Annotated in this window: 46 protein-coding genes, 1 tRNA gene and 3 pseudogenes (1 of these 50 cut by a window edge); 23 read left to right on the forward strand and 27 right to left on the reverse strand. The window is 68.0% G+C overall.

The window, feature by feature from the left end; all coding sequences use genetic code 11:
• A protein-coding gene (locus tag BM031_RS14810; protein WP_091875335.1) for a TIGR00341 family protein crosses the window boundary here: on the forward strand, positions 1-720 show its 3' portion. The gene continues 702 nt to the left of window position 1, outside the view; the window shows 720 of its 1422 coding nt (coding positions 703-1422); its start codon lies beyond the left edge, outside the window; it ends in the stop codon at positions 718-720.
• 100 nt (positions 721-820) lie between these two features.
• Here BM031_RS14810 and BM031_RS25980 read toward each other — a convergent pair whose 3' ends face one another.
• Positions 821-1132, reverse strand: coding sequence for a MarR family winged helix-turn-helix transcriptional regulator (locus BM031_RS25980; protein WP_229408912.1), 312 nt, complete (start codon positions 1130-1132; stop codon positions 821-823).
• Between BM031_RS25980 and BM031_RS25985 the strand changes: the two genes are divergently transcribed.
• Positions 1100-1939, forward strand: a complete 840-nt coding sequence (locus BM031_RS25985) for a chloride channel protein (protein WP_091875336.1) — start codon at positions 1100-1102, stop codon at positions 1937-1939. The genes BM031_RS25980 and BM031_RS25985 overlap by 33 nt on opposite strands.
• Before the next feature lie 19 nt (positions 1940-1958).
• Here BM031_RS25985 and BM031_RS14825 read toward each other — a convergent pair whose 3' ends face one another.
• Positions 1959-2339, reverse strand: a complete 381-nt coding sequence (locus BM031_RS14825; protein WP_091875337.1) for a hypothetical protein — start codon at positions 2337-2339, stop codon at positions 1959-1961.
• A 272-nt stretch (positions 2340-2611) separates the two neighbouring features.
• Between BM031_RS14825 and BM031_RS14830 the strand changes: the two genes are divergently transcribed.
• Positions 2612-3865 (forward strand): DUF2254 domain-containing protein, encoded by a 1254-nt coding sequence (locus BM031_RS14830; protein ID WP_091875338.1) that lies wholly within the window; start codon positions 2612-2614, stop codon positions 3863-3865.
• A gap of 108 nt (positions 3866-3973) precedes the next feature.
• Positions 3974-5209 carry an exonuclease/endonuclease/phosphatase family protein gene (locus BM031_RS14835; protein WP_091875339.1) on the forward strand — a complete coding sequence of 412 codons (1236 nt, stop codon included), beginning with the start codon at positions 3974-3976 and terminating at the stop codon, positions 5207-5209.
• A 7-nt stretch (positions 5210-5216) separates the two neighbouring features.
• On the opposite strand, the gene BM031_RS14840 is transcribed toward BM031_RS14835, so the two are convergent.
• Positions 5217-6272, reverse strand: a complete 1056-nt coding sequence (locus BM031_RS14840) for a UDP-glucose--hexose-1-phosphate uridylyltransferase (RefSeq protein WP_091875340.1) — start codon at positions 6270-6272, stop codon at positions 5217-5219.
• Positions 6273-6593: 321 nt separating this feature from the next.
• On the opposite strand from BM031_RS14840, the gene BM031_RS14845 reads away from it, so the two are divergent.
• Together BM031_RS14845 and BM031_RS14850 are read left to right on the forward strand one after the other, a co-directional pair.
• On the forward strand, positions 6594-9512 hold the full coding sequence (locus BM031_RS14845) for a TonB-dependent receptor domain-containing protein (protein ID WP_177207766.1): 2919 nt from the start codon (positions 6594-6596) through the stop codon (positions 9510-9512).
• 149 nt (positions 9513-9661) lie between these two features.
• Positions 9662-10549, forward strand: coding sequence for an IS1595 family transposase (locus BM031_RS14850; protein ID WP_091875342.1), 888 nt, complete (start codon positions 9662-9664; stop codon positions 10547-10549).
• A gap of 115 nt (positions 10550-10664) precedes the next feature.
• Here the strand turns inward: BM031_RS14850 and BM031_RS14855 are convergent, their stop codons facing one another.
• Positions 10665-11033, reverse strand: coding sequence for a helix-turn-helix domain-containing protein (locus BM031_RS14855; RefSeq protein WP_143084596.1), 369 nt, complete (start codon positions 11031-11033; stop codon positions 10665-10667).
• A 92-nt stretch (positions 11034-11125) separates the two neighbouring features.
• The gene (locus tag BM031_RS14860) at positions 11126-12754 is read right to left on the reverse strand and encodes a methyl-accepting chemotaxis protein (RefSeq protein WP_091875344.1); all 1629 of its coding nucleotides are present in this window, start codon (positions 12752-12754) and stop codon (positions 11126-11128) included.
• 555 nt (positions 12755-13309) lie between these two features.
• Between BM031_RS14860 and BM031_RS14865 the strand changes: the two genes are divergently transcribed.
• The 5 genes and pseudogenes from BM031_RS14865 (at position 13310) to BM031_RS14890 (ending at position 21260) form a co-directional block, all read left to right on the forward strand.
• Entirely contained in the window at positions 13310-13744 is a 435-nt protein-coding gene (locus BM031_RS14865; RefSeq protein WP_091875345.1) for a response regulator, read from the forward strand.
• A 221-nt stretch (positions 13745-13965) separates the two neighbouring features.
• A pseudogene (locus BM031_RS26370) lies at positions 13966-15095 on the forward strand (CHASE domain-containing protein); the annotation flags it as partial.
• Positions 15069-17213, forward strand: a complete 2145-nt coding sequence (locus BM031_RS26375; RefSeq protein WP_370660056.1) for a PAS domain-containing hybrid sensor histidine kinase/response regulator — start codon at positions 15069-15071, stop codon at positions 17211-17213. The pseudogene BM031_RS26370 and the gene BM031_RS26375, both read left to right, overlap by 27 nt.
• On the forward strand, positions 17213-18148 hold the full coding sequence (locus BM031_RS25115; protein WP_177207767.1) for a response regulator: 936 nt from the start codon (positions 17213-17215) through the stop codon (positions 18146-18148). The genes BM031_RS26375 and BM031_RS25115 overlap by 1 nt, the downstream gene beginning before the upstream one ends.
• A 136-nt stretch (positions 18149-18284) precedes the next feature.
• Positions 18285-21260 carry an EAL domain-containing protein gene (locus BM031_RS14890; RefSeq protein WP_091875348.1) on the forward strand — a complete coding sequence of 992 codons (2976 nt, stop codon included), beginning with the start codon at positions 18285-18287 and terminating at the stop codon, positions 21258-21260.
• Between the two features lie 31 nt (positions 21261-21291).
• Here the strand turns inward: BM031_RS14890 and BM031_RS14895 are convergent, their stop codons facing one another.
• Complete coding sequence (locus tag BM031_RS14895) at positions 21292-22275, reverse strand: response regulator (RefSeq protein WP_177207768.1); 984 nt, start codon at positions 22273-22275, stop codon at positions 21292-21294.
• Positions 22276-22546: 271 nt separating this feature from the next.
• On the opposite strand from BM031_RS14895, the gene BM031_RS25120 reads away from it, so the two are divergent.
• From BM031_RS25120 to BM031_RS14915, 6 genes are all read left to right on the forward strand, one after another.
• A complete protein-coding gene (locus tag BM031_RS25120) occupies positions 22547-22768 on the forward strand; it encodes a hypothetical protein (RefSeq protein ID WP_143084599.1) in 222 nt (73 codons plus the stop codon).
• Between the two features lie 77 nt (positions 22769-22845).
• Complete coding sequence (locus BM031_RS14900; protein WP_091875350.1) at positions 22846-23313, forward strand: chemotaxis protein CheW; 468 nt, start codon at positions 22846-22848, stop codon at positions 23311-23313.
• A 138-nt stretch (positions 23314-23451) separates the two neighbouring features.
• A complete protein-coding gene (locus tag BM031_RS14905; RefSeq protein WP_091875351.1) occupies positions 23452-23889 on the forward strand; it encodes an MCP four helix bundle domain-containing protein in 438 nt (145 codons plus the stop codon).
• Positions 23890-23909: 20 nt separating this feature from the next.
• Positions 23910-24374, forward strand: a complete 465-nt coding sequence (locus BM031_RS26380) for a methyl-accepting chemotaxis protein (RefSeq protein WP_177207769.1) — start codon at positions 23910-23912, stop codon at positions 24372-24374.
• Entirely contained in the window at positions 24362-24658 is a 297-nt protein-coding gene (locus tag BM031_RS26385) for a hypothetical protein (protein WP_177207770.1), read from the forward strand. Before BM031_RS26380 ends, BM031_RS26385 begins: the two co-directional genes overlap by 13 nt.
• 95 nt (positions 24659-24753) lie before the next feature.
• A tRNA-Cys gene (locus BM031_RS14915) sits at positions 24754-24827 on the forward strand.
• Between the two features lie 36 nt (positions 24828-24863).
• On the opposite strand, the gene BM031_RS14920 is transcribed toward BM031_RS14915, so the two are convergent.
• The 12 genes from BM031_RS14920 to BM031_RS25570 all read right to left on the reverse strand — a co-directional run bounded on the left by BM031_RS14920 (position 24864) and on the right by BM031_RS25570 (position 47070).
• Complete coding sequence (locus tag BM031_RS14920; protein ID WP_143084600.1) at positions 24864-25082, reverse strand: alpha/beta hydrolase family protein; 219 nt, start codon at positions 25080-25082, stop codon at positions 24864-24866.
• A 121-nt stretch (positions 25083-25203) separates the two neighbouring features.
• On the reverse strand, positions 25204-26106 hold the full coding sequence (locus tag BM031_RS14925; protein ID WP_218147604.1) for an alpha/beta fold hydrolase: 903 nt from the start codon (positions 26104-26106) through the stop codon (positions 25204-25206).
• Between the two features lie 62 nt (positions 26107-26168).
• Positions 26169-26774: a redoxin domain-containing protein gene (locus BM031_RS14930; protein ID WP_229408914.1), complete on the reverse strand. Its 606-nt coding sequence runs from the start codon at positions 26772-26774 to the stop codon at positions 26169-26171.
• A gap of 38 nt (positions 26775-26812) precedes the next feature.
• Positions 26813-28960, reverse strand: coding sequence for a protein-disulfide reductase DsbD family protein (locus BM031_RS14935; protein ID WP_091875354.1), 2148 nt, complete (start codon positions 28958-28960; stop codon positions 26813-26815).
• Positions 28961-29088: 128 nt separating this feature from the next.
• Positions 29089-31068 carry an LTA synthase family protein gene (locus BM031_RS14940; protein WP_091875355.1) on the reverse strand — a complete coding sequence of 660 codons (1980 nt, stop codon included), beginning with the start codon at positions 31066-31068 and terminating at the stop codon, positions 29089-29091.
• A 203-nt stretch (positions 31069-31271) separates the two neighbouring features.
• On the reverse strand, positions 31272-31616 hold the full coding sequence (locus tag BM031_RS25565; RefSeq protein ID WP_091875356.1) for a four-helix bundle copper-binding protein: 345 nt from the start codon (positions 31614-31616) through the stop codon (positions 31272-31274).
• 97 nt (positions 31617-31713) lie between these two features.
• A complete protein-coding gene (locus BM031_RS14950; RefSeq protein WP_091875357.1) occupies positions 31714-32946 on the reverse strand; it encodes an AGE family epimerase/isomerase in 1233 nt (410 codons plus the stop codon).
• A gap of 10 nt (positions 32947-32956) precedes the next feature.
• Positions 32957-33940, reverse strand: coding sequence for a LacI family DNA-binding transcriptional regulator (locus BM031_RS14955; protein WP_091875358.1), 984 nt, complete (start codon positions 33938-33940; stop codon positions 32957-32959).
• 8 nt (positions 33941-33948) lie between these two features.
• Entirely contained in the window at positions 33949-36243 is a 2295-nt protein-coding gene (locus BM031_RS14960) for a GH92 family glycosyl hydrolase (protein ID WP_091875359.1), read from the reverse strand.
• Positions 36240-38567, reverse strand: a complete 2328-nt coding sequence (locus BM031_RS14965; protein ID WP_091875360.1) for a GH92 family glycosyl hydrolase — start codon at positions 38565-38567, stop codon at positions 36240-36242. The genes BM031_RS14960 and BM031_RS14965 overlap by 4 nt, the downstream gene beginning before the upstream one ends.
• A gap of 166 nt (positions 38568-38733) precedes the next feature.
• Positions 38734-46734 (reverse strand): SdrD B-like domain-containing protein, encoded by an 8001-nt coding sequence (locus tag BM031_RS14970; RefSeq protein WP_177207771.1) that lies wholly within the window; start codon positions 46732-46734, stop codon positions 38734-38736.
• 147 nt (positions 46735-46881) lie between these two features.
• A complete protein-coding gene (locus tag BM031_RS25570; protein ID WP_177207772.1) occupies positions 46882-47070 on the reverse strand; it encodes a PEP-CTERM sorting domain-containing protein in 189 nt (62 codons plus the stop codon).
• A 410-nt stretch (positions 47071-47480) separates the two neighbouring features.
• Here BM031_RS25570 and BM031_RS26000 point away from each other — a divergent pair, with 410 nt between their 5' ends.
• Together BM031_RS26000 and BM031_RS25580 are read left to right on the forward strand one after the other, a co-directional pair.
• Positions 47481-47681: a TetR/AcrR family transcriptional regulator gene (locus BM031_RS26000; RefSeq protein WP_229408915.1), complete on the forward strand. Its 201-nt coding sequence runs from the start codon at positions 47481-47483 to the stop codon at positions 47679-47681.
• Between the two features lie 110 nt (positions 47682-47791).
• A pseudogene (locus BM031_RS25580) lies at positions 47792-48202 on the forward strand (type 1 glutamine amidotransferase domain-containing protein); the annotation flags it as partial.
• 33 nt (positions 48203-48235) lie between these two features.
• On the opposite strand, the gene BM031_RS26300 reads toward BM031_RS25580, so the two are convergent.
• Positions 48236-48454: a hypothetical protein gene (locus tag BM031_RS26300; RefSeq protein WP_307186992.1), complete on the reverse strand. Its 219-nt coding sequence runs from the start codon at positions 48452-48454 to the stop codon at positions 48236-48238.
• A 32-nt stretch (positions 48455-48486) separates the two neighbouring features.
• On the opposite strand from BM031_RS26300, the gene BM031_RS26305 reads away from it, so the two are divergent.
• The gene (locus tag BM031_RS26305) at positions 48487-48654 is read left to right on the forward strand and encodes a cupin domain-containing protein (RefSeq protein ID WP_307186994.1); all 168 of its coding nucleotides are present in this window, start codon (positions 48487-48489) and stop codon (positions 48652-48654) included.
• On the opposite strand, the gene BM031_RS14990 is transcribed toward BM031_RS26305, so the two are convergent.
• Positions 48651-49922, reverse strand: coding sequence for a ferritin-like domain-containing protein (locus tag BM031_RS14990; RefSeq protein WP_091875363.1), 1272 nt, complete (start codon positions 49920-49922; stop codon positions 48651-48653). The two genes, BM031_RS26305 and BM031_RS14990, sit on opposite strands and share 4 nt — an antisense overlap.
• Positions 49923-49963: 41 nt before the next feature.
• Complete coding sequence (locus BM031_RS14995) at positions 49964-50749, reverse strand: AraC family transcriptional regulator (protein WP_091875364.1); 786 nt, start codon at positions 50747-50749, stop codon at positions 49964-49966.
• Positions 50750-50838: 89 nt separating this feature from the next.
• Here BM031_RS14995 and BM031_RS15000 point away from each other — a divergent pair, with 89 nt between their 5' ends.
• A complete protein-coding gene (locus BM031_RS15000; protein WP_091875365.1) occupies positions 50839-52050 on the forward strand; it encodes an MFS transporter in 1212 nt (403 codons plus the stop codon).
• A 3-nt stretch (positions 52051-52053) separates the two neighbouring features.
• Here BM031_RS15000 and BM031_RS15005 read toward each other — a convergent pair whose 3' ends face one another.
• Positions 52054-52809, reverse strand: a complete 756-nt coding sequence (locus BM031_RS15005; RefSeq protein WP_091875366.1) for a FadR/GntR family transcriptional regulator — start codon at positions 52807-52809, stop codon at positions 52054-52056.
• 271 nt (positions 52810-53080) lie between these two features.
• Here BM031_RS15005 and BM031_RS15010 point away from each other — a divergent pair.
• Positions 53081-53437: pseudogene (locus BM031_RS15010) on the forward strand (alpha/beta hydrolase); the annotation flags it as partial.
• Here BM031_RS15010 and BM031_RS15015 read toward each other — a convergent pair.
• The 3 genes from BM031_RS15015 to BM031_RS15025 all read right to left on the reverse strand — a co-directional run bounded on the left by BM031_RS15015 (position 53434) and on the right by BM031_RS15025 (position 55112).
• Positions 53434-54261, reverse strand: a complete 828-nt coding sequence (locus BM031_RS15015; RefSeq protein ID WP_091875368.1) for a hypothetical protein — start codon at positions 54259-54261, stop codon at positions 53434-53436. The pseudogene BM031_RS15010 and the gene BM031_RS15015 sit on opposite strands and share 4 nt — an antisense overlap.
• 61 nt (positions 54262-54322) lie before the next feature.
• Entirely contained in the window at positions 54323-54694 is a 372-nt protein-coding gene (locus BM031_RS15020) for a hypothetical protein (RefSeq protein ID WP_143084601.1), read from the reverse strand.
• 28 nt (positions 54695-54722) lie between these two features.
• Positions 54723-55112, reverse strand: coding sequence for a hypothetical protein (locus BM031_RS15025; RefSeq protein WP_091875370.1), 390 nt, complete (start codon positions 55110-55112; stop codon positions 54723-54725).
• Between the two features lie 454 nt (positions 55113-55566).
• Between BM031_RS15025 and BM031_RS15030 the strand changes: the two genes are divergently transcribed.
• Entirely contained in the window at positions 55567-55776 is a 210-nt protein-coding gene (locus tag BM031_RS15030) for a hypothetical protein (RefSeq protein ID WP_143084602.1), read from the forward strand.
• A 12-nt stretch (positions 55777-55788) separates the two neighbouring features.
• Here the strand turns inward: BM031_RS15030 and BM031_RS15035 are convergent, their stop codons facing one another.
• A complete protein-coding gene (locus tag BM031_RS15035) occupies positions 55789-56628 on the reverse strand; it encodes a TraB/GumN family protein (RefSeq protein ID WP_143084603.1) in 840 nt (279 codons plus the stop codon).
• A 107-nt stretch (positions 56629-56735) separates the two neighbouring features.
• Positions 56736-57188: a response regulator gene (locus BM031_RS15040; RefSeq protein WP_229408916.1), complete on the reverse strand. Its 453-nt coding sequence runs from the start codon at positions 57186-57188 to the stop codon at positions 56736-56738.
• Positions 57189-57378: the final 190 nt, after the last annotated feature.

The following is a 57378-nucleotide window of genomic DNA, read 5'->3' on the forward strand; positions in this document are numbered from 1 at the left end:
AAGCGCGCCTTGCTGGCGGTGGTGCTGATTACCGGCCTGCCCAGCATCTACCTGGCCACGCGCCTGGTCGACAACGAGGTGTTCAAGAGCCGGGCGCGCGATTTCGTGCGGCGCGAATTCAAGGCCGCGCGCGTCCATGTGCTCGAGACGCGGCTGGCGCCAGCCTCCCGGCAGATCGAGGTCACGCTGATCGGGCCGCGCCTGCCGGCGCCCGCGATCGGCGCGATCGAGGCGCGGCTGGCGGGCGCCGGGCTGGCCGACGCCCGCCTGTCGGTGCACCAGGCACAGGCCGAGGACGCCAAGATCGATGTCGGCAGCCTGAAGGCCGATATCCTGGCAGATATCGTGCGCAACAACCAGCAGGCGCTGGAGGAAAAGGACGCGACCATCGAGAAGCTCAAGGCGCAGCTTGGCGCTCAGGGCGAGTGGGCCCCCCAGTCCGGCGCCGTGACGCTGGAGTTCGAGGCCCAGTACCCACAGTGCGGCAATGTGCTGGTCGGGCGCGCGATCCAGCCGGGTAATCCGGGCGGGGCGCCGCTGCCGTTCCTGAGCGCGGACTGCCGGCGCCTGCCGAAGGCCGCGGAGATGGCGCGGATCGGCGCCTGGCTCAAGGTCAGGACCGGCAACCCGGACGCCAGGCTGGTGCTTTCGGCCAGGCGCGGCGCATTGCTGCGCCAGTCAGGCGTGCCGGCTGCGCCGTCGGCGCCGCCGGGCCGCTGAGCGGGGGCAGGGCCGGATACATTTGCACAAATTATCTTTCTTTGGGTGAAAGATGACGGTATCATGGGCGCCGTCATTGCCGTTCGCGTGCCGGCCGGCGTCAGAGCTGGGCCAGGGGGCGCTGGGCGTGGTCGTCGTCGGCGCCCAGCAGTCCGATCAGCACACCGAGGTCATGGTTCAGGCGCAACAACGTCTCCGGAGGCAGGCTGGCGAGCGCACCGGGAAGGACGCCGGTGAACGGAGCCGGTGCAACGCGCAGCAGTTCCATTCCGGGCGGTAGCAGTTGCAATGAGGTGGTGCGCCGGTCGGCGCCGTTGCGGGTGCTGGCGACCAGGCCGCGGCCGAGCAGGCTGCGCACCAGGTTGCTGGCGGTGGACTGGTGAACGTCGAGCGCCTGCGCCAGCTCGTTCACCCCGATCCCGGGGGCGCGGCCTTCAATACGCCGCTGGCCGGCGTCCTGTTCGCCATCGAGGAGCTGGCACGGGCGCCAGAGCAGCGTAGCAGCGGCCTGATCATCACTGCGATCGTGTTGGCCGGCATGGTCGCAGTATCGGTGCATGGCAATGCCACGTACTTCGGGGTGATCCATGCGGGAACGCTCGGCATGGACCTACTGCTGCCGGGCCTTCTGGTAGCGCTGTGCTGCGGCCTGGCCGGCGGCGTCTTTTCACGCCTCCTGATCGCTTCGCTGGGAGGGGCGGGCAGCGACCGCCTCAGCCGGCTGCGGGCGGACCGTCCGGTCATGTTCGCGGCGCTGTGCGGGCTGGGCGTGGCGGTGATCGGCGTGGCCACGGCAGGCGCCACCTTCGGTTCCGGCTATGCGCCGACCCGGGCCATGATCGAAGGGGTTGCCAGCATGCCGATGCTGTATATGCTGTTCAAATTCATTGCGACCTGGCTGAGCGCCTGGGCTGGCGTACCTGCCGGCATTTTCGCACCTTCCCTGGCGATCGGCGCGGCCCTCGGGAACGATGTGGCGATGCTGGTCCTGCATACCCAGCACCCCGCATTGATCGCCTTCGGCATGGTCGGGTTCCTGGCAGCCACGACCCAGGCGCCACTCACGGCATGCATCATTGTCATGGAAATGGTCGATGGCCACAGCATGGTGCTGAGCCTGATGGCCTGCGCCCTGGCCGCCAGCATGGTGGCGCGCATCGTCAGCCCGGCCCTGTATCCTGCGCTGGCGCGGATGCAGCTGGCACGCGCCGCAGGCTGATCCCGCCTGGCCGGCAGGATCAGCGATGCTTCCCCAAAAGAAACGCGTCGGCAAACTTGCGAGACGCCTCGTTCCTGGTCGAATGGATCAGCTGGGTGATCTCGATCAGGTGCCGCGAATAGGCCTGGGACAGCGCATCGAGCAGGTCGGCCAGGTCGGGATTGACCGGCCGATAGCGATAAACGTCGCCGGCCCGTGCGATCACGCCCGACGCATCGAGCTGCTGGAGCAGGGCGGCCGCCTCTTTTTCCCCGAGGTAGAGGCGGCGTGCGACCTGGCCGGCGTTCCAGCTCGCTTCCGGCGCGAGCCGCATCAGCAGCAGTGCCTCCAGATAGGGAACGGAGGGTATGGCGAAGAGGATGAATCGACGCACGTCGTCAGGAATCGCACTGGCCCTCATGGCAAACCGCCTGGATTGGCGCGCTTGCGATGGTTGAAAGCAATCACTTTACCCTGAGGAAATTTCAATGGCGCAGGCGCGATAGAGTCATATCCGGGCATTATACATTTGCACAAATGCGTTGTCATGGACATGCCGCGTCCCGCCGCATCGCCGCCCCAGTGTATCCTGCCGCACCGACTCGTCGCCACACTCGCGCCAGAGTGGGGCCAAGCCACCCGCGCGTTCACGCTCGCCGAGCGGCGCCCGCCTACCCGAACAACAGGACCGCCATGCCAGCGCACTTCCACTTCCTGCTCAACCGCCTGCGCGAGCGCCTTTGGGTCAAGCCGCTGATCGCGTGCGTGCTGTCGCTGACCGGAGTGGCGCTGGCGCATATTGCCGACAGCATCCCGGTGGACTGGCCGGTGCCGGAGATCGCACAGGGTTCCGTGATCGACCTGCTGAAGATCATCGCCGCCAGCATGCTCGGGGTCGCCACCTTTGCGGTCGCCTCGATGGTCGCGGCGTATGCGTCGGCCGGCCAGTCGGCGACCGCACGCGCCTTCCCGCTGGTGGTCGCGGACGATGTGTCCCAGAACGCGCTGTCGATCTTCGTCGGCGCCTTCATCTTTGCCATCGTTGCATTGAGCGCCGCGACCAACGACTATTTCGGCAAGGCCGGCCGGTTTACCCTGTTCATCCTGACCCTGTCGACCCTGGTGGCCGTGGTGCTGGTATTCGTGCGCTGGGTCGACAGCATCGCCCGTCTCGGTCGCCTGGGCGCGGTGGTGGCCAAGGTCGAGCAGGCTACCGCCGCCGCCCTGGGCCGGCGCAGGCTGCGCCCGTACCTGGGTGGACTTGCGGCCAGCGGACCGCCATGCGGCCTGGCTTTCTATAGCGAAACCAGCGGTTACCTGCAGCGCATCGACATGGACGCACTCCAGCACATCGCAGACAAGCACAAGGTCCGCATTGTCCTGGCCGGGCTGCCCGGTACCATGATCGTCCCGTCGCGGCCGTTGGGCTACCTGCTGCCTGATTCGATCGACAGCGGCCCGGTCGCGCCCAGGGACCTGCGCAAGGCCTTCATCGTCGGGCCGCTGCGCCAGTTCGACGACGACCCGCGTTTCGGCCTGGTGGTGCTGTCCGAAATCGCCTGCCGCGCGTTGTCTCCCGGGATCAACGATCCCGGCACCGCGATTGGCGTACTGGGCTCGCTGCACCGCCTGTTCGACAGCCTCGCTACGCCGGTCGAGGCGAAGGCTGCGGAGCATGGCCGGATCGAGGCGCCGCAGATGGCACTGGCGGACATGTTCGACGACGTCTTTCCAGCCATTGGCCGCGACGGCGCCAGCCAGGTCGAGGTGGCGATGCGCATCCAGCTCGTGCTCGGTGAGCTGGGGCGCAGCCATGACCCGCACATGCGCAATGTCGCCAGGCTGCATGCCGCCATGGCGCTCGGCAGGGCCGAGCTGGCGCTCGTGTTCCCGCCCGACCTGGCGCTGTTGCGGCGACGCCATGCCGACTACTGGGCGGCGGGGTGAGCGGGCGGCGCACCGGGTTTTCATTGCCGGGAAATCCATCCTCCACGATAATCAAGCGCTGTTGGCGGCAGCAGCCGGGCCGCTCCTTCCGATCCCATGAAAGAACCGATGCCTCACTTCTCCCAGATTGCGCTCGCCCTGGCCGTTGCGTTCACCGCCACCACCGCCGTCCATGCGGCTGCTCCCGTCGCGGCCTCGAAGCCTGCCGGGATCGGCGTGGCCTCGTTCAACCTGGCCTGGGCCGGTACCCAGCAGGATTTCGATCGCCATGCCGCAGTGTGCAAGGCGGTGGAGTGGTGCGACACGCGGCCCCGGCGCCAGCCGGGGCAGGCGTTCGCCAGCGACGAGGCCAACCGCGTGGCGCGCCAGTGCGCAGCCGATACCGAACGCCTGGCCGGCGGTCCGGCCCAGGCGTCCATGATGGTGCCGTGTAACGCCTACCAGGGCCGCGGCCCGGCGGTCGCGCTGACCGGCGCCGACTATGCGGCCAAGCTGGCCGGCCTGCAGGCCACGGTCGGCAAGCTGATCGAGGAGCAGGGGGTGCGCGTGATCGCCTTCCAGGAAGTGCGCTCGGCCGACGTGATCAAGCAGGTGCTCGGGCGCCATGCCGAACGCTTCAGCGTGTGCGACGCGCCGCACGAGGGCTTCCAGACCGTGGCCTTCGCCTGGGACCGCAGCCTGGGCCAGCAGCCCGGGCGCTGCAGCGTGGAGACCGGGCTGGGCATCGTCGACAATCCCTCGGACCCGCAGGCGCGCAAGCTGCGCCCTGGTCTCGCGCTCGAGCTGCAAGTGGCGGGGCGTCCCATCAGCTTCCTGAACGTGCACCTGAAATCCGGCTGCGCCAACATCGTGCCGACCCCGACTTACCAGGCGCGGCTGCTGGACGATCCGGCTGCTCCCTGCAAGGTGCTGAACCGCCAGGTCGCGCCGCTCGAGCGCTGGCTCGACAGCGTGGCCCAGCGCAGCCCGGATTTCGTGCTGCTGGGCGACTTCAACCGCCGCATCGACGAAGAAGCGGCAGCAAGCATCCGCCCGGAACAGGTGCGCGTCAACGGCAGCGACCCGAAGGGCGTGCCGCCCCAGGAAGCCGACGGCAAAGTGGCGACCCGCTACCTGTGGCAGGAGCTCAGCGACGGCGCCAGGACCCTGCAACAGGTGCCGCTGACGGCGGTCGACCCGGGCTGCCGCGGTTTCTCGGGCCTCGACCATATCGTGCTCAGCGGCGCGCTGGCGGCGCGCCAACCCGCCGGCCTGGGCTCGCGCAAGACGGCGGTGGTGCAGGCGCCGGGCCAGCGCATCGAGACCAGCGACCATTGCCCGCGCAGCGTCACGCTGGCGTTCTGAGGGGTACTTAGTCCAGGTAATGCACTTCCGGCACGGCCCGCAACTGGGCCGCTGCCTGCTCCGGCGTCAGGTCGCGCTGGGTCTCGGCCAGCATCTCGAAGCCGACCATGAACTTGCGCACCGAGGCCGAGCGCAGCAAGGGGGGATAGAAATGGGCGTGCAGCTGCCACGGCGCCGAATCTTCCCCTGAGTCGTTCGCCGCGCCGCCGACGTCGTAGGGCGCGCCATGCCAGCCCATCGAGTACGGGAAGGACGCCTGGAACAGGTTGTCATAGCGGATCGTCAGGCGCTGCAGCGCCAGCGCCAGGTCGGCGCGCTGGGGCTGGGTCAGGTCTTCCAGGCGCCGCACCGGGAAGCGCGGCAGCAGCAGGGTCTCGAACGGCCAGCTGGCCCAGTAGGGCACCACCGCCAGCCAATACTCGGTACTCACCACCACCCGTTCGCCGTCGGCGGCTTCGCGCTCGGCGTAGTCGAGCAGGAGCGGCTTGCCGTGTTCGGCGAAGTAGCCGCGCTGCTGGCTGTCTTCTTTGGCGGGCAAGTCGGGCAGGAAGCTGGTGGCCCAGATCTGGCCGTGCGGGTGCGGGTTGGAGCAGCCCATCACCGCGCCCTTGTTCTCGAACACCTGGACCCAGCGGTGGGTCTGGCCGAGTTCGGCCGACTGATCGCACCAGGTATCGATCACGCCCTCGATGGCCGGCAGGGCTAGCCGCGGCAGCGACTTGCTGTGGTCGGGCGAGAAGCAGATCACGCGGCTGGTGCCGCGCACGCTCATGCTCTGGAACAGCGGGTCGGCGCCGGGCGGGGCCTCGGGGGTGTCGGCCATCAGGGCGGCAAAATCATTCGTGAAGACAAACGTGCCCGTGTAGTCGGGATTTTTTTCGCCGTTCACGCGCGTGTTGCCCGCGCACAGGTAGCAATCGGGATCGTGCGCCGGCTTGGCTTCGCGGTCGACGGCTTCCTGCTGGCCCTGCCATGGACGCTTGGCGCGGTGGGGCGATACCAGGACCCATCGGCCCATCAGCGGGTTGTAGCGGCGGTGCGGGTGGTCGGAAGGATCAAACATGGGGGGCCTCGTTCGGTTCGACATGGGCGAAGTCTAATCGGTTTCTCTTTTCGGCAATGCCTGCTTGGCAAAGTGATCACGTTTCTGAGCGCGGCAGGGTTCGCCACCGGCTCCTGCCTTCCCCCCCTGAAAAATAAGAAAGTGTCGTTTTTTGCAGAACATAAACTTTTTATTATCCAAAGTGGCAGGACCAATTTATAATTTGGTCGTATCAATTCCCGCAAAGCCTCCAGCAAGAGAGGGGAATGGACGCTCAGGTTGGCCTGACCAGTCAGCAAGGTGGTCATGTCAGTTCTTGATAAAACAATAAAGGAGACACGCATGAACCCGTATTTTGTCCGTCATCCACGCCGCGCCCAGCTCGCCGTTGCAGTCAGCCTGGCAGTGGTGCAGCTGGCCGCAGTGGCGCAGGCGCAGAACGCCGCCGCGCCAGCCGACGTGCCGGTCGCCCAAGCCGTGGTTGTCACCGGCTCGCTGATCCGCCGCGTCGCCGACGAGGGCACCACCCCGGTCGTCACGGTCAAGGCGGCCGACCTGGAAGCGCGCGGCCACACCGAGCTGAAGGACTTCGTGCTGGAGCAGCCGCAGTCGCTTTCGCTCGGCACCAATACCGGCGCCGCCGGCCCCGTGACCAACCTGCGCGGCCTGGGCCCGATGCGCACCCTGTCCCTGCTCAACGGTCGCCGCCTGGCCAACGAGCCGCTGCAGGACCAGTACATCTCGGTCAACGTGATCCCGCGCATGGCGCTGGACCGCGTCGAGACCCTGAACGGCGGCGGCGCCTCGATCTACGGCGCCGACGCCATCGGCGGCGTGCAGAACTACTGGACCAAGCGTGGCTACACGGGCACCTCGATCAAGGCCGAATACGCGCGCCCTGAAACGAGCGGCGGCGGCACCACCAAGAGCATCGGTGCCATTACCGGCTGGGGCAGGCTGAACGAAGACGGCTGGAACGCCTACATCGCGGTCGACCACCAGAAGAAGGATGCGCTGTTCCAGGGCGACCGCCCGGACCAGCACGACCCGGCCATCCTGCGCTCGCTCGGCCTGGGCATCACGCCCGACGCCCGCAACCCGAACCCGCTGGCCAACTTCGGCTTCGCGCGTAACGCCAACTCGAACTTCAACCCGGCCTTCGCCACCGGCTGCGCTTCGCCGTACTCGCTGCCGACGCTGGGCAACGCCAGCCTGAACACGCCGCCGACCTACGCGCCGGGCTGCGCCCGCAACCCGCTGTACTGGACCGCGATTACCGACGGCAGCGAGATCACCACCGTCGCCGGCCGCGCCAGCTGGAACATCGCGGGCGGGCACAAGATCGACCTCGACCTGCTGCACTCCGAGTTCACGGTGCAGAAGTTCCGCGGCATGCAGGTGCCAGGCGCGAACCAGCCGTTCACCACCTATTCGCTGGCCTCGACCAGCAAGTTCTACCCGGGTAAAGGCATCACCCCGCTGCCGCAGGTGGTGGGCAGCAATACCGGCGCCAACACCCCGACCGCGTTCATCGACCCGACCCGCACCCCGGGCACGGCCAGCGCGCTGAACATGAACAACCGCACCATCTACTTCCAGTGGGGCCCGGGCGAACTGGGACCGGCCTACCGCAACGACGAGCAGAGCAACGACCGCCTGGTGCTGTCGGCCGAAGGCGACGTGGCGGGCTGGGATTACCGCGCCGGCCTGAACTACGGCGTGTCCAAGCGCGACACCCGCGTCGGCGAAGGCTACATCCTGTACTCGAAGGCGCAGGAAGGCTTCGACAAGGGCATCCTGAACCCGTTCGGCCCGCAGGACCAGGCCGGCATCGACTACCTGCGCAGCATCCAGGCCGAAGACTATACCTACCGCCTGAACAAGGCCTTCAACAAGAGCGTCGACCTGACCGTCACCCGCCCGGTATGGGAACTGGGCGGCGGCGACATGGTGCTGGCGGTGTCGGGCGAACTGCGCGAAGACTCGGCGCGCACCTTCAACGCGCCGCTCGACTACGTGCTGAAAAAGGCCGACGGCAGCTACAACATCGACGCCTCCGGCAACGTGGTGCAGTCCGACCTGGTGGGCGAGCTGCCGCAGGGCGTGGCCAAGAAACTCAAGCGCAAGATCACCTCGCTGGTGATGGAGCTCGACGCGCCGATCACCAAGACTTTCCTGGTCAACGGCTCGGTACGCGCCGACCGCTACGACGACCTGAAACAGACCACCGTGAACCCGGCGCTGGCGGCGCGCTGGCAGCCGATGCAGCAGCTGCTGGTGCGCGGCTCGGTGTCGAGCGGCTTCCGCGCGCCGTCGATCATGGACATCCAGAACCCGACGCCGGAAGTGCGCACCCAGGTCATGGATGACCCGGTCCTGTGCCGCAGCAGCCAGCCACTGGTGGCCGGCACCGGCACCCCGTCCGCCGGCTTCACCGCCGACCAGGTCTGCAACGTGCTGACCTCGTACTGGACCAAGTCGCCCAACAATACCTTCCTGAAACCGGAGAAGTCGCGCGGCTTCAACTTCGGCTTTGGCCTGGAGCCGATGAAGGACTTGTCGATCACGGTCGACTACTGGGGCTTGAAACTGAAGGACGTGCTGGGCGCGGTGTCGATCGCCGAGATCCAGCAGAACCCCGCCAAGTACGACAGCTTCATCCTGCGCCGCGCAGACGGCACCATCGACCACATCGTGGCAAGCCAGGCCAACCGTGGCCAGACCCGCATCCGCGGCGCCGACATCTCGGGCAGCTACCGCTTCCCGAAAACCAGCTTCGGCACCTTCGACGCGAAACTGGATGCGACCTGGTACCACCGCTACGAGTTCCAGAGCGAGCGCGGTGGCCCGTGGATGAGCAACGTCGGCATCATCACCAACGACGGCCGCTACGGCAGCGCCGGCCCGAACGCCGGCCTGGCCGGTGCACCGCAGGTCAATCCGCGCTGGAAGTACACCGCCGCGCTGACCTACAGCACCGGCGACTGGAAGGGCACCCTGTCGCAGCGCTATAACACCGGGCTCACCGACCTGACCCCGCGCGCCGGATCGACCCTGACCAAGGTCGAGTCGTACAGCCAGTTCAACGTGAACGTGCGCTACACGGGCATCAAGAACACCACCGTGTCGCTCGGCGTGAACAACATCACCGAGGAATGGCCACCGCTGACCGCCAACACCATCTACGGTGGCGGCTACCTGACCAGCCTCGCGGACATGATGGGCCGGGTCTACCGGGTGTCGGTCGAGTACAAGTTCTAAGCTCGGGCACGACACCTGGCAAGGGCGCAGGCGGGGCATCGGCTCCCCCTGCGCATTTTTTTGGCGCTGTCACCATTAACTGTTGGGTGAACTGAACTGTCGAGCCAGTCCGCTGTCTGACCTTCGTTCCAACGACAGGAGATGCGGGGATGCGCACGGCTGGCTTCCAGGCATGGCTACGGCAAGTGGCGCACCTCACCCGGCGCCAGCGCGATCAATTGTTTGCAGCGCTGCGTCCGGCAGTGGACCTGGACCGGGCCTGCGCAACCATCGAACAGGCCCGCCCCGATCCCGCGTGCCCCACATGCGGCGGCTGCCGCACCCACCGCCACGGCGTGCAGCGCGGCTTGCAGCGCTACCGCTGCTGCGCCTGCGGGCGCACTTTCAATGCCCGCACCGGCACCCCGCTGGCGCGGCTACGCTACCGCGAACGCTGGCTGCCCGGACTGGGCGGCATGCTCGAGGGTAAATCCGTGCGCGCCACGGCCGACGCGCTGGGCGTGCACCGCAACACCGCGTTCCGCTGGCGCCACCGCTTCCTGCACCTGGCCAAGCACGACCGGCCGGCCTCCCTCACCGGCATCGCCGAGGCCGATGAACTGTACGTGCTCGAATCGCAAAAGGGATCCAAGAGGCTCGACCGGCCTCCCCGCACGCGTGGCGGGGTGGCGCGCCGGCGCGGCATCGACGGCGACCACGTCTGCGTACTGGTGGCGCGCGACCGCAGCGGGGCCACCTTTGATTTCGTTACAGGCCGCGCCGCAGTCACTTGCGCCCAGCTGCAGCAACACCTGCTGCCCGTGCTTGACCCGGATGTACTGCTGGTCACAGACGGACACGCCGCTTACCAGTCCTTCGCGCGCAAAACGGGCATCTCGCACGAAGCCCTCAACCTGCGCAAGGGCGAGCGCACCCCGGGGCGCCCTGCACGTGCAGAAATGAAATGGACGCCTCCCGCCGATGAAATGCTGGAGCGAAATTGGCGAGTGAAGATGAAAGGTGGATCCTCACGCGCCCACGGCATCAAAGTGCCCTAAAGTGAAAGTGCAGAACTGTCAGGGCAAGCTGGCGCGCGGCCTTCCTGGGCGATTTCGCTGCGCGCTTGCGCAGGGCCCGGGCGCCGGCCCCGCCGCACGCGCCCTTGGCGCCGCGCTAGCGGGATAGCCGGGCGGACTGCGCGCCGGCACGCGCCGCGCCGTGTTCGCCGTCTGGCGGGCAGCGGTGGCCCTCGACTTGCGCTACGCCGGCCTGGCCAAACATGGCGCGCAGCTCCTTCATCGGCAACCCGAATTCTTCGTGGATGCGCAGCACCAGCGCGGCCCCGAAGTCAAGTTTGCCCGAGCGAATCTTGCTTAGCATGGGTGCGTGGACGCCGAGCGCGCGCGCCAGTTGCCCGTCGGTGCGCAGCTGGTATCGCCCGCGCAGGTGGTCCAGCACATGCGCCGGGTCGGCGCAGGCGAAGCGGTATTCCACGGGACGGCCTGGCCTGGCGTTCGAACGGCGGGTTGATGCGTTATGCATGTTATCGGTAGGTCGATGGATGAATGAACAGGCGCGCGCGAAATCCTTCCATCCCGCGGCGCCATGGTGTCACGGCCGGTGGCGCGCGCCGCTCATGCCGGACGAGGCGCGAGCGCGAGCGCCGGCGAACGCGGCATCGCCTGGCGTGGCCGGGCGCCGGGTTGCGCCGCCGCGCCGGCATCCTCGAGCTTGAACACGGCCAGCGCGTTGGCGATGCTGTCGGTCTGATCGACCAGGCTGGTCGTGGCCGCCGCCGCCTGTTCGACCAGCGCCGCATTCTGCTGCGTCAGTGCATCGAGGTGGGTGACTGCGCTGTTGACCTGGGCGATGCCGCGGCCCTGTTCTTCGGCCGCCACGGAAATCTCGTGCATCACCTGCTTGACGTCGTCGATGGCGTCGGTCACGTGGCGCACCTGGGTGCCGACCACGCGGCTGATGCGCACCCCTTCGTCGACCCTGCCGATCGACGCATTGACCAGCACGGCCACGTCCTTGGCCGAGGCGCTGCAGCGCGCCGCCAGATTACGCACCTCGCTGGCCACGACCGCGAAACCGCGTCCCTGCTCGCCGGCGCGGGCCGCTTCCACGGCCGCATTGAGCGCGAGGATGTTGGTCTGGAAGGCGATGCTTTCGATCATCCCGATGATGTCGAGGATCTGGCGCGAGGACGTCGCGACCGCGTCCATCGACGCCAGCATCGCTTCCACCGACGCATTGCCCTGCATGGCCGTCTCCACCGCCTTCCCGGCCAGTTCCGCCGCCTTGCCCAGGTGCTGGGTATTGTCCTCCACGCTGCGCGACAGTTGTTCCATGCTGGCGGCGGTCTCCTGCAGGTTCGAGGCCTGGGTCTCGGTCCGGCCGGACAGGTCCATGTTGCCCTGGGCGATCTCGCCGGTGGCCACGCGCATCTCGCCGAAATTGTCGCGCACGTCGCCGATCACGCTGCGCAGGTTGACGCCGACCTGGCGCAGGGCCGAGACCAGGCGGCCCATTTCGCTGTCCACCGACGTGCATTCCAGGGAGGTCATGTCGCCGCCCGCCAGCCGCAGGCTGAGCGAGGTGGCGCTGCGCAAGGGGGTGAGGATGCGCCGCTGTACCAGCACCCACGACAGGATGCCGGACAAGCCCACCAGCGCCGCCAGTGCGCGGCCCGACGTGGTGCCGGCGCCGGCCGCCAGGGCCAGGGCGCCGCCGGTCGACAGCGCGGCCAGCAGCCCTGCCTGGGTGGAGATCCGCATGCGGGCCAGCGCCGCCAGCCGTCCCGGAAGGCCCTTGCGCACCAGCTGGCCGTTGCGCAGCGCGAGCGCGCACTGCGCGCTGCGCATGGACGCGTACAGGCGCTCGGCGTCGCCGACCTCCTGGCGCGAGGGGCGGGTCCGGACCGACATGTAACCGACCGGGCGGCCGTTCTCGAGCACCGGCGTCACGTTGGCCATCACCCAGTAGTAGTCGCCGTTCTTGCAGCGGTTCTTGACCATGCCGGTCCACGGCCGGCCTTGCTTGATCGTGGCCCACAGGTCGCCAAAGGCCTCCTCCGGCATGTCCGGGTGGCGCACCAGGTTCTGCGGCGCACCGATGAGTTCATCGAGCGTGAACCCGCTGACCTCGACGAAATAGGGGTTGGCGTAAGTGATGCGTCCCTTGAGGTCGGTCGTCGAAACGATGGTGCGCCGATCAGCGAGGACGATTTCACGCTGGGTAACGGGAAGATTTTTTCTCACGAACTGACTCCGTTGGCTGGCTGGATGGAAGCGAGGATGGCTGGCAAGGACTGCCGGGGCGAGGGGTCGACCGCGCACGCACGCAAGTCCTTGCGCGGCGATGCCCGGTAGACGGGGCGACTGGTTGGATAAGCAAGCAATGGCATGCGGGCACCCGTTAAGCAACGGCCATGCGGGAAGCATGGCAAATCGCAATGACGGCAGTGCGGGGCCGCGAAAGCCAGACCTGTCCGGAGCGGGGGGCAGGTGGGCGAAAGGACCAGCCCGGATCGCCGCAGCGGGAGGTGGCTGGGCAAATGACGAGCTGCTTGATGCGACCAAGCTTAGCACTGCTATTGTCACAGCGCAACAAATTCATGTGCCGCGAATGTGGCCGGGCGCTTGCGGCACCGCCGATGACGTGCGCGAGCAACGCTGTATCCGCCTGCCTGTAAAAACCCGCAGCGCATGGGGGGATCATGCTAAGGTCGGACCAATGTGAATGCGGCCGCCTGGCTGGGCAGGCTGGCGTACGCTCCTTGTGACCACCGCAGTCCTGACTTGGGATAAGCGACGATGCCGGCATCCATCCTCGTGGTCGACGACGATCCGCTGCTGGTCCAGATGATCGGCGCGATGCTGGACCGGATCGGCAGGATCCGGTTCGCGACCAGCGGCGAGGCCGCCTTGCAGCTGATGGCGCAGGAAGCGCCCGACGTGATCCTGCTCGATGCGCACATGTCCGGCACGAGCGGACTCGAGGTGTGCACGGCGATCCGTTCCCGCCATGGCCACGACGACATCGCCATTCTCTTCGTTACCGCCGAGCTCGACGACGACTTCGAGGCGCAGGCCTTCGCCGCCGGGGCGACCGACATCGTCCACAAGCCGCTCAGCGCCGCGCTCCTGCGGGCCCGGGTGGCCACCCATGTGCGCCTGAAGCAGGCGCTCGACAGCCTGCGTGACAGCGCGCGGCGGCCGGCCGGTGGCGACGCCGGGCGCCGCGAATGAACACGGGTCCTGCGCCCGCCTACGTCGGCGGCGCCTGCCTGCTGGTCGGGCTGGCGCTGGCCTTCGGCGCCGGGTATGCCCGCCAGCGCGTCAACGACGACCTGGTGGCCAGCCGCCTCGATGCGCTGGCCGGCCAGGTGACCGGCAGCGTGGCGGCGCGCATGCAGGCCTTCGAGTACGGCCTGCGCGGGATGCGCGGCCTGGTGGTGTCCCAGGGCGGCATGCCGGCGCTGGACCAGGTCAGGCGCTACGGCGCCAGCCGCGATATCGCGCAGGAGTTTCCGGGTGCGCACGGCTTCGGGCTGATCTGGCGCGTTCCCGCCGCGGAAGAGGGTGCGTTCGTTGCGCGCGCACGCGCGGCAGGCCAGCCGCAGTTCGCGCTGCGCCGGGTCGCGCCGCACGACGGCGACCGTTTCATCATCCTGTATGTCGAGCCGCAAGCGGCCAACCAGGCGGCCATCGGCCTGGACATCGCGTCCGAACCGCGCCGCCGGGCTGCGGCGCTGGCGGCCCAGGCCACGGCCGGGCCGCCATCACCGAACCGATCACCCTGGTGCAGAAGTCCGGGCAAAGGCAGCGCTCCTTCCTGGTGCTGCTGCCGATCGCCGCGCCGTCGCTCGGCCTGGCCGCACAGGCGAAGGCAGCGGTGGGGTGGAGCTATGCGCCGGTCGTCATCGACGAGGTGCTGGCGACACTGAACCTGCCCGAAGACCTGGCGTGGATCTCCCTGCGCGACGGCGCCAGCGGCGGTGCGGCTTTCTACACGTCGCCCGGGGCCGAGCCCGGGGATGCCGGGCTGCCTGCGGCGGAAGTACGCATTCCGATGTACAACCGGCAGTGGGTGGCGCACCTGCGCGCGAAACCGGCGCTGGTGGCGGAGCTGCACCTGCTGTCCCCGGGCCTGGTCACCGGTTTCGGCGCCCTGCTGGCCGCGCTGTTGGGTGGAACCGTGTTCCTGCTGGCGCAGAGGCGGCGCCGCGCGCGCGGACTGCGGCTGGAGCGGGCGCAGCGCGCCGCGATCGTCGAGGCCTCCGACGACGCCATCGTCGGCATCCGGCTCGACGGCGGCATCAGCGAGTGGAATGGCGGCGCGGAACGGCTGTTCGGCCTGGCGGCGGCCCAGGTGCATGGGCGCCCGCTGGGAGAAGTATTGCCGGCGCCGCGCTGGCTCGACGAAGACGCAGCCGTGTTCGCGAGCGTCGGCGCCGGGCGGCGGGTCGCACCGTTCGAGACCCAGCGGCGCCACGCCGACGGCAGCCTGGTCGATGTCTCGGTCAGCGCCGCGCCCATCCACGACGCCGGCGGCAAGCTGGCGGGCCTGGCCATGACCTTCCGCGACATCCGGGCCGCCAATGCCGCCCGCCTGGAGCTGCAGGCGCTCAATGCCTCGCTCGACCGCCAGGTGCGCGAGCGCACGGACGACCTCGACCGGGCGCTGCGCGACCTGCGCAACCTGGTCGATGCGCTGCCATCGATGATCGGCTACTGGGACCGCGACCTGCGCAACCGGATGGCAAACCGCGCCTATGCCGGCCTGCTCGGAGTCCAGCCCGAGGAACTGAAGGGCCGGCAATTGACCGAGGTGATATCCCGCGAGGATTACGAATTCGAACGGCCCCTGGTGGAGGCGGCGCTGCACGGCGAGGCAAGGTCCTTTCACCGCAGCATGCCGCGCCCGGGAGGCGGGCCCCTGCTGCATGTGCTGGCGCACTACCTGCCGGACGTGGCCAGCGGCGTGGTCCAGGGGTTTTACGTACTGATCCATGATGTCTCGGAGCTGCAGGCGCAGCGCGCCGCGCTGGAAGCGGAAAAGCGCGAGAAGGCCGGCCTGCTGGCCACCATCGACGCCCATACCATCGTGTCGACCACCGACCGCGCCGGCATCATCGTCGCGGTCAACCAGCGCTTCTGCCAGGTCTCGGGGCACGATGCCGCCGCGCTGGTCGGGCGCACCCACCGGATCGTCAATTCCGGCGTCCACCCGCCGGGATTCTGGCAGGCCGTGTGGCGCCGGCTCGCGGCGGGCGAGAGTTGGCAGGGCGAGGTTTGCAACCGCGCCCGGGACGGGTCGCTGTACTGGATCGACAGCATCATCGCGCCCTTCCTGGACCAGCGCGGTCGCATCGACAAGATCATCGCCTTCAGCACCGACATCACCGCGCGCAAGGTGGCCGAGCTGGAGCTTCGCCAGGCCCTTGCCACGCTGGAGTCGGTCGTCAAGTCGGCCACCCAGGTCGCCATCGTCGCCACCACGCCCGACGGCACGGTCACGCTGTTCAACAGCGGCGCCGCCGGGCTGCTCGGCCATGCGGCGGGCGATGTGATCGGGCGCGCCAATGCCATCGGGTGGTACCGGGAGGAAGAACTGGCCGCGCGCGCCGCGGCCCTGGGCGTGGCCAACGCGGCGGCGCAGGCGGCGCCCGAGCTGCTGGCCGGCCCGGGCCTGGCAGGGTCGCCGTTCGACTGCCAGCTGGTGCGCGCCGATGGCAGCCTGGTGCCGGTGACGGCATCGGTCGCGCCGATCCTCGATGCGGACGATACGCTGCTGGGCTATATCCACGTGGCCTACGATATCCGCTACCGTCTCGCCCAGGAGGCGCTGCTGCAGGAAGCCGCGGCCGCCGCCGAGCGCGCCAACGAGGCCAAGAGCCGCTTCCTGGCCAACATGAGCCACGAGATACGCACGCCGCTGAACGCTGTCATCGGGCTGGCCTGGCTGCTCGAGCGCACCGCGCTGGACGGCGAACAGGCCGCTCACGTGGCCAACATCCGCGCTGCCGGTGGCGCCTTGCTGGCGATCGTCAACGACGTGCTCGACCTGTCCAAGATCGAAGCCGGCGAGATGCCGCTCGAGCATCTCACGTTCAGCCTGCGCGACCTGTGTTCCGGCCTCGAGGCGCTGGTCGGCGCGCAGGCGCGCGCCAAGGGCCTGGCGCTGCGCCTGGTCCCCGGGGCGGACCTGCCCGACGCCCTGGTCGGCGATCCGACCCGGGTGCGCCAGATCCTCCTGAACCTGATCGCCAACGCCATCAAGTTCACCGAGCATGGCGAAGTCGCGCTGTCGATCGAGCCGCTGGCCGCCGAACCCGGTACCTGCCGCCTGCGCTTCTCGGTAACGGATACCGGCATCGGCATCGCGCCGGAGGAGGTGGAGCGCCTGTTCCTGCCCTTTGCCCAGCTCGACGCATCGACCACGCGGCGCTTCGGCGGCACCGGACTGGGCTTGTCGATCGTCAGGAACCTGGTGGACATGTTGGGCGGCAGCATCGTCGCGCGCAGCACGCCGGGCCGCGGCAGTTGCTTCACGCTCGAGCTGCCGTTCGACGCCGGCGACCCGCAGGCCCTGGCCCCCTCCCTGCGCCGCGGCGAGCAGGCGCGCCGCCTGGTGGAGGTGCGCGTGCTGCTGGTGGACGACAGCGAGATCAACCTGACGGTGGCCGGCCGCCTGCTCGAGCTCGAGGGGCGCTAGTGACCACGGCCTGCAATGGCGCCGACGCCGTGGCGCTTGCCGGCGGCCGGCCCGACCTCGATCTCATCCTGATGGATATCCAGATGCCCGTCATGGACGGCCTGGAGGCTGCGCGCCGGATGCTGGCGCACGCGGGGGAGAGGGCCCCGCGGCTGCTCGCCCTCACCGCAGGCAACACCGTCAGCGAGCGCCAGCGCGCACGCGAGGCCGGCTTCAGCGAGATCCTGCCCAAGCCCATCGATCCGGAAAAGCTGGTCCAGGCCATCCAGCGCGTGCTGGCGCTGGCGCTGGCGCCGGCGCCGGCGCCGGCCGCCGCGACACCCGCATCCGGCCCTGCGCAGGACGACTGGCCCGTCATCGATGGCATCGACACGGCGCAGGCCAGGCGCCGGTTCGCCGGGGGCAGCGCGATGTTCGGCAAGATGCTGGCGCGCCTGCTCGCGCTGTGCGGCGAAGCCGGCCGGATGGGCATGCGGGTACCGCGCGACCGCGATGCGCTGGCCGCCCTCATGCATCAGGTGAAAGGCAGCGCGGCGACCCTGGCCGCTCTCGGGCTGGCCGAGTCGGCGGCGCGGATCGAGAGCGCCTGCCGCAATGGACAGGACGACGCGCTGCCTCCCGCACTGCAAGACCTGGGTCGCCTGGCGCGCCGCCTGGAGCAGGCGGCTGCCGGCTTCCTCGCGCGGCCGGAGGCGCGCCGCCCGCCCGAGACGGCGGCGCCACTGGGGCGCGCCCAGCTCGAGGCCTTGCTGCAGGCCTTGCGCACGCAGGACCTGCGCGCGCTGGACCTGTTCCAGCAGCTCGCGCCGGCGCTCGAGGACGCCATGGGCACGGAGGCTGCCCGCGCCCTGGCCGAACAGGTGCATGGCTTGCGTTTCGGCGAGGCGCTGGCAAGCCTGCTCCATGCCAGGCTGTCCTGCGACGCGCGCACCTGAACCGCCTTGCCTGGCTTGTTCCACCAACGACCCGGCCAAACGATCCGGCGCCGCAACTTTCCGGAAGCAGCGTGCTATTCTTGCAAGCAAAAGAGCCCATCGGATCGTGAGACGGATGCGAACACTGGTAAATTGCATGTTGCGATGGATTGCGGCCGGATGTGTCTGGCGCAGCCTGTTCCTGGTCCTGGTCTCGGGTCCCGCCCTGGCGGCGCCAGCTGTCCTGCGCGTGGTGGCCGACAATAATTATCCGCCCTACCTGTTCATCGACCGCGATGGCAGGGCGGAAGGCTACCTGATCGACCTGTGGGCATTGTGGGAAAAGAAAACCGGGATCCCGGTACAGGTCCGCCCGATGGAATGGGCGGCGGCGCAGCAGGCCATGCGCGATGGCCGCGCGGATGTGATCGACATGCTGTTCCGCACGCCCCAGCGCGAGCGCATCTACGATTACTCCCGCCCCTACGCCACGCTCGATGCCAGCATCTATGTCGATCGCTCCATCGCCGGCATCCACGATACCCACTCGCTGTCCGGCATGATCGTCGGCGTGCAGCGCGGCGACGCCTGCATCGATGTCCTGGCAAGCAAGGGCATTGCGTCCCTGCGCACCTATCCGAACTATGAAGCCCTGCTGGCAGGCGGGCGGGCCGAAGAGGTCGAGGTCTTCTGCATGGACGACACGCCGGCCAGCTACTACATGTATCTCCACCAGGACCGCAAGCGGTTCGCCAAAGCCTTCACCCTCTATTCGGGCAAGTTTCACTGGGCCGTGCGAAAAGGCGAGCTGGGCACGCTGGCGCTGGTCGAGCGCGGCATGGCCGCCATCACCGATGACGAGCGCGAGGTCCTGCGGCGCAAATGGTTCAGCCAGCCGGCGGAGGTCACGCCCTACCTGCGGGGGCTCAGCGTCGCGGCGCTGGCCGTGCTGCTGCTGCTGGCCGTGGTGCTGGCCTGGGTCCACGCGCTGCGGCGCGCGGTGCGCGCGCGGACCGCCGAGATCGAGCAGAAGACCGCGCAGCTGGAGCAGGCCGCGGTGGCCCTGCTGGCCGACCAGGCGCAACTGCGTTCCCTGTTCGAGGGCAGCCCCGATGCGATGGCGCTAAAGGACCGCAACCGTGTCTACCTGCATTGCAACAGCCAGTTCGAGAACCTGGTTGGCCTGCCGCGCGAACGCATCCTGGGCCACAAGGACGAGGACCTGTTCGACGACCAGGCCTTCGTTGCGATGGTCCGGCCCTGGGACGACGAAGTGCTGGCGCAGGGCAAGGCGTTCCGGACGGACGAAGCGGTGCTGGCGCGCGATGGGCGATCGCACTACCTCGAGCTGATCAAGGTGCCGATTCGCGGCCTGGAGGGAAAGGTCACCGGCGTGCTGGTGGTGTCGCGCGACATTTCCTCCCGCCGCGACGCCGAGCGCGAACTGCGCATCGCCTCGGTCGCGTTCGAGAGCCAGGATGGCATGATGATTACGGACGGCGACGGCACCATCGAGCGGGTCAATGCCGCCTTTACCCGTATCTCCGGCTTCTCCGCCGAGGAATCGATCGGGCGTACCCCGCGCATCGTGCAGTCCGGCTTGCACGAGCAAGCCTTCTATGAAGAGATGTGGAGGACCCTGACCCAGACCGGCTACTGGATCGGCGAAATCGTCAACCGGCGCAAGGATGGACAGGTGTATACGGCCAGGCTGTCGATCACCGAAGTGGCCGACGGGCGCGGCCGGACCTTGCACTACATCGGCAACTTGCAGGATATCTCTTCGGAGAAGCAGGCGCGTGCGCTGGCCGAACGCCTGACCCGCTTCGACCACCTGACCGAGCTTCCCAACCGTACCCAGCTGGCCGAGCGCATCGCGGTTGCCGTCGACGAGCGCGCCGACGTGCAGGAATTCGGCGCCGTCATGATGCTGAACCTGGACCACTTCCAGAGAATCAACGACACCCTCGGACACGGGGTAGGCGACCGGCTGCTGGTCCAGGTGGCGCAGCGCCTGCAGGCGGTCAGGCGCGAGGGCGACTTGCTGGCCCGCTTCAGCGGCGACAGTTTTGTCCTGCTATGCGAAGCGCTCGGCCCGGACCGCGTGGTGGCGGCGACCCGGGCCATGGCGGTCGCCGAGGCCGCCCGGCTCGCCATGGCCGACCAGCTGGTCCTGCAGGGCCATCGGTTCGCCTGCAGCGGATCGGTAGGGGTAACGCTGTTCCACGATGACCTGACCGGCGCCGACGCCCTGTTGCAGCAGGCCGAGATCGCCATGTACAAATGCAAGCGGGGCGGGCGCGACGCGGTCTGCTTCTTTGAAGATGCGATGCAACGCGAGCTCGACGACCGCCATCGCCTGGAAGGAGAATTGCTGGGAGCGATCGAGACCGGGCAGCTCGAACTGCACTACCAGATCCAGGTCGACCGGTCCGGCCGGCCGATTGGCGCCGAGGCGCTGGTGCGCTGGCTGCATCCCGAGCGCGGCATGGTCGCGCCCGGCGAATTCATTCCGTTGGCCGAGGAATCCGGCCTGATCCTGCCAATCGGGCGCTGGGCACTGGAACTGGTTTGCCAGCAATTGGCGGCCTGGAAAGGGCAGGCGCTGCTGGAAGACATGGTGCTTGCCGTGAACATCAGCCCGCTCCAATTCAAGGTCGACAGCTTTGTCGACGACATCCTCGACGACGTGCGCAGGACTGGCGCACCGGCCGCCCGGCTCAAGCTCGAGGTGACCGAAAGCCTGGCGATCGATGATTTCACCTCGTCGATCTCCAAGCTCAACGCCCTGAAATCGCATGGCTTCAGCATTTCGCTCGATGACTTTGGCACTGGCAATTCATCGCTGAACTACCTGACCAGGCTTCCGCTGACCCAGCTGAAGATCGACAAGTCCTTCGTCGACGAGCTCCCGTCCAGCCAGGCCGACGCCATGCTGGCCCAGACCATCATCGCCATGGGGAAGGGCCTTGGGCTGGAAGTCATCGCCGAAGGCGTCGAGACCTGCGCGCAGCGCGATTTCCTGATCGCACACGGTTGCCATGCCTTCCAGGGCTACCTGTTCGGCAAGCCGGTCAAGATCGCCGAACTCGAGGCCATGGTGCGGGCGGGGGCGGTCGTCGCCCCGCGTTGAGGGGCGACGGCGCGGGCCTGGCGGCGCCGGCTTACTTGCGGCGGTCGGGCCCACGGGCGCGGCCCGCCGGCAAATCCTGACGGGGCGGCGCCAGCGCGTTCAGGGTTTCCCCTGCCTGCACCAGCTCGACCGCGACATCGTTGAGCTTGCGTTGGCTGGAGCGGGCATGGCTGCGCAGCATGCGCAACGCGTCATGGCGGTCGATGCGGTAGCGTTCCATCAGCAAGCCCACCGCCATGCCGGTTTCGCGGCCCTCGCGCAGGGCCAGGGTCAGGCGCTGTTCGGCGGCACGCAAGTCCTGTATCTCCGCCGCGCATGCCAGGGCGGCACGCACTGCCGGCAGCAGCTGCGCCGGATCGATCGGCTTGAGCAGGTAGCCCACGGCGCCACACTCGGCGGCCCGCTCGGCGACGTCGGCGCTGCTGCTGGCCGAGAGGAACATATAGGGCACGCCTTCGAGCTGCGCCGCCAGCTCCAAGCCCGACATGCCCGGCATGGCGATGTCGAGCACCGCCAGTTGCGGATGCAATTGCCCCATGTGCAGCAAGGCCAGCGCGGCGGCGCCGCTGTCGGCGGTCCGGACCCGGAACCCATGGGTTTCAAGCGCGCGTGCGAGCGCGGCCACCAGCAGGGCGTCATCGTCGACCAGCAGGATCAGCGGCGCCGGCGCCGGCGCAACGGCGGGCGGGGGCAGGCCGACGCCCGGGGTCTCGTCGGCAAACACCCCAGGCGCGTCGGCATAGGCTGCGATGCACAGCCGCTCGAACGCGCTACGGCACAGGGCGAGGTCGGCTGCGCGACAGCAGCGATCGAGCTCGGCCGCGGCAAGGCCAACCCGCCGGCAATCGAAGGAGGCCGCCGAGCCCGACAGGGTATGGGCAATCGCCTGCACTCCGGCAAGGTCGCCCCGGTCGAGCGCGGCGCGCACGTGCTCGAGATGGGTGGACAGGCTGTTGGCGAAGGCGATGCACAGGTCGGTCACATCGATCGGATCGGATTTCGTCGAGGCGGTCATCATCATTCCTGGAACGCGGGAGGCCAATATAGCACGGGTCACCGCGTCAAAAAAACTGACAGTATCGAATGTATTGACTTGAATATTGATTGGTGGCAATATGATTGCCATCTAACTCGCATCAACAGCGTGGCCACCCTTGCCGCCGCTGGCAAGCTGGATGTTCGCCCGCCCGTCCCACACTGGACGCGCCCGGCTACCACGGCCTCCGACCTGCCGATTGCTTGAATGTCCATGCGCGCCGCGTGGACGCTTGCAGATCAGGAGTGCCATGCCTACCCCGTCCCAACGCTTCGCCGGCTGCGCGCCGGCCTGGTCCACTGCCCGCCGCCGTCCTCAAACATCGATGGGCCTGTGGCGCGCGTGCATGCGCCATGCCGGCGCGCCCGCCCGGCACCACTGCCGGCCGCCGGCGCAGCGCCAGGGCCGCGCCAGGCCGGCCGAGGCCGGCCCGTGCCGCGCAACCCGGACCCGCCACGCCGTGCGCGCATGAACCCGCCGATTTCCGTTCCGCTGGCGCGTGAGGCACGGCGGCCAGCCACCCCAGGCATTTCCTCACAGGAGCATCACATGAACAGCGACAGCGACAAGAACGAAATGCTCGCCTTCCGGCTCGGCAGCGAAGAGTATGGCATCCACATCATGGCCGTCCAAGAATTGCGCGGATACGAGCATGTGACGCGGATTGCCAACGCGCCTGCGTGCGTCAAGGGCATGCTCAACCTGCGCGGCGTGATCGTCCCGATCATCGACCTGCGCATCAAGTTCGGCCTGGCGGCGCCGGTCTATGACGCGACCACGGTGGTCATCGTCCTGAATATCGGCGATACGACGGTCGGCATGGTCGTCGACAGCGTCACCGATGTCATCGACCTCCCCGGTGAGCAGATCAGGCCGGCGCCGGACATGGGAATGGCCGTGAGCGGCAACTGCCTGACAGGCATCGGCCTGCTGGGCGAGCGCATGCTGATCCTGGTCGATATCGAGCGCCTCGTGTCGCTGGCCGATCTTGACCTGACCGAAGCACTTGCTGCCTGAACAGGCCGGCATTACACGATTACGGCGAAAGGAAACGAAGCATGTTCGCAACACTCAAGGTACGTACCAAGTTGGTCGGCGGATTCCTGGTGCTGGTGCTGATTGGCAGCGCGGTGGCCGTGGTCGGCATGTTCAACCATGGGCAGCATCAATGCGATGGCCAGCGACATGTATCAGCGCGAACTGATGGGGCGCTCGTATATCGAGGAAGCCAACATCGACCTGATCTGTGTTGGCCGGGCCAGGGGGAACAATCTGCTGCCGACGCCGCAGCTGGAGCGCGATACCAACATGCGTAATATCCGCAAGTACACGGCGGCGATCCAGGACAAGCTCGACAAGGCCAGGCAGTTGTTCGTCACCGACGAGGCCAAGCGCATGTTTGCGGAATATACGACCGTCGCGGCCAGCTACGACACCGAGCTGACCCGCGCGCTGGCCCTGGCCGACAAGGAGGGGCTGGCCAGCCGCAGCGAAGCGCTCACCCTTGCCCTGGCCGCAACCCGCAAGCATGCCAACGTGCTCGACGATCTGCTCTCCAACCATCGGAGCAGAAACAGGCGCGGGCCAGGGTAGCGGCCGAGGAAGCCAGTAGCGTGTACCAGGCGGGCCGGTCGACGATGCGGGTGCTGACGCTGTGCAGCGCGCTGGCCGGCACGGCCCTTGGCGTGCGCATCACGCGCGACCTGACCGGGCAGCTCGGCGGCGAACTGCACGATGCCGCACGAATTGCCGGCCTGATCGCCGACGGCGACCTGAGCGTCGCCATCGAGACCAGGGCGGGGGACCAGTCGAGCATGCTGCATGCGATGAAGCTGATGCGCGACAGCCTGGCGACCATTGTCGGCCAGGTGCGCAGCGGCACCGAGACCATGTCCACGGCATCGGCCCAGGTCGCTTCAGGCAATCTCGACCTGTCGTCGCGCACCGAACAGCAAGCCAGCTCCCTGGAAGAAACCGCGTCGTCGATGGAAGAACTCACCTCGACGGTGAAGGAAGCCAGGAACAAACCTCGGGCATCGAACAGATCAACCAGGCGGTTGCCGAAATGGACCAGGTGACGCAGCAGAACGCAGCCTTGGTGGTAGAGGCCGCCGCTGCCTCCGAATCGATGCTTGAGCAGGCTGCCCAGCTCGCCAATGTGGTCAGTGTCTTCAAGATCGACGGGGTGTCGCGCTCGCCAAGCCCGCCGCGCGCGGCCCCCGCCAAGGCGCCGGCACCCAGGAAGCTTGGCGGTCCCACCCCAGCATCGGGCAAGCCCGCGACCGCACAGGCTGCCAAACCCGCACCCAGCATGGACACGGCCGACGAATGGGAACAGCGCCAGGCCTGCATCTTGCCCTGAATAGGCTGCGGCTCCATATCGACACCGCGCGGAAAACGCAAGGCCCTTGCGCCAGCACACAGCCGCGCGCGCGCGTCGGACTAGGATAGCTTCATGGCGAGGTAGCAAAGCGGTCATGCAACGGCCTGCAAAGCCGTCAAGTTGGGTTCGACTCCCTTCCTCGCCTCCAGAACACCCGAACATCGCCGGCGCATGCCGGCGTTGTTCATTTCCAGCCCTGGACGTCGCCAGCCTGGCGCCGGTGCTTTCCAAAGAACTCGAGCATCATCCGGCTCGCCTCGGGACCTGCCGCGGCATGCAATGCCGTGGCTGGTGCGCTACCGCTCCATGCGTGCCCCAGGCCCGCGATACTGGCCACGCGCAGCCATTGCTTGCGGCCGGCCAGGTAGTCGTGGAGCGTCAGGGCGTTGCGCCTGCCCCCCATCCTGCAGGCTTGACCGACACCTTGGCCGGCGCGCCGGGCGCCATGCTGCGCAGCAAGGGTACCCCCGGGACGGAGTTGGCCATATTGCCTCTGCATGCGATGCGGCGGCGCCGCCGCGACCTCAGGGCGCGCCCAGGAAGGCCTTGACCTCGCTTTGGAAGCGCTGCGGCTGGTCCCACATGATGAAGTGGGCGCTGTCCGGCACGCGCTTGAGGGTCAGCTGCCTTACCGGCGCATACGCGGCCTTGTAGACGTAGTCGAACTGCTCCGCCGGGATCGTCACGCTCGGCGGCTGCACGTACAGCACGGTCACCGGCTTGGTGATCTTCGGCAGCTCCGGGATCAGGTTGGTCATGATCAGTTCGCGGTAGGCGCGCGCGCTCACGTCGGTGTCGCTCGCCGCCGAATCGGCGATCGCGCCTGCGCGCATCGATTCGGTGTTGACCATGCCGGCGATGGTCTCGCTGGTGCGCTTGCTGCGCAGTTCCGGGGTGGCGCCGCGGATGCCGGCGGCCACGCCGTCGGCGACTTGCTCGACCTTGTCCGGCGCCGCGCCGGGGCCGGCGAAGAAGGTGCCCAGGTAAGGATACATGTCGACCACCATCAGGCGCGACAGCGCGTCAGGATGGCGCGCGGCCAGCATCATGCCCATGGTGCCGCCCATCGAGTGGCCGATCACGGCCGGCTGCTTCAGGCCTGCTTCCTTGATGTAGCGCGCGATTTCTTCGGCGACCGGCGCGGCCACCGTACCGGTCTTGTTGCCGCCCACCGGCTGGCCGGCGAAACCCGACAGCTGGACCAGGTGGTAGCGGTAGCCGGGCAGGGCGGCGACCGTGGACGTCCAGGCGCGCGGCGAGGAATTCAGGCCCGGAATCAGGACCACGTCCGGGCCGGAACCCTCGGTGCGCACGGTGATGCGGTCGGAAGCGAAGGGGGCGGCCAGGGCATCGGCCAGCGGCAGCAAGGCGACGGCGGCGGCGGCCGCGGCCAGCATGGAACGGCGTGAAAACAGTGTGTGGCGCATTCGGATCCTCTGGTGATTGTCATGGCGGCCGCGGACCGGCCGCCGGTTTCCTGCTGCCCTGGTCAGCCGTACTTGACTGAACAGCCGTAGGGCTTGGTGACGGCCTGGCTGAGCGGCTTGCCCGCCAGCGACTCGTCGATCGCCTGCACCAGGTAGTTGGTGGCGGTCTTGATGTCGGCCGCGTTGGACGTGGGCTTGCTGTCGATCGCGCCGGCGTAGACCAGCTTGCCGCTTGGATCGATCAGGTAGATGTGCGGCGTGGTGCGGGCGCCGTAGGCGCGGCCGATCGCCCCGCCCGTGTCCATGATGGCGGCGGTGGGCGCGGCTTGCTTGCTGGCCAGCCAGGCGTTGAGCGAAGCTGCCTTGGCGGCGCGCTCGCCCTCGGCGCTGGTGCTCACCGACAGCCAGGCCACGCCCTTGCCGGCGGCGTATTTCTGCACGCTGGGCATATTGCCGCCGTCGTAGTGCTTCTGGACGAAGGGGCAGTCCGGGTTGACCCATTCCAGCACGACGTACTTGCCCTTGTACTGCGACAGCGAGACGGGCTTGCCGGCGGCGTCGGTGCCGGTGAAGGCGGGCGCCGGCTGGCCGACCACGGCCTCGGCCAGGGCGCTGCCGCCCATGACCATGCCGGCGGCGAACAGCGAAAGTGCGATGGTGCGCTTCATGAGATCCTCCTTGGGTTGTTCGGGTTGGTCATCGACATCTAGAGCCCGGCCAGTGCGCGCCGGACTTCTTCCACGCTCGGGAGTTCCGACAGCAGCGTCGGCTGCCGTGCATCAATCCGGTACAGCACATACACCGGCACGCCGCTGCGCCCGAGTTCCTTGAGCGCCTGGGTAATGGTGGCGTCGCGCCGCGTCCAGTCGGCCCGCAGCAGCAGTACGTTCTTGGCGCCGAAGTCCCGCAGCAGGCCAGGATCGGCGAAGGTGGTGCGCTTGTTGTACTGGCAGGTGACGCACCAGGCGGCCGTGAAGTCCACGAACACCGGCCGTCCTTCGGCGCGCGCACTGGCCTGCAGCTGCGGCGACCAGGCCTGGAAGGCGCCGGCGCTGGCGACGCTGTCGATCGGGGCCTGCGCGTGCCGCAGGGCGGGCCAGGACCATGCGGCCGTGCCGCCGACCACCATGGCGGCGACGCCGATCCCGGCCCAGCGGCCGGCGCTGCTGCGCGCCGGCAGGCCCAGCACCCACAGGCCGAAGGCCGCGGCGAGCAGCAGGCCAAGCAGGGCGGCCACTGCGTCGACCCCGGCCTGCAGCCCGAGTACCCACAGCAGCCACACCACGGTGGCGAACATCGGGAAGGCCATCACGGTCTTGAAGCGGGCCATCCAGGGACCCGGGCGCGGGAAGATGCGGGCGACGCCGGGGAACAGGCTGGCGGCCAGGTAGGGCGCAGCCATGCCGGCGCCCAGCGCGGCGAACACCGACAGCGCCTGCGGCGCGGGCTGGGCCAGTGCCGCGCCGAGGGCGGCGCCCATGAAGGGCGCGGTGCAGGGCGAGGCCACCGCCACCGCCAGCACGCCGGTGAGGAAATCGTCGGCCACCGGGTTGCGGGCGCGCGCATTGAGGAAGCTGGCGGGCAGCAGGCGATTGAATTCGACCAGCCCTGCCAGGTTGAAGCCGATCAGCGTGAACAGCATCGCCAGCGCGGCCACGAACAGGGGCGACTGCAGCTGGAAGCCCCAGCCCAGCTGTTCGCCGCCGGCGCGCAGGGCCAGCAGGAGCGCGGCCAGCAGCAGGAAGGACGCGATCACGCCGGCGGTATAGGCCAGGCCCCCGGCCACCACCCGCCGGCGCTCGCCCAGGTGCTGGGCGAAGCCGAGCACTTTCAGCGACAGGATCGGGAACACGCAAGGCATCAGGTTCAGGATGGCGCCGCCCACGAAGGCCAGGGCCAGCACCAGCAGCCAGGGGCGGCCTGGCTCGGGCCCAGGCATGGCGGGCGCGGGCTGGGCGGCAGCGGGCGCATTAGCGGCGCCCGGCTGCGGCCATGGGCCGGCGATCGGGAACTCGAAACGGATGCCGGGCGAAGCGTGGCCGGCCGTGAGCACCGCCCCCATCGTCGCCGGGCTGTCGCTGCGCTGGGCCGACAGCGGCGCGCGCAGCACCAGCCGGTCGCCATCCCATTGCTGCACGAGCGCGGCCGGATGATCGATCACGCCGCCGTTTTCCGGGAACAGCTGCAGCGGCTGGCCGCGGTAGCCAGGCGGCAGGCCGGACGCGTCGATCACCAGCGCCTTGCCCTCGATGCGGGCGCTGGCCGCCAGGCCCGGGACCGCAAGCGGTGCGGCGGCGCGGGCCCGTTCGAACAGCGCGGCGTGCGCGGTGACGGGGCCGGCGGCCAGCATGGTATCGAGCTCGGCGAATTCGGGGATGCAGACTTCCTCGCAGATCAGCCAGTCGGCGCGCAGCTTCACCGGCAGGGCGCCGCCCTGGTAGCCGGCCGGTACCGTCAAGCGCACCGGCAGCAGCAGGTCACCGTCGTAGCCATAGTTCATCAAAGGACCGAGCGGGAGCTGCTTCGGGGTGGGCCAGACGATGTCGCCGGCCGTGAACCCGGGCGGCAGGGTCCAGGCGAAGGTGGTGGGCAGGCCGGAGTCGCCCGCATTGCGCCAGTAGGTGTGCCAGCGGGGGGCGTGCTGCAGGCGCAGTCCGAGCCAGACCTGCGCGCCGGGCTTGACCCCGGCGGGCGCGTGGACCAGCAGTTCGACGCGTGCGTGGCCGGTGACGGCGGACGACGCCGCGTGGCCCAAGGCCGCGTGGAACACGAGCAGGAAGGCGAGGGCGATGCGCAGGATGGCGCCCGAAAGCGACAGTGTACGAGCCCCGGCTGCTGGCGGTCTAGCATGCATCTGTTGGTCCCTGTCTGGAAGAGCGCTGCGTGGTGCCCCCGCCGCCAGGACCGTGCCCAGCCGGCGAGACTGCCAATATTAACAGGAACCGGTATGAAAAGAGCAAGCCCCGGACAGGCTGCTTGCCCCTAGCGCGCCAGCCGGTAACGCCGCTCGCGGTACAGCAGCGACGGCAGCATCACATGCGCCATCGCCTTGTCCACCACGGCCTGGTCGGGCTTGCCCAGGGTGGGGTCGAGCACGCCCGAGGCCGCGTCATAGCGGCCCGCCAGGGGCGCCTGGCCCGGGCGCAGGATCGTGGCCGAGGAGCCTTCCAGCCAGGTGAAGTAATTATTGAACTGCAGCAGGGCGCGGCCTGGCGTGGTGCTGTCGCGCACGAAGTCGCGGCCGATCATCGGGTGCTCGCTGGAGACGCCCAGCAGCGACAGCAGGGTAGGAGCCAGGTCGATCTGGCTGGCGATGGCGGCAATCCGCTTGGGCTGGATGTCGGCGCCGAGGATCAGGCCCGGGATGTGGAATTTCTTGATCGGCACCAGCGCATTGCCATACACGCGGTTGTCGTGGTCGGCCACGATCAGGAAGACGGTGTCCTTCCAGTAGTCCTGCTGCCTGGCCGCGCGGATGAAGTTGCCCAGTGCGTGGTCGGCGTACTTCACGGCGTTGTTCACCGTCTGCTTGGGTTGCTCGTGCAGCGCGATTTTCCCGTCCGGGAATTCAAAAGGTTCGTGGTTGGACGACGTGAAGATCAGGCTGAAGAAGGGTTTGTCTTGCGCGTGCAGCTGCTTGAGGCGCTGCAGCGACTTGTCGAACAGGTCTTCGTCGGATGCGCCCCAGCTGCCCACGAAGGCCGGCTGCATGTCGCCGATGTCGACGACCTTCTGGAAGCCGTTGCCGGTGAAGAAGCTGCGCATATTGTCGAAGTGGGCTTCGCCGCCGTAGACGAACTCGGTGTGGTAACCCTGCTGGCCCAGGCCCGCCGCCAGCGTATAGAAATTCTGCTGGGCCAGCGACAGCTTGACCACGCTGCGCGCCGGCGTCGGCGCGTAGCCGGCCACCACCGCCTCGATGCCGCGCACCGAGCGCGTGCCGGTGGCGTAGAGCTGCTCGAACCACCAGCCTTCGCCCTTGAGCCTTTCCAGTTCCGGCGTCACCGGTACGCCGCCGAGCGATTCGACGAAGGTGGCGCCCAGGCTCTCCTGCAGCACGATCACCAGGTTGAGCGGCCGTGCGCGCGTGATCGCCGCCTGCTGCCGGTGCAGGGTCGGCAGCTCGGGGTCGGTGAAGCGTGCATCGCGCAGCCAGGGCGCCGACTTCACTTCGGCCAGCACGCGCTCTCGCGGCATGGCGCCGTAGATCTCGGACGACTGCGCTTCCTTGCGCATGGAGCCGATCGCGTCCAGCACCGACCAGCTGGAGTTGATAATCAGCGAATTGACCATCGAGTCGCCGGTGAGCGCGAACAGGGCCGGGTTGGCCGGGCGATGTCCGGTGGTCGAGCGCACCCCCATGAAGGCGGCCACGCACAGCAGCGGCCACACCAGCAGCATCCGGCGCGCCGGCCACATGGTCATGTCGCGCGCGGCGCGCCGCAGCAGCTGGAAGATCGCGGCGCCCAGCAGCACGGTGAAGCCGACGCCGGCCAGCAGTGCCACCCGGAAGCCGTTCCACAGGGTGGCGAACACCTCGCGCGGGTAGGCCAGGTATTCGACGAACAGGCGGTTGGGGCGCACGTCGTACTGCATGATGAACTGGGGCGAGGACAGCTCCATGAAGACAATGAAGACCAGGGCGAAGCTGGCCCAGGCCCCCATGGCCGGCTTCCAGAAATGCGCCGCGCGGCGGTGCGCCAGCAGCGGCGCCAGCAGCAGCGGGAGCACGCTGAAGTAGCCAAGCAGGATCAGGTCGGCGCGCACGCCCTGCACGAACATGGCGGCGGAAATGCCGGTGGCCTGCACCCGGTCCCACTGCCAGGCCACCAGCGCGATGCGCGAGAGAGACAGGATGGCCAGCCCGATGACGAGCATCTGGACGATGCCGGCGTAAGGCCCGGCCCACATGGTGATGCGGGCAAGCCGGCTGGTGTTGGTGCGTGACGCGGGGACGAGCATGGAGACCGTTCGATATGCCTGGATTCATGGGAGCACATCGTTGGACCTTGCCAGCCTGCGAAATACGCACTGGGGAATGCCTGCGGTTGACGATGCGCGAACGCATCGCGCCTGGAAGACGGCCGGGCCGCTCCAGGGCGATGCTCTCGGGCATCGTAGCCAGGCATGCATGAGCCCGGTGTTAACCGGGCGTTAAGAAAGCGTTAAATGTGGCGTTCGCGGGCGTGCTTGTCGCACTCGGCGGCGCAGCGTTCGCAGGCGGCCTGGCACTCGGCGCAGTGCTGGTGCTTGGCGGCGTGCTGGGCGCACTTGGCGGCGCAGGCGCGGCAGATGTGGGCGCACAGGGCGCAGTAGTCGCCGTGGTGGCTGGAGCCGCGCGCCAGCACGTTCAGGGTGGCGGCGCAGATGTCGGCGCAATCGAGGTTGATCAGGGCGCAGTCGTTCGTGCCCTCGCGGATGTCGGCCGCGGCGCAGGCCTGGCAGGCCCGCATGGCCTCTTCGCAGGCCGCGATGGCCGACTGGATGTTCGCTTGTTCTGAATTGCCCATTGCTCTCTCCTCCTGGATGATCGAAGGTAAATCCTAGCGCAAGCCGGCCGGGCGCCGCGCCCGTTACGGGATGGCGGGGACCAAGGCCGGCCACCGTCTACGTCGAGACCGGCGACCTGCGCTGAGCCAGCGCCGGCAGGATGTCGTAGCAGGCGCCCATGGTGTGGTAGTCGACTTTCCCGGCCGGGCTCTTTTCGTCGGAATAGCTGCGGTTGTCCGCCGTGAGGATACGGTACCAGGCCCCGTGCTTGTGGTCGACGAAGTGCTCCCAGCAGTAGCGCCACAGGCGCTCGTAGTCGACCCAGTAGCGTTCGGCGCCGGTGCGCGCGCCGAGCAGGGCGGCCGCCGCCAGGGTCTCGGCCTGCACCCAGAAATACTTGTCGGCGTCGCACACCGTGCCGTCGGGCGCAAAACCGTAGTGCAGGCCGCCGTGCTTCTGGTCCCACGCGTAGCGCAGCGCCTTCGCATACAGGTCCTGGGCGGCCGGCAGCAGCCAGTCGCGATTTTCCGCCAGCTGCGGCCCCTGGGCTTCCAGCTGCAGCAGCAGCTTGCTCCACTCGGTGAAATGGCCGGGCTGATAGCCCCAGGGACGGAACAGGTTGGCCTTGTCGTGCAGGTTGAAGTCCCAGTCCACCTGCCAGTCCTGGGTGTAGTGCTCCCACACCATGCCGCCGGCGCGCCCGGCCTGGCGTTGGACGATGTTGCGGGCCAGGGTTTCGGCGCGGTGCAGGAAGGGCAGGTGGCCGGTGGCGCGGAAGGCGGCCAGCAGCGCCTCGCAGGCATGCATGTTGGCGTTCTGGCCGCGGTAGGGATCCAGCACGCGCCAGTCGGCGCTGGCCTGGTCTGCGTACAGGCCGTGTTCCTGCTCCCAGAAGCGTTGTTCCATCAGGTCGAAGGTCTCGAAGATCCAGGCGCGCGCCTCCTCCACGCCGGCCATGAGCGCATGCGAGTAGGCCAGCAGCACGAAGGCCAGGCCATAGCAGTGGTTGTCGGCATCGGTAATACGCGCCGCGCCGCCGTCCCACTCCAGCTGCCAGGCGTAGCCGCCGGACTCCGGGTTGCGGTGCGCGCGGCGCAGGAAGTCCAGGCCGTGGCGCACCAACTGCTGGTAGTCCGGGTCGCCGAAATGGCGCCAGGCGTTGGCGAACACGAATACGAAGCGGGTGCTCGACACCAGGTGGCGCGCACGCCGGTCGACCACGCTGCCGTCGTCGCGGAAGTAGTGGAAGAAGCCGCCGCTTGGATCGACGCAGCGCGGATGATAGAAGGCCATCGTGTGGGCCACGTGCCGTGATAACACGTCGGGCGAGAAGAAGTCCGGGGTGTCCATGGGGTCCTCGTCAATCGTCGTTGCTGCTCTCGCGCACGACCAGGCGCACGGGCAGTGTGCGGTCGGCGTCGGGGGCGGGATGTTTTTCCAGCAGGAGCTCGACACCCAGCGCGCCGAGCGCCTCCTTGTCGATGGCCACGCTGCTCAGCGGAGGGATGGCGGCGGCAGCGGCGCCGATGTCGTCGAAGCCGACGATGGCCAGGTCATGCGGCACCTTCAGCCCGCGCGCCAGGGCATGTTGCAGCGCCGCCAGGGCGGTGCTGTCGTTGTAGCAGAACAGGGCGTCCGGCCGGCGGGGCAGCGCCAGCAGCGCGTCCAGCGCCTGCCGCACGTTGGCGGCCGGGTCGCCCACGCTGGGCAGCTGCACTTCCAGTTCCGGGTCGGCCAGCATGCGCGCCTCGAACAGGGCGCGGCGAAAGCCGCGGCTGCGTTCATGGATGCTGTGGTGAGCCAGCGAGCCGCACAGCATGGCGACGCGCTTGCGCCCCATCTGCAGCAGGTGGCGCGTGGCTAGATAGCCGCCCAGTGCGTGGTCGGGGTTGACGGAGCAGAAGCCGGGCAGGCGCATGTCGAGCAGCACCAGCGGCTTGCCCGTGTCGCGCAGGGCGCCCAGCAGCTCCGGCTCGAAGAAGCCCGCGCACAGCAGCGCGTCCGGCTGGTGCACGCGCACCAGGTCCAGAACCGGCTCGGCCGGCCCCAGCACCACGAAGGACAGGGCGATGCCGCGCTTGCGGCAGGCTTCTTCGGCGCCGTGCAGCACCGGCAGGTAGAACGGGCTCGACGCGCTGGTGTCGTGCTGCCGGTGCAGCAGGAAGGTGATGCGGCGCAGCTCGCCCTGGCGCAGCTTGGCCAAATCGTAGCCCAGCTCCTGCGCCACGCTGCGGATGCGCGCGCGGGTCTTTTCGGTGAGGCCGTCCTGGTTCTTCAGCGCGCGCGAGACCGTGCCGATCGAATAGCGGGTGACGCGGGCGATGTCGCGGATGGTGACGGGCATGTGCGGCCTCAGGGTTTCTCGTCGCGCGAGAAGGAATAGGGCGCGTCCTGCGCGCGGATGCCGCGGCCCGTGTTCGGCCTGGTGGACATGCTGAAGTCCAGCGTGGCGCCCTGCATCAATTCGCCATGCCCGACCCAGTTGCGTTCGGCAGTCTTGCCGTCGATGCGCAAGGCGTCGATGTAGCGCCCCGCGCCGCGCGCACGCAGTGTGATGCTGCGGCCGTTCTCCAGCTGCACGCTCGCCTTCGGGAACAGCGGCGTGCCGATCACGTACTGGTTCACGCCGGGCGTGACCGGGTAGAAGCCCAGCGCCGAGAACACGTACCAGGCCGAGGTCTGGCCATTGTCTTCGTCGCCGCAGTAACCGTCCGGCGTGGGCGCATACATGCGGTCCATGGTCTCGCGGATCCAGTACTGGGCCTTCCATGGCGCGCCCGCGTAGTTGTACAGGTAGGTCATGTGCTGGATCGGCTGGTTGCCATGGGCGTACTGGCCCATGTTCGCGATCTGCATTTCCCGGATCTCGTGGATCACGGCCTTGTAATAGCTTTCATCGAAGATGGGCGGCAGGGTAAATACGGTGTCGAGCTTGTCGACGAAGGCCTTGCGTCCGCCCATCAGCTCGGCCAGGCCGGCCACGTCGTGGAACACCGACCATGAGTAATGCCAGCTGTTCCCTTCGGTGAAGGCGTCGCCCCACTTGAAGGGGTTGAACGGCGACTGGAAGCTGCCGTCGCGGTTCTTGCCGCGCATGAGGCCCGACTCCTGGTCGAACAGCTTGCGGTAGTTCATGCTGCGCTGGGCGTAGATGTCGATTTCGGCGGCCGGCTTGCCCAGCGCCTTGCCGAGCTGGTAAATCGTGAAATCGTCGTAGGCGTATTCCAGCGTGCGCGCCGCGTTTTCGTTGATGCCGACGTCGTAGGGCACGTAACCGAGCTCGTTGTAGTACTTCACGCCGGCGCGCCCGACCGCCTGCATCGGCCCTTCGTTGTCGGCGCCGTGCTTCAGGGCCTGCCACAGGGTCTCGATGTCCTGCCCGCGCACCCCCTTGATCCAGGCATCGGCCACCACCGAGGCCGAGTTATTCCCGATCATGACGTTGGCATAGCCGGGGCTCGACCATTCCGGCAGCCAGCCGCCTTCCTTGAAGGCGTTGGCCAGGCCCTCCTGCATCTCGCGGTTGATCGACGGGTAGACCAGGTTCAGGAAAGGGTAGAGCGCGCGGAAAGTGTCCCAGAAGCCGGTGCCGGCGAACAGGCGGCCGGGCAGGACTTCACCGTTGTAGGGGCTCCAGTGCACCGGCTTGCCGAAGGCGTCGATCTCGTACATCTTGTTCGGGAACAGCACCATGCGGTACAGGCTCGAATAGAAGGTACGGGTCTGGTCGACGCTGCCGCCTTCCACCGCGAGTTTGCCCAGCACGCCGTTCCACAGGGCCTTGCCCTTGGCGCGGGTGGCGTCGAAATCGTCCTGGCCCAGTTCGCGCCGCAGGTTCAGTTCGGCCTGCTCGAAGCCGATGAAGGACGAGGCTACGCGCATGTGGACTTTCTGCCCCTTGGCGGTGGTGAAGCCGAGCAGGGCGCCGCTGTGCGCGCCTTCGGTTTCCAGCCTGCCTTCCTGCAGCGCTTCGCCCTGCCAGGTGTCGGTGGACGTGAACGGCTGGTCGAACTCGATGACAAAGTAGTTGCGGAAGTTCTTCGGCAGCGGCCCGCGCGCATGGCGCGTGCTGTAGCCGATCACCCGGCGCTGGCCGGGCAGGATCTTCACGTACGAACCCTTGTCGAAGGCGTCCACCACGACATAGCTGGCGTCGGACTTGGGAAACGTGAAGCGGAACTGGGCCGCGCGTTCGGTCGGCGCGATCTCGGTGGTGACGTCGGCGTCGGCCAGGTAGACGCTGTAGTAATAGGGCTTGGCGACTTCGGCCTTGTGCGAGAACCAGCTGGCGCGGGCCTCCTGCGTGAAGCGTTTCGAACCCGTCACCGGCATCACGGCGAACTGGCCGTAGTCGTTCATCCATGGCGAAGGCTGGTGGGTCTGCTTGAAGCCGCGGATCTTGTCGGCGTCGTAGGTGTAGGCCCAGCCGTTGCCCATCTTGCCGGTCTGCGGGGTCCAGAAGTTCATGCCCCAGGGGACGGCGATGGCCGGGTAGGTGTTCCCGTTCGACAGTTCCGGCTTGCTGGCCGTGCCCATCAGCGGGTTGACCCACTCGACCGGGTCGGTGACCCTCCCGACAGTCTGGGCGCCGGCGGCGAAGGAGCAGGCGGCGAGCAGGCCGGCCGCAGCGTAGCGGATCATGCTCATGGCTGGTAGCCGGTCTGGGTGTACGGGCGGGCCGCGCGATCCTTGCCCCAGTCCTTGTTGGGCGTGGCCTGCATCGTGAACACCAGCTCTCCGCCGGCGGTGATGTCTTCATGGCGCAGGAAAGTGCGGGCGAGCGGCTTGCCGTTCAGGGTGACCTGGCCGACGTAGCGGTTCGATTCGGACAGGCCGACGGCGCGGATGGTAAAGCGCTTCCCGTTCGGCAGGTCCAGCCGGGCCTTGTCCAGGAAGGGGCGGCCGATCACATACTCGTTGCTTCCGGGCGCCACCGGGTAGAAGCCGAGCGCGGTGAAGGCGAACCAGGCCGACATCTGGCCCAGGTCGTCGTTGCCGGACAGCCCGTCCGGACGGTTGTGGTATTGGGTCGCCATGATGTTGGCCAGGCGCTCCTGGGTGCGCCAGGGCGCGCCGGCGTAGTTGTACAGGTAGGCCACGTGGTGCGAAGGCTCGTTGCCGTGGGCGTAGTGGCCGATCAGGCCCGAGATGTCTTCCATGTGGGCGTAGACGTTGTCGGCGATTTTCGCGTCGAACACCTGGTCGAGCTTTGCCGCCAAGGCCGCGTCGCCGCCCAGCATGGAGATCAGGCCGGCGTTATCGTGCGGCATATACCAGGAATACTGCCAGGCGCTGCCCTCGGTATAGTCGCTGCCGAAGTTCGACTGCACCGGGTTGAAGGGCGTGCGGAACTCGCCGGTCGATTTGCGGGCGCGGATGAAGCCGGTCTCCTGGTCGAACACGTTGCGGTAGTTCTGCGCGCGCTTGAAGTAGCGGGCCGCGACCTCCTTCTTGCCCATTTTTTCCGCCATGCGCGCGATGGTCCAGTCGTCAAACGCGTATTCCACCGTCTTGCTCGCCGCTTCCGGCTCGCGGTCGATCGGCACATAGCCCAGCTTCATATAGTGTTCCAGCCCGCCGTAGGGGCCGTATTCGGCGCTGGCCGTCATCGCGGCCAGCGCCTTGTCGGCGTCAAACCCGCGGATGCCCTTCATGTAGGCGTCGGCGATCACGGGTACGGCGTGGTAGCCGATCATGCACCAGGTTTCCAGGCCGTGGAAGGACCAGACCGGCAGGATGCCGTGGGGGCTGTGCTCCCGCGCGGCGATGAGCGAATTGACGAAGTCCGCATTGCGGCGCTCCGGCGCGAGCAAGGTAAGCAGCGGGTGCAGCGCGCGGTAGGTGTCCCACAGCGAGAAGGTCGAGTGGAAGTTGAAGCCCTTGGCCTGGTGGACCTGGTTGTCCGGCCCGCGGTAGCGGCCGTCGCGGTCCATGAACAGCGAAGGCGCGAGCATGCTGTGGTACAGGGCCGTGTAGAACATCGTGCGCATCGCCTCGGGCGCCTCGGCCTTCACCGTGGACAGCGCCGCGTTCCAGGCCGCACCGGCGCGGGTGCGCTCGGCGTCGAAGTCCCAGCCGGGCATTTCCTCGAGATTGGCCAGCGCGCTGTCTTCGCTCACCGGAGATAGCGCCACCTTGACCAGCAGCGCGCCGTCGGCGGGCACGCCGAATTCCAGCGCGGCCACCAGCGCCTTGCCCTCGACCACCACCTTGTCCGCCGGCGTCTTGCCGGGCGCCGCAAAACCGCGGTACTCGATCGCTTCCTCGCGGTTGTGGAGCTGGGGCGCGCTTATGGGCCGCGAGAACTTCACGGCGAAATACAGCTGGCGCCCCGGCGCCCAGCCGCGCGTCTCGCGCATGCCGGTCATCGTCGTGGCGTCGCGCAGGCGCAGGCGCGACCACAGGTTCTTGCTGCCGTAGTCGTAGATGCTGCTGCGCAGGTCGAGGATCACTTTGGCCGGCGCGTCCTTGGCGAAGCGGTAGCGGTGCAGGCCCACGCGCTCGCTGGCGGTCAGTTCCACGTCGACCTCGTTGTCCTGCAGGCGCACCGCGTAGTAGCCCGGTTCGGCCTTTTCTTCAAGGTGCGAGAAGCGCGAACGGTAACCGGAATGCGGGCGCTCCGGGTAGCCCGGCTCCAGCTTGGTGTCGCCGCTGTAGGGCATCAGGAGCACGTCGCCCAGGTCCGAGTGGCCGCTGCCGGAAAAATGGGTATGCGAGAAGCCGAGGATCGAATTGTCGTCGTGGCGGTAGCCCGAGGCCCACGGGTAGCTCTGGCGGAAGTGGCGCACCTGGGTGTCGGGACTGAGCTGCACCATGCCGAAGGGCCGTGTGGCGCCGGGGAAGGTGTGGCCGTCGCCGCCGGTGCCGATGAAGACGTTGACGGCCGCCGCCGGCGAACCCGGCGCCGCGGCCTGCGCCGGAAGGGTGAGGGCCAGGGCGGCGAGCAGGGCAAGGGGCAAGCGAACGGTCATGGTGTCTCCATCGGTTTGTCTCGCATATATAAGCCGAGTTTGCTTTTTGAGCAATAAAGCGATGGTAACCCAGGCATTGTTTAGCGCGTTTACTAAACAAGGCGCCGACGTAACAGGGGCTGGGCGCCTTGCGGCGCCCAGCCCCTGTTGCTTGCTTGCGAAGTCCTTACATGACTGGCAGCGGCTGGCCGATCACGGCCACCGGCACCGCGCCATCCGGCTCCAGCTGGTCGAGCAGGTCGGCCAGGGTCGGCACGCCCATCTCGGCCGCGTCGCGGGCATCGATCGCGAAGTACACGTCGGTCATATCGGTCACCGCGCCGTTGGCCAGCACCGCGCTGCTGCGCTCGAGGTGCAGGTTGCCCTGCGCATCGATGAAGGGCACCTCGACGTGCGCCACCTTCAGCGAGATCACGCCAGCTTCGAACAGCGACATCAGCTCGCCCGCGTCGGTCGCATGGTTGCCGTTGGCGTCGCGCCAGATGCGCAGTTCGCCGAACGCTGCATCCTGCGCATCGACCACGCCGTCCTTGTTGCTGTCGTAGGCCGCCAGTTCGCTGAAGCCAGCGCCCTTGGCTGCGCCGCCGAACAGCTCCGCGATGCCGTCGATCGTGCCATTGCCGTTGGTGTCGACCGCCAGGAAGCCGTCTTCCGCCGACAGCCAGCCGGACTGGATCGCGCGGCCGTTGCCCAACATGTCGAAGGTCGCGCTCGACGCCGAACGCGCCACCGTGTGCACGCCGTCGCCATTGAGGTCGATCGCGATCGGGGTGATCGCCGCATCCCAGCTCATGTCGTTCTCGCCCGAGCTCAAGGTGATGTTGTCGGTACGGGTCACGTTGGTCTTCGACACGCCATCGCCGGCGACGTCGGAGTCGATGTTGTCGTTCGCGCCGATGTTCTTGCTCGCCCACATCCAGTTGTCCATGTTGATGCCCTTGTAGATGACATCGTTCTTGTCGAACTTGAGGTAGTAGGTGCCCGGATCGAGGTTGCTGAACTTGTAGTTGCCGCTGGTGTTGGTCTTGGTGGTGGCCAGCAGCACGCCCGCCGAGGTGTACAGCTGCACGGTCACGCCGCCAATGCCGGCTTCGCCGGAATCCTGGATGTCGTCGTGGTCCGAGTCTTCCCACACCTTGTCGCCCAGCGAGGCCTTGCGGTACAGGCCAGCGTCCCAGGTCAGGTCGTTCTCGCCCTGGCTGAGCGTGATCAGCGCGCTGCGGCCGGCAACCGTGTCGACGTCGGAATCCACGGCGTCGTTCGTGCCCTGGTTCTGCTTGGTGACAAAGTAGCTCTCCGGCTCGACCACTTCGATGCGGTAGCTGCCCGCATTCAGGTTGTCGAACAGGTAGTTGCCGCTGCTGTTGGTGACCGTGGTCTCGAGCACCTTGCCGGTCGAATCGAGCAGGCGCACCGTGACGTTCCTGATGCCGGCTTCGCCGCTGTCGCGGATGCCGTTGTAGTTCGTGTCTTCCCACACGGTGTCGCCGATCGAACCGCGCTTGACCGTGACCGGGGTCGGCAGATTGATCTCGTCGGTGTCGGTGGCGCTGTTGTTGCCGCTGTTGGTGTCGACGAAGGTCGATGGCGGCGCCACTTTCGCGGTGTTGACGATCTGGGTCGGCGTGGTGCCGGCCTTCCACACCAGGAAGTCGTTGTTGCTGCCGCTCGGGTTGTTGCCGGCAACAAAGAACACGAACTTGGCATCGGCGTTGAAGGTCGATGGACGCAGGCTCAGGATGTCGCCCGCTTCCGCACCCACGCCGAAGTCGCCGTACTTGAAGCTGAACTTGGTGGTGAGGGTGGCCAGGTCCGGCAGCGGATTGTCCGACCAGTACAGGGTGCCGATCTCGGCGCCGCCGGAACCGGCTGCGTCCAGGTTCGAGACCCACAGCGAACTCCATTGGTCGCCGGCTTCCTTGGTCAGGCGGATGACGTCGGTGTTCTTCTGGTTGCTCACGCCGGTGACGGCTTCGCCGCCGGCAGCGTCCTCGTAGCGCGACAGCACGCCGACGCCCTTGTCGTCGCCCGAATTGCGCGCCCACAGGGTGCCGCTGCCGACCACGCCGGCCGAGATATAGGCCGCATCGGCGGTGACGCCGTTGACGGTCCTGGTCGTACCGACGCCCACGCCGTTGCCCAGGGTGCTGAAGTCCGAGACGGTTTCCAGCGCCGCGAGACTCGCCACTTTCGCGGTGACGGTGTAGGTGATGCTCGAGCCGCCGTTCAGGGTCACGTAGTCGTTGATGTTGCCGGTGCCGGAGGCGTCGTTGCCGCTGGCGCCAGCCGTCGCGCTGCTGGTCCAGGTGACGTTGGTCAGGCTGGACGGCATCGCATCGGTCACCAGGGCGTTGGCCGCCACCGCGGTGCCGGTGTTGGTGACCACGATCTTGTAGGTGATGGTCTGGCCCGGGGTAACGAAGGTGAGGCCGTCGGTCTTGGTGATCGACAGGTCGCCGGTCACGTTGACCAGGCCCGCGTCCAGGTTCTTGTTGTTCTCGCCCGAGGCCAGGGTCACCACACGGGTCAGGCCCGTGGTGGCGTTGGCATCGGAATCCAGGTTGTCGGCGCCGGCGCCTTGCGTGGCGTAGACATAGCCGGTCGGCTTGCTGAACTGGACCTGGTACTGCACGCCCGGGGTCAGGTTGCTGAAGTTGTAGATGCCGTCGCTACCGGTGGTGGTCGAGACGCTGGTATTGTCGGCGGTGGTCGACAACAGGCCATCGGCGCCGCCGCCCAGCAGGGTGACGGTGCGGCCGGACAGGCCCGTCGCGCCATCGTCCTGCAGGCCGTTGGCATTGGTGTCGATCCACAGGCGGTCGCCCAGGCTCGCGTTGGCGTACAGGCCGGCGTCGATGCTGTCGTTGTACTCGCCCGAGGCCAGGGTGACGACCTGGGTCTTGCCGGTGGCCAGGTCGGCATCCGAGTCAAGCGCATCGAGGCCACTGTCCTTCCTGGTGAACAGCATGTCGGCCGGCTTGGCGAAGGCGACCTGGTACTGCTGGCCAGGGACCAGGCCTTCGAACTTGTAGTTGCCGCTGGCGTCAGTGACGATGGTGGTGCTGGTGTTGTCCGCCGTGGTGGCAACCAGGCCATCGAGGCCGCCGCCGGTCAGGGTGACCGACACGCCGGCCACGCCCATTTCGCCCGCATCCTGCTGGCCATTGGCGTTGGCGTCCAGCCAGACGCGGTTGCCCAGCGCGGCCGGGGTGTAGACGCCGGCGTCGATGCTGCTGTTGTATTCGCCGGAAGCGAGCTTGACGACCTGCGACAGGCCGCTGGCGCTGGCGTCCGAGTCGGTGCTGTCCGCGCCCTTGTCCTGGGTCGTGAACACGGTGCCGGTTGGCTTGGCGAACTGCACCTGGTATTCCATGCCCGGGGCCAGGCCCTCGAACTTGTAGGCGCCGGTGGCGCTGGTGGTGGTGGTCACCTTGGTGTTGTCGGCCGTGGTCGATACCAAGCCATCAGCGCCGCCGCCGATCAGGGTGACGGTCATGCCGGCCACGCCGGCTTCGCCGCTGTCCTGCTGGCCGTTGCCGTTGGCGTCGACCCAGACGCGGTCGCCCAGGCTGGCCGGGGCGTACACGCCGGCGTCGATGGTCTTGTTGTTCTCACCCGAAGCGAGGGTGACGACCTGGCTCAGGCCCGTGGTGCCGGCGTCCGAGTCGCCGTCGTCGGCGCCCTGGTCCTTGGCGGTGAAGACGTGGCCGCTTGGTGCGGTGAACTGCACCTGGTACTGCACGCCTGCCGCCAGGCCCGCGAAGCCGTAGATGCCGTCGGCGCCCGTGGTGGTGGTGGTCTTGGTGTTGTCGGCCGTGGTCGACAGCAGGCCGTCCGCGCCGCCGCCGATCAGGGTCACGGTGGCGCCGGCGATGCCGGTTTCGCCCGCGTCCTGGCGGCCGTTGCCGTCGGCGTCGAGCCACAGGCGGTCGCCCAGGCTGGCCGGCAGGTAGATGCCGGCATCGACGGTCATGTTGTTTTCGCCGGAAGCCAGCTTGACGACCTGCGACTGGCCGCCCGCGTTCACGTCGGAGTCGCGGCCATCGTCGCCGCCCTTGTCCTTGCCGGTGAAGACGGCGCCGTCCGGTTTGTCGAACTGGACCTGGTACTCGCCCGGGGTCAGGTCGGCGAACGTGTAGTTGCCGTCGGCGTCCGTGGTGGTGGTGGCAAGGGTGTTGTCGCCGGTGGTCGCTACCTGCCCATCGAGGCCGCCGCCGACGAGGGTGACTTTCACGCCCGCCACGCCGGTTTCGCCGCTGTCCTGCATGCCGTTGCCGTTGGCGTCGAGCCACAGGCGGTCGCCCAGGCTGGCCTTGACGTACACGCCGGCGTCGATGCTGGTGTTGTTCTCGCCCGAGGCGAGGGTCACGACCTGGCTGCGGCCCTGTGCGCCGGCATCCGAATCGCTGTTGTCGTTGCCGATGTCAAGACCGGTGAACACGCTGCCAGCCGGCTTGTCGAACTCCACCTGGTATTCCACGCCCGGCGCCAGGCCGTCGAACTTGTACTTGCCGCTCGCGTCGGTGGTGGTGGTGACCAGGGTGTTGTCGCCCGTGGTCGACAGCTGTCCATCCAGGCCGCCGCCGTGCAGGCTCACCTTGACGCCCGCGACACCGGTTTCGCCGTCGTCCTGCTGGCCGTTGGCGTTGGCGTCGAGCCAGACCCGGTCGCCCAGGCTGGCCGGGGTATACACACCGGCGTCGATGGTGGTGTTGTGCTCGCCCGAAGCCAGGGTGACAACCTGCGACAGGCCGGTTGCGCCGGCGTCCGAGTCGCTCGCGTCATCGCCCTTGTCCTGGCCCGTGAACACGGTGCCAGCCGGCTTGGCGAACTGCACCTGGTATTCCATGCCCGGGGTCAGGCCTTCGAACTTGTATTCGCCGTTGGCGCCAGTCAGGGTGGTGACGCTGGTGTTGTCGCCAGTGGTCGCCACCAGGCCATCGAGGCCGCCGCCGACCAGGGTGACTTTCGTTCCCGCCACGCCGGCTTCGCCCGCATCCTGCCGGCCGTTGCCGTTGGCGTCGACCCAGACGCGGTCGCCCAGGCTGGCAGGCTTGTAGAGGCCGGCGTCGATGGTGGTGTTGTTCTCGCCCGAGGCCAGCTTGACGACCTGGCTCCGGCCGTTGGCGCCGGCGTCGCTGTCGGTCGCGTCGTCCCCTGCGTTGGCGCGGGTGAAGACGCTGCCCGCTGGCGCGCTGAACTGTACCTGGTATTCCACGCCCGGGGTCAGGCCGTCGAACTTGTAGTTGCCGCTGGCGTCAGTCAGGGTGTCGACGCTGGTGTTGTCGCCGGTGGTGGACAGCAGGCCATCGAGGCCGCCGCCGACCAGCGTGACTGTCGCGCCCTCCACGCCGGTTTCGCCGGCGTCCTGCTGGCCGTTGCCGTTGGCGTCCAGCCAGACGCGGTCGCCCAGGCTGGCAGGTAGGTACACGCCGGCATCGATGGTGGTGTTGTTCTCGCCCGAGGCGAGGGTGAGGACCTGGCTCAGGCCATTGACGCCTGCGTCGCTGTCGCTGGCATCAATGCCGCTGTCGGCGCGGGTGAACACGCTGCCGGCTGGCGCCGTGAACTGCACCTGGTATTCCACGCCCGGAGTCAGGCCGTCGAACCGGTAGTTGCCGCTGGCGTCAGTCAGGGTGTCGATGCTGGTATTGTCCGCCGTGGTCGACAGCTTGCCGTCAAGCCCGCCGCCGATCAGGGTGACCTTCGCGCCTTCCACGCCCGCTTCGCCGGCGTCCTGCTGGCCGTTGCCATTGGCGTCCAGCCACACGCGGTCGCCCAGGCTGGCCGTCTGGTAGAAGCCGGCGTCGATGGTGGTGTTGTTCTCGCCGTTTGCCAGGGTCACGACCTGGGTCAGGCCGCGTGCGTCGGCATCCGAATCGCTGGCGTCGTTGCCGAGGTTCTGCGCGCTGGCGATGAAGCCGGCCGGGGCGCCGAAGCGCACCTGGTATTCGGTGGCCGGCGCCAGGCCGTCGAACTTGTAGTTGCCGTTGGCATCGGTGGTGGCGCTGACGCTGGTGTTGTCGCCAGTGGTCGCGAGGATCCCATCGACGCCGCCGCCGACCAGGGTGACGGTCACGCCGGCGATGCCGGCTTCGCCCGCATCCTGCTGGCCGTTGGCGTTCAGGTCATGCCACACGCGGTCGCCCAGGCTGGCCGGGTTGTAGACACCGCCGTCGATGGTCTTGTTGTATTCGCCCGAGCTCAGGGTGACGACCTGGCTGCGGTCGGCGCTGTCGGCGTCGGAGTCGGCCGCATCGTCGCCGACGTCGCGGCGGGTCAGCACGCTGCCGGCCGGCATGTCGAATTCGATCTGGTATTCCACGCCCGCGGCCAGGCCGTCGAACTTGTAGTCGCCGGCCGCGCCGGTGACGGTGGTAGCGGTGGTGTTGTCGCCCGTGGTCGACAGCAGGCCGTCGGCGCCGCCGCCGTGCAGGGTCAGGGTCAGGCCGGCGATGCCGGTTTCGCCCGCATCCTGCTGGCCGTTGGCGTTGGCGTCGAGCCAGACGCGGTCGCCCAGGCTGGCAGGTAGGTACACACCGGCATCGATGGTGGTGTTGTTCTCGCCAGAAGCCAGCGTGACGACCTGGCTCAGGCCATTGGCGCCGGCATCGCTGTCGGTATTGTCGTTGCCGCTGTTGGCGCGGGTGAAGACCTGGTCGTTCTGGGCAGTGAACTGCACCTGGTATTCGGTACCCGGGGTCAGGCCTTCGAACTTGTAGTTGCCCTGGGCGTCGGTGGTGGTGACGGTGCTGGTGTTGTCGTCCGTGGTCGCGACCAGGCCATCGAGGCCGCCGCCGACCAGGGTGACGGTAGCACCGGCCACGCCGACTTCGCCGGCATCCTGCTGGCCGTTGCCGTTGGTGTCGAGCCAGACGCGGTCGCCCAGGCTGGCCGGCAGGTAGATGCCGGCATCGATGGTGGTGTTGTTTTCGCCCGAGGCGAGGGTGACGACCTGGCTCAGGCCGCTGCTAGCGGCGTCCGAGTCGCTGATGTCGTTGCCCTTGTCCTGGCCGGTGAACACGCTGCCGGCCGGCTTGTCGAACTGGACCTGGTATTCGGCGCCCGGAATCAGGCCGGTGAACTTGTAATTGCCGCTGGCGTCGGTGGTGGTGCTGACGCTGGTGTTATCCGCCGTGGTCGACAGCTTGCCATCCAGCCCGCCGCCCAGCAGCGTGACTTTCACGCCGCCGACGCCGGTCTCGCCCGCATCCTGCTGGCCGTTCGCGTTGGAATCGAGCCAGACGCGGTCGCCCAGGCTGGCCGTGTTGTAGAAGCCGGCGTCGATGCCGGTGTTGTTTTCGCCGGGCGCCAGCACCACCACGCTCGAGAGCAGGGCGTCGCTGTTGGCGCCCGATCCAGCGCTGCCGTCGGACTGGCGCGGGCTGGTTTTTTCGTAGCCGGCTGGCAGCGTGAACGAGACCTGGTAGTTCAGGCCCGGGGTCAGGCCCTTGAACGAATAATTGCCGCTGGCGTCGGTGGTGGTGGTGCCCAGCTGTTCGCCGATGTCGTTGAAGTCGCCATCCTGGTTCTGGTCGCGCACCAGCTTGACCGTGGCGCCGGCGATGCCGCTTTCGCCGGCGTCCTGGATGCCGTTGGCGTTGGCGTCGTGCCAGACACGGTCGCCCAGCGCGGCCGCCTTCACTTCGATGATCAGGGGCTGGCGGTGGGTGCTGCCGGCGGTAGGGTCGACCACCACGCCGATGGTGCCGCCGACGTCCGGCACATAGCCGTCGTGCTGCATGGCCATCGCGATCAGGGCATCGATGCGGGCCGGATCCTGCGGGCCGACGTAGGTCACCAGATGCTGGCTGCCCATCATCTTCCAGATCGCACCCTGGACGTTGCCGCGGCTGTCACCCATGCTGGCGTAGTTGTTCAGGAGCCAGTTGATGTTGTCGAGCTTGTCCAGGTTGAGATTCTTGGACAGGCCAGGGATCGCCTTCAGGCTGTCGAGTTCGTAAGAGGAATAGACGAACGCGGTATAGGTGGCATTGACCGGGATCTGGATATTTTCGACCAGGCACCATTCGTCATACGGGGTGCCGGCAGCGAGGTTGCCCGGGTTGTAGACGTTGTTGCCCTTGATATAAAGGTCGATCAGGTCTGGATTGTTGGCGGTACCTGGGCGGGCGAGGAAAGTGATATAGCTCGGCGTGGCTGACATGGTGGTCCTTGACGATATTTTTAGAATAAGAAACGGACGCCAAATTTTTGGCAAACAACTGCCCATGCGGGCCAGTCAGGCCAGCGCCGGGTAACATTTCAGGTGGGACGCGTTGCGCGCCTAGCTGCGCGCAACGCAGGCGCGCGATTACTTCTTGCGGAACTTGGCGACGAGGGCCGCCATGCCGAGGGCGCCGAGGAACAGGTAGGCGGTGCCGGGTTCAGGCACGTCGCAAGCAGGCAGGCCAACGCCGCCGCATTCGCTGGCGATCGCGTGACCGGCGTTAATCATGAGGACAGTGCTTACCAGCAGCAATTTAGTGGCGAGGTTTTTCATTGTTCTTCCCTTGTTTATCGTTATGAGGACTGTGTTCGCATGGTGAAAAATTGCCCTGAAGATAATGCTTGTTTCCGAATTGCACCATGTGAGTCGTGATGTTCTCATGACCATAATTTTTTTTCAAGGAAATTGTTCATGTTGTAATTATTATGCAACGAGGAAACTGACGAAATCTCTGTAAGCGCAAGCTGCGCCCGGCAGATTTGATTTAATTTCTACAAGTAAATTGATGGTTGGCAATCGAATTCGTCAAATCGACATTTTCGACCGAGGCGTCAAATTGCATGATTGTTAACGCGGCGATGCTTGATCGTTGCAACGGCGACTACTTTTCCGGAGCGCGAGCCAGAAGTGCCTAACACCGTATAGTTCTAGACGACTGGTCTTTCGGTCCTATCGTGTCTTTCATGACTGCGACAACCCTGACCCACACCACGCCTGTCCGTGACAGCATTCTGGCCACCGGCCAGCGCCTGATGGCGGCGAAAGGCTTCTCGGCTGTGGGACTGAACGAGATCCTCACCGGCGCGGGCGTGCCGAAGGGATCGTTCTACCGTTTGACGGCTACCTGGCCGAGCTCGACGCCACGCTGGCACAGCCGGGGGTGAACGCGGCCCAGCGCCTCATGGGGTACTGGCAAGCCTGGCAGGACACGCAGTCCTCCGGCGATTGCGAAGGCAAGTGCCTGGCGGTCAAAATGGCGGCCGAAGTGGCCGACTTGTCGGAGACGATGCGCCTGGCGATCGATCAAGGCTGGCACGGCCCGCTGTGGGACCTGGCCGAAGACCGGCACTCGGTCGCGCTGATCGAATCCTTCATCGCCGCCGGCAAGCCGGTCGCCCTGGTCTGCCATGCGCCGGGCGTGCTGCGCCATGCCAAGGGCGCCAATGGCCGGCCGCTGGTCGAGGGCAAGCCGGTGACCGGATTCACCAACAGCGAAGAAGCCGCCGTGGAACTGACGGACATCGTGCCCTTCCTCGTCGAAAACGAACTCAAGGCCAGGGGCGGGCAGTATTCGCACGGACCGGACTGGGCGTCCTACGTCGTCACCGACGGTCTCCTGATCACCGGCCAGAACCCGGCCTCGTCGGCCGAGGCGGCGCAACCGCTGCTCAAGCGCCTGACCTGATCCGGCACGCCTGCCTCGGTCATGCATTCTCTTTCATAAATGCATCACATATGTTGCGAAGTCTTGCGCCGGCGTCGTGCTGCTGGCGCTGGTCCATGCCACCGCGGGCGCGCAGGCGCCGGAACTGAAGATCACCCGGCATGGTGCGCAGCCCTCCGCCAAGGGCCCGGCCCAGAACTTCACCGGCGCCGTACGGGTCGATCCGCTGTTCGGGCCGAGCGCGCCGGCGCGCACCGCCGCGGCCTGCGTCACCTTCGAGCCGGGCGCAGCGCTGGGGCGGGAAGGTGGAAGAGACCCGGCCGGGCGGCGTCGTCTGGACCCCGCCCGGCGTCAAGCACTGGCACGTCGCCTCGCCCACCAGCGCCATGACCCACATGGCAATCCAGGAGCAGCAGGAAGGCAAAGTGGTGGAGTGGATGGAAAAGGTGAGCGACGAGCAGTACGGCCGCTAGCGTGACGCGGCCGGCTCCAGCAGCGCGGCCGCGACCGTGCGCAAGGTGGCGGCCAAGGCTGGGTCCAGGCCTGGCTGCGAGGCCGCCAGCGCTTCGAGCGCTAGCGCGATCTCGTTCGCCCGCTCGGCCAGCAGCGCGGTGCCGGCTTCGCGCTGCGGCAGGGCGAGGCTGCTACGCGGCAGGTGGAAGTTCATGCCCGCGCATGGCGTCGGTGCGGCGCCGGCCGGCAGCGTCGTCAAGAGCACGCTGAGCGCGTGCACCACATGCATCAGGCTTACCGCGCTGTCGATCTCCGCCCGCCGGCCGGCAGTGCTTCCCTGCGCGATCCCGCTGCCGCTGGCCAGCAGGCGCAGCATCAATCCGTAGCTGGCGTTGGCCAGGTCGAGAACGCGGGCGGTGGCGGGGGCGTCAATGTAGGTGCCCGGCATGTCGCCGATCGGCGCGAACATCAGCGGGTCGGACACGATGGAACGGTGCGGCATGAAGGCCGGGTCGTCGCGCAGGAAGGCGTCGTATTCGGCGGCCATCGCCACGAAGCGCGCGAAGTGCGATTCTTCCGCATCGCGCCGTCCGCCTTCGCCCTGTTCGATGATCACTTCGATGGCTTGTATCGCCGAGCGCAAGTCGGTGACCGCCACCAGGCCGGGCAGGTCCATGATGTCGCGCCCGAGCTGTGCGTCCGGGCTGCCGGCGAACAGCGCGGTTTCGCCCAGGCGCCCACTCAGTGTCTCGAAGCCCTGCTGGATGCCGCGGTACAGGTGGCCCACGGTGTCGAAGTCTTCGGCGGTGGGCGTGAGCCGGGTCGCGTAGGGCCGGCGCCGGTAGTCGGCGGGCGACTCGAAGCCCCTGGCCTGCGCCATCTCCATGCCTTCGGGCCGTTCCAGGTACACGAAGTGGGCCAGCGTATCGCGCGTGAGCGGGGCCAGGCGCACCACCACGCTGGCCGGGTGGTAGCCCGCCGGGACCGGGAAGTTCTGGCGCCGGAAATGCGGTGGCGAGCCAATGCTCATCAAGAGGTTGTTGACAGTCGCCAGGTGCGCCATTTCTTCCATGGCCACGCTGCGGATCTCCTTGCGCCAGCGCCCGATCGCCTCGAGTTGGGCGGGCGTCACCGCTTCGTCCAGGGACTGCCTGAGGCTCCAGAGCGCATACAGGTAGGCGCACATCAGGCCATGTTCGATTTCGGCCGCTTCGGTGAGCAGGTAGATCAGCTGCTCGCGGTCGTTGACGCGCACGTCGTGCTGGTCGGTGCTGGTGGGTGTGCTCATGCGGCCACTATACAAGATGCCCGCCTGCGCGCGCCGCACCCTTAGCGGCGCTGGCGCTCGCCCGCGAAGAAGGCGGTCGGCGTGCTGCCGAAGGTCTTGCGGAACATCGCGGTGAAGGCCGACTGGCTGGCGTAGCCGAGCTGCTGCGCCACCTGCCACAGCGGCAGGCCGCGCGCGATCAGCGAGGCGCCGTGCGCCAGGCGCACCTGCTGGCGCCATTGGCCGAAGCTCATGCCCAGCTCGCGCTCGAACAGGCGCGCCAGCGTGCGTTCCGACGCGCCGGCGGCCTGCGCCCAGTCGCCCAGCGTGCGGCTGTCGTCGGGGGCGTCCATGAGCGCGGCGCACAAGCCCTTGAGGCGCTTGTCGCGCGGCAGCGGCACCCGGATCGGGCGCGAGGGCGCGCGCACCATCTCGTCCAGGATCAGTTCCCCGACCAGGTTGGCGCGCGGCTGGGGCAGGCCGTCGCCGGCCGCCACCAGCGCCGCGATCAGCTCGCGCAGCAGGGGGCTCACTTCCACCACCCGGCAGGTCTGGCCGGGAAACGGGTTGCGCGAGGCGTGCACGCGCAATGGGCTCAGGCAGGCCGGCTCCAGCATCGTGACCTCGTGCTCGATGTGGGGCGCGATCCAGATCGCGCGCTGGGGCGGCACGATCCAGCTGCTGCCGTCGGCGCTGACGCGCACCATGCCGTCGGCGGCATAGGTCAGCTGGGCCCAGTCGTGGCTGTGGGCGCCGACCGAGACGTCGGCCGGCAGCTCGCGTGCCGACAGGGTCACCGGACAGTCGCCGGTGGGTCCGGGGCCCGGGGTGGGAGGCAGGGTGCGCATGGCAGGATCTCGATAAATCTTGGCCCTCTATCTTAAATCGGACGCGCGACTTTTGCTTACACTGGGTCTTTCGGTATAAAGGGCGGCGCATGAGCACTGACGACAACACCCTGCGGCAGGATGCCCGCGTGATCGGCCTGGTCGGCCTGGCGCACGGCACCTCGCACTTCTACCACCTGATCCTGGCGGCGCTGATCCCCTGGCTCAAGCCGGCCTTTGGCCTGAGCTACACCGAACTGGGCCTCTTGATGACGGCCTTCTTCGTCGTCTCCGGCATTGGCCAGGCCATGGCCGGCTTCGTGGTCGACCGGTTTGGCGCGCGCGCCGTGCTGTTCTTCGGGATCACGATGCTGGGGGTCTCGGCGCTGGTGCTTTCCGGCGCCGGCAGCTACGCCGGCCTGATGCTCGGCGCGCTGCTGGCCGGCACCGGCAATGCGGTATTCCACCCGGCCGACTACACCATCCTGAACCAGCGCGTCTCGCCCGCGCGCCTGGCCCATGGTTTTTCGGTGCACGGCATCGTCGGCAATATCGGCTGGGCCGCGGCGCCCGTGTTCCTCACCGCGATCGCCGCCACCCAGGGCTGGCGCGCGGCGCTGCTGTCGGCGGCGGCGCTGCCGGTGGCGGTGCTGGCGCTGCTGGTGCTCAACCGCCACGCGCTGCGGCCCGACCCGATCGCGCGCCCAAGCGCCGCCGCCCAGGGCGGCACGCTCGCTTTTCTCAAGCTGCGCGCGGTCTGGCTGTGCTTCTGCTTCTTCCTGCTCACCGCCATCGCGCTGGGCGGCATCCAGAGTTTCGCCACCATCAGCCTGGAATCGCTGTACGGGATCTCGCATGCGCTGGCCACCAGTTCCTACACGGCCTATATGCTGGCCTCGGCGCTGGGCATGGTGGCCGGCGGCTTCCTGGGCGCCGGCTCGCAGCAGCACGACCGCACCGTGGCGCTGGCCTTCTCGGTCGCGGCGCTGCTGGCGCTGGTGCTGGCCGCCGGCGCGGGCCCGGCCTGGATGGCGCTGCCGCTGATGGGCCTGATCGGCCTATGCTCGGGCGTGGCGGGGCCGTCGCGCGACCTGATGATCCGCGCAGCCGCCCCGGCCGGCGCCACCGGGCGCGTGTATGGCGTCGTGTATTCGGGGCTGGACAGCGGGCTGGCCATCGGTCCGCTGCTGTTTGGCCTGGTGATGGATGCGGGCCGGCCGGGCTGGGTGTTTGCCGGCGTGGCCCTGTTCCAGGCGCTGGCGATCGCCACCGCGGTGGGCGTGGGCGGCTCGACCCGGGCGCGTCGGCTGAGCGCCGCCTGAGGCTTAACTGACGCTGGCGCCGGCCGCCAGCTTTTCCGCTTCATCGGCCTCGCGCCGGGTGACGTGGACGATCGAGATGTCGAAATGGTAGGTCATGGCCGACACGGCGCCCATGGCGTCGCCGGCGCAGATGCGGTCGACCACGGCTTCGTGGGCGTCGATCACGCGCGCCAGTTCGCTCTCGCTGCGGCGGTCGTCGAAGTGGATGCGCGACGAGGCTTCCACCGGGGTGCGCAGCGCGGCCAGCAGGATGCTGTTGAGCGGATTGCCGCTGGCCTCCGCAATGACGGTGTGGATCGCGGTATCGCAGGCGACCCGGCGCGTATGGTCGGAGCCGGCCGAGCGCATCTGCACCACCAGCTCGCGCAGTTGCTGGCGCTGCTCTGGCGTCGCGTAGCGCGCCGCCAGCTGGGCCGACTGCAGTTCGATCGCGCGGCGGGTCTCGATGACGTGGGCCACGCTCACCTGCGCCGTGTTGAGTGCGTAGTCGAACACCTGCGCCAGCACGTGCGGGTCGATCGCCTTCAGGCGCGGCTTGCGCCCGCCCTCGATCTCCAGGATGCCCAGCGCCGCCAGCGTGCGATAGGCCTCGCGCACGCTGCCGCGGCTGACCTTGAGGTCCAGGCCGATCTGCACTTCGCTCGGCACCCGGTCCCCGGGGCGCAGCTGCTCGCGGTTGACGAGGGCCAGCAGGTGGCGCGCCACCTGGGCCGACAGGGTGGGGCGTTCGAGCGAGGGAAGTGGAGCGATCTGGTTCATCGATGCAGCCTAACTTTTCCGGTGCCGGGTGTCAAACCAAGCGTCACACCGGCGCCGGCGCGGCCGGGGAATCCCCGTACACATGCCCGATGCGGTGAACCCTGCGCGCTGCTGCCGGTAGCGGACGACGTGCCCGCCGGCGTCCTTACCACGCAGCGCCACGTCTCCACCGGGGCCTACCCGGGCGTCGCCCGCAGCTACACGGTCTACGTGCCGCAGCAGTACCGCGCCGATACGCAGGCCAGCCTGATGGTGTTCCAGGACGGGGCGCGCGATCGCCGGCATCATTTCGGGCGGCCACCGCGCCTTCAACGCCGCCTGGGAGCGGCCGGACGCCTTCGGCAAGGTGCTCACGCACTGCGGCAGCTTCGTCGACATCCGCGGCGGGCGCGCCTGCGCCAGCCGGGTGCGGCGCGAACCGGTGAAACCGCTGCGGGTATTCCTGCAAAGCGGCGCCCACGACCTGGACATCATGTTCGGCAACTGGCTGCTGGCCAACCGCGAGATGGCGGCGGCGCTGGCCTACCGCGGGTATGACCTGCGCTTCGAGGAAGGCGAGGGCTGGCACTCGCTCAGGCACGGCGGCGCGGTCCTGGCCGACAGCCTGCGCTGGCTGTGGCGGGCCTAGCGCAGCGCGTCGAGCGCCGGCAGCGAGGCGGAGGTAGCCCCGAGCGCCACGGTGTGGGTATATGGGCCCGGCGCGCGCGCGGCGGTAATGACGGGGACCGCCAGCGCGGCGCCGCGCTGTTCGCTGCCGTGCACGCGGCAGTCCGGCATGCAGCCGAAGAACTCGCCGCGCCCGGCCAGGTCGCCCAGCGACAGCGGCGCGAGGTCGCGCAGCAGCATGCCCATCGGCGTGTCGATCGCCACCGGATGGCCGGGCTGCTCGAATGAGGTGAGGCGGTTGTGCATGTTCCCGGTCAGGGCGATGACGAGGCCGCGCGGGGCGGCCTGCGCGGCCGAGCGGACGCGCGCCGCCATGTGCTCATCGCGGGTGCCGGGCGCGCCGCGCGGCTTGTCGATGGCGATGATACTCACCGGCTTGCCCTGTGCGCGCCAGCGGCGCGCCTGTTCGACCAGCATCAGCATGGCGCCGCTGGCGCGGCCATCGCGCACCTTGTTCCAGAACCAGGAGCCGGCCGTGAGCGCGGCGCTGGCCTCGTCGTCACCGCTGGAGGCGGCATAGGCCGCCAGCCGTGCCTGTTCTTCCTGCGGCATCTCGAGCGCCAGCGTGACGGCGCGGCCGTCGTCGAGCGCGGCGCAGGCCAGGCGCGCGGCCAGCGCCGGGTATTCGCGCGTGCCATGCATTTCCCCGAGCAGGATGATGTGCGCGGTGCGCGCGATCTGCTGTGGATCGGCCACCGGCCCGCAGCCGTCCGGCAGCGCCGCTGCGGCGCGGACCGGCGCCAGGCTGGTGAGTAAAAGGCTGCACAGGACCAGGATTGCGCGCATACGATCACCTCGGTGTCGACGGGGAAGGCGCCGATTGTAGCGCTGCCGCGCGCGCTGGAATCTATCCGATTGTCATGTTCGCCGGCCCATGCCGCGCCTCCGGCTGTGGCGCCAGCGCCACCAGGGCGCGCGCCTCGCCCATGATCGTCAGGATCGTCCTGACGCAGGCCAGCGTGGGCGCGCCCGAACGCGCGTCCGCGCCCTTGGCGTAGGCACGCGCGATGCGGGTCGCCACCGGTGCGCCGTCCGGCACCTGCTCGCGGTACAGGCGGGTCAGGGTGACAACGGTTTCGTGCAGCGCGTGGTGGGCCGAGCGCGCGATATTGCGTCCCGTGCCCACCTCGCGGATCGACTCGGCAACGATCTGTTCGAGCTGGCGCTCGGCCCTGCCGATGAGCATGACAACCTGGCCGGGAGTGAACGTGATTCGCATGGCGTCTACCTCGTGGTGCGTGGAAATTTCATGCGGCGTCATTGATCCCGTCGGCCGTCGCCGCCAACGCCGCCGCCTTCGGCATCACCCGCGACGGGCGTACCCGGGGCGGCGGCAGGGGCGGGGCAAACGGGCGGATCTGCGTCAGCGCGCCGACGCAGGGCGCCACGCTGTCGTCGATTTGAACCGACGCGCCACGCGCGCCCTGCAGAAACTGGGCAATCGCGATTCTGACAAGCATACGGTTGGTGAGTTCAGGCGAGGTTCCGACTTTCCGGCTGTGATAGAGGAACGAGGAGGTCACGCCGGCGGCATCGGTGATCTCGACCTTCTTCGGCAAGGAGAAGCCGTAGCGTCCACTGGCCCAGAGCTTGACCAGGCACGCGCCACTGTGGGGGGTTGAGTAGCTGAAGTTCATGAATTAATCGTAAGCCCGCCCGCTTGTATGCACGATTCGAAATTGTTCCAAACCGTAACGGACGAAACAAAAGTTTCCATGCGCCCATACCGTCTAACTTCGGGGTCAGGTCTGACATTTGGACACGACCTCGACGGTACAAAGGACATTGTTAGCGCATTCCGGACAATTTCGTTGCTGGCAATGCGCTTGTACCGTCTAACTTCGGGGTCAGGTCTGACATTTGGACACGACCTCGACGGTACGAAGGACATTGTTAGCGCATTCCGGACAATTTCGTTGCTGGCAATGCGCTTGGGAGCAAAGTAAGGCTGAGCTTGTGTCCAAATGTCAGACCTGACCCCGAAGTGCGAAGTGTGTCACGCGTGTCATATTCGGCGGGCACTTAGGGACTGCTCAGGCAGAATGGGGGGGATTGCCCGCGTGGCGGGCGACGCCGATATGGGAGAACGCAATGGCAAATGTAGTGAGCGCTGCGCTGGAGTACGCGGGACGGCACCAGGGCGCCGGCCCGGATGTGGAATGGCAGGTCCGCTTCGTGGGCGACGAGTCCCGGAGCGGGCATATCGAGCATGTCCAGGACCAGGTGTATGCCCTGGTGAAATCGAAGGGCGATACCTATTACTTCGATGCCGACAAAGTCGTGTTCATGCGAGTGAAGTAAGCGCGGTGACGTTCATTGCTCGCCGGCCGTGGCTGCGCCTTGCAGCGCGGGCGGCGATGCGGTGGTGGCGCCGACGTAGAACACCCCGTCGAATTGGGGCGAAGGCGGGGTGAGCGAAAACGGCGTGGCCGGCGCGGGGGTGATGCGGTTGATGTCCCAGGCGGTGGCCTGGCAGCTGGCCGGATCGGCGCCCCGGTACACCCAGGCGGCGCCGCCCGCGGTGCCGACGGTGAGCGCCAGCAGGCGCTGGTCGGCCAGCAGGTAGACCGCCGATTCGTAGTGCGGGTTGAAGCGGTTGCCGCGGGTACGCGTTGCATGCAGGGCGCCGATCAGGGCCACGACCTGGCGGCCCGCGCCCTGGCGCAATGCGGCGCGCAGGCTGTCGGCCATGGCGGCGTCGCGGCGTGCGGACGGGGCGTCGGTGTCGATGGCGGCCAGCCTGATATCGGCGCCGCCCGCGCGCAGCGCGTGCAGGGCCTGGAGCATGCGCAGCATGGCGGCGCTGGTCCTGCCGTCCTGCCGGGCGCTGCGCCACATGCCGCCGCCGATCAGGCGCGCGACGTCGGGCGCCAGGCCCGGGCTCGCCATGAAGGCGTCCAGGCCAGCCTGTTCGCTGGACGGCAATTCGATGGCCAGGGTCAGCTTGCGGCCCTGTTGCGCCGCCGCGCACAGGTAGGCAGCGACGAAATCGGGTACCTCGCGCGTGCCGTGCACTTCGCCCAGGACCAGCAGCGGCGCGCCGAGCACCGCATCCGGAACCGCGTCGAGGGCGGCGCAGGGAGCGGCCTGGGCAGGCGAGGCCGCGACCAGGGCGGACAAGGCCAGGCTGGCCACTACGGGGAATGTCGGCACGGCGATCCTTTTGCGACGCCGGTACAACCGGCAGGAAAACCAGCATACGTCCCGGCAGGGATCCTCGCAATTCGCGGCGCATGAAGCGCCGTCGGTTTAAGCAGTCGCTAAGCTCCGGCCGCCGCGCGGTCGATGACTTCCACCAGCGCGCCCAGGTTCACCGGCTCGACGAAGTGGTGGTCGAAGCCGGCGGTGCGGGCCAGCACGCGGTCGTGGGCCTGGCCATAGCCGGTCAGGGCGACGTAGCGCGCGCGGCGCGGGCCGGCGCTTTCCTGCAGCCTGCGCGCCAGCGCGTAGCCGTCGATGTCCGGCAGGCCGATATCGAGGATGAACAGGTCCGGCCACGCGGCGTCGACCTGGAACAGGCGCGCGAAGCGCTCGTCCACATAGGTGGCCGCGGTTTCCAGGTCATACGACCAGGTACCGATATTGCCCGAGGCTTCCAGCGACAGCGCCAGGCGCTCCTCGGCTTCCCGGTGCCGTGCCACCGCGCGCAGCTTGTCGGTCACCTCGATCACGGTGCACATCAGGCCGCACACGGCGCCGCCGTCGTCGCGCACCGGACTGTATGAGAAGGTGAATCAGGCCTGCTCACGGTAGCCGTGGCGATCCAGGATGACCGCGAAGTTCTCTAGACAAAACGATTGGCGCTGTCACCCTTGGCTGTGGATGAGGATTGAACTGTCGAGCTGCGCCACGGTCCAAACCGTATCGCCATCCCACGGAGCCTTCCATGCGTTCGCCCCGCTT

This window comes from Massilia yuzhufengensis, assembly GCF_900112225.1.
Classification (GTDB): Bacteria; Pseudomonadota; Gammaproteobacteria; order Burkholderiales; family Burkholderiaceae_D; genus Telluria; species Telluria yuzhufengensis.

Excerpts from the sequence above, each read along its gene's own strand:
- BM031_RS14935 (WP_091875354.1), bottom strand. The coding sequence starts at position 28,960 with ATGCATGCTAGACCGCCAGCAGCCGGGGCTCGTACACTGTCGCTTTCG.
- BM031_RS25570 (WP_177207772.1), bottom strand. The coding sequence starts at position 47,070 with ATGAAAAACCTCGCCACTAAATTGCTGCTGGTAAGCACTGTCCTCATG.
- BM031_RS14970 (WP_177207771.1), bottom strand. The coding sequence starts at position 46,734 with ATGTCAGCCACGCCGAGCTATATCACTTTCCTCGCCCGCCCAGGTACC.
- BM031_RS25565 (WP_091875356.1), bottom strand. The coding sequence starts at position 31,616 with ATGGGCAATTCAGAACAAGCGAACATCCAGTCGGCCATCGCGGCCTGC.
- BM031_RS14950 (WP_091875357.1), bottom strand. The coding sequence starts at position 32,946 with ATGGACACCCCGGACTTCTTCTCGCCCGACGTGTTATCACGGCACGTG.
- BM031_RS14855 (WP_143084596.1), bottom strand. The coding sequence starts at position 11,033 with ATGCATAACGCATCAACCCGCCGTTCGAACGCCAGGCCAGGCCGTCCC.
- BM031_RS14940 (WP_091875355.1), bottom strand. The coding sequence starts at position 31,068 with ATGCTCGTCCCCGCGTCACGCACCAACACCAGCCGGCTTGCCCGCATC.
- BM031_RS14840 (WP_091875340.1), bottom strand. The coding sequence starts at position 6,272 with ATGTTTGATCCTTCCGACCACCCGCACCGCCGCTACAACCCGCTGATG.
- BM031_RS15000 (WP_091875365.1), top strand. The coding sequence starts at position 50,839 with ATGAGCACTGACGACAACACCCTGCGGCAGGATGCCCGCGTGATCGGC.
- BM031_RS14900 (WP_091875350.1), top strand. The coding sequence starts at position 22,846 with ATGAACAGCGACAGCGACAAGAACGAAATGCTCGCCTTCCGGCTCGGC.
- BM031_RS15020 (WP_143084601.1), bottom strand. The coding sequence starts at position 54,694 with ATGCGAATCACGTTCACTCCCGGCCAGGTTGTCATGCTCATCGGCAGG.
- BM031_RS14825 (WP_091875337.1), bottom strand. The coding sequence starts at position 2,339 with ATGAGGGCCAGTGCGATTCCTGACGACGTGCGTCGATTCATCCTCTTC.
- BM031_RS15015 (WP_091875368.1), bottom strand. The coding sequence starts at position 54,261 with ATGCGCGCAATCCTGGTCCTGTGCAGCCTTTTACTCACCAGCCTGGCG.
- BM031_RS14905 (WP_091875351.1), top strand. The coding sequence starts at position 23,452 with ATGGGCAGCATCAATGCGATGGCCAGCGACATGTATCAGCGCGAACTG.
- BM031_RS15005 (WP_091875366.1), bottom strand. The coding sequence starts at position 52,809 with ATGAACCAGATCGCTCCACTTCCCTCGCTCGAACGCCCCACCCTGTCG.
- BM031_RS14895 (WP_177207768.1), bottom strand. The coding sequence starts at position 22,275 with ATGACCGCCTCGACGAAATCCGATCCGATCGATGTGACCGACCTGTGC.
- BM031_RS14990 (WP_091875363.1), bottom strand. The coding sequence starts at position 49,922 with ATGAGCACACCCACCAGCACCGACCAGCACGACGTGCGCGTCAACGAC.
- BM031_RS14850 (WP_091875342.1), top strand. The coding sequence starts at position 9,662 with ATGCGCACGGCTGGCTTCCAGGCATGGCTACGGCAAGTGGCGCACCTC.
- BM031_RS14920 (WP_143084600.1), bottom strand. The coding sequence starts at position 25,082 with ATGGGGGGCAGGCGCAACGCCCTGACGCTCCACGACTACCTGGCCGGC.
- BM031_RS25120 (WP_143084599.1), top strand. The coding sequence starts at position 22,547 with ATGCCTACCCCGTCCCAACGCTTCGCCGGCTGCGCGCCGGCCTGGTCC.
- BM031_RS14925 (WP_218147604.1), bottom strand. The coding sequence starts at position 26,106 with ATGCGCCACACACTGTTTTCACGCCGTTCCATGCTGGCCGCGGCCGCC.
- BM031_RS14830 (WP_091875338.1), top strand. The coding sequence starts at position 2,612 with ATGCCAGCGCACTTCCACTTCCTGCTCAACCGCCTGCGCGAGCGCCTT.
- BM031_RS14930 (WP_229408914.1), bottom strand. The coding sequence starts at position 26,774 with ATGAAGCGCACCATCGCACTTTCGCTGTTCGCCGCCGGCATGGTCATG.
- BM031_RS14960 (WP_091875359.1), bottom strand. The coding sequence starts at position 36,243 with ATGAGCATGATCCGCTACGCTGCGGCCGGCCTGCTCGCCGCCTGCTCC.
- BM031_RS14845 (WP_177207766.1), top strand. The coding sequence starts at position 6,594 with ATGAACCCGTATTTTGTCCGTCATCCACGCCGCGCCCAGCTCGCCGTT.
- BM031_RS14835 (WP_091875339.1), top strand. The coding sequence starts at position 3,974 with ATGCCTCACTTCTCCCAGATTGCGCTCGCCCTGGCCGTTGCGTTCACC.
- BM031_RS14865 (WP_091875345.1), top strand. The coding sequence starts at position 13,310 with ATGCCGGCATCCATCCTCGTGGTCGACGACGATCCGCTGCTGGTCCAG.
- BM031_RS26000 (WP_229408915.1), top strand. The coding sequence starts at position 47,481 with ATGACTGCGACAACCCTGACCCACACCACGCCTGTCCGTGACAGCATT.
- BM031_RS26375 (WP_370660056.1), top strand. The coding sequence starts at position 15,069 with ATGACCTTCCGCGACATCCGGGCCGCCAATGCCGCCCGCCTGGAGCTG.
- BM031_RS14890 (WP_091875348.1), top strand. The coding sequence starts at position 18,285 with ATGTTGCGATGGATTGCGGCCGGATGTGTCTGGCGCAGCCTGTTCCTG.
- BM031_RS14995 (WP_091875364.1), bottom strand. The coding sequence starts at position 50,749 with ATGCGCACCCTGCCTCCCACCCCGGGCCCCGGACCCACCGGCGACTGT.
- BM031_RS26385 (WP_177207770.1), top strand. The coding sequence starts at position 24,362 with ATGGACCAGGTGACGCAGCAGAACGCAGCCTTGGTGGTAGAGGCCGCC.
- BM031_RS15025 (WP_091875370.1), bottom strand. The coding sequence starts at position 55,112 with ATGAACTTCAGCTACTCAACCCCCCACAGTGGCGCGTGCCTGGTCAAG.
- BM031_RS15030 (WP_143084602.1), top strand. The coding sequence starts at position 55,567 with ATGGCAAATGTAGTGAGCGCTGCGCTGGAGTACGCGGGACGGCACCAG.
- BM031_RS14955 (WP_091875358.1), bottom strand. The coding sequence starts at position 33,940 with ATGCCCGTCACCATCCGCGACATCGCCCGCGTCACCCGCTATTCGATC.
- BM031_RS14965 (WP_091875360.1), bottom strand. The coding sequence starts at position 38,567 with ATGACCGTTCGCTTGCCCCTTGCCCTGCTCGCCGCCCTGGCCCTCACC.